This is a genomic window from Empedobacter sp. EJD.6dd (genome assembly GCF_057369435.1).
In genome coordinates, this window is record NZ_CM170667.1 from 1,903,159 (window position 1) to 1,960,829 (window position 57,671).

At 31.3% G+C, this 57,671-nt stretch carries 60 protein-coding genes, 4 tRNA genes, 1 pseudogene and 1 riboswitch (2 of these 66 only partly in view); of the genes and pseudogenes, 23 read left to right on the top strand and 42 right to left on the bottom strand.

Translation table 11 applies throughout. The features are described 5' to 3' along the window. Positions 1-309: the final stretch of a sialidase family protein gene (locus AC2I98_RS08940; protein ID WP_486411359.1), read on the top strand. It extends 726 nt beyond the left edge of the window; the window shows 309 of its 1,035 coding nt (coding positions 727-1,035); the start codon falls outside the window, past its left edge; it ends in the stop codon at positions 307-309. 55 nt (positions 310-364) lie between these two features. On the opposite strand, the gene AC2I98_RS08945 is transcribed toward AC2I98_RS08940, so the two are convergent. The 4 genes from AC2I98_RS08945 to AC2I98_RS08960 form a co-directional block, all read right to left on the bottom strand. Next, complete coding sequence (locus tag AC2I98_RS08945) at positions 365-1,081, bottom strand: LOG family protein (RefSeq protein ID WP_486411360.1); 717 nt, start codon at positions 1,079-1,081, stop codon at positions 365-367. 69 nt (positions 1,082-1,150) lie between these two features. Then, on the bottom strand, positions 1,151-1,855 hold the full coding sequence (locus tag AC2I98_RS08950; protein WP_486411361.1) for a Bax inhibitor-1/YccA family protein: 705 nt from the start codon (positions 1,853-1,855) through the stop codon (positions 1,151-1,153). Positions 1,856-1,930: 75 nt separating this feature from the next. Continuing rightward, positions 1,931-2,605: a nicotinamide riboside transporter PnuC gene (pnuC, locus tag AC2I98_RS08955; RefSeq protein ID WP_486411362.1), complete on the bottom strand. Its 675-nt coding sequence runs from the start codon at positions 2,603-2,605 to the stop codon at positions 1,931-1,933. A gap of 84 nt (positions 2,606-2,689) precedes the next feature. Further along, entirely contained in the window at positions 2,690-3,319 is a 630-nt protein-coding gene (locus AC2I98_RS08960; protein WP_486411363.1) for a 4'-phosphopantetheinyl transferase family protein, read from the bottom strand. A 74-nt stretch (positions 3,320-3,393) separates the two neighbouring features. Between AC2I98_RS08960 and ahcY the strand changes: the two genes are divergently transcribed. Then, positions 3,394-4,707 (top strand): adenosylhomocysteinase, encoded by a 1,314-nt coding sequence (gene ahcY / locus AC2I98_RS08965; RefSeq protein ID WP_486411364.1) that lies wholly within the window; start codon positions 3,394-3,396, stop codon positions 4,705-4,707. 87 nt (positions 4,708-4,794) lie between these two features. Here the strand turns inward: ahcY and AC2I98_RS08970 are convergent, their stop codons facing one another. Then, positions 4,795-5,505, bottom strand: a complete 711-nt coding sequence (locus AC2I98_RS08970; protein ID WP_486411365.1) for a hypothetical protein — start codon at positions 5,503-5,505, stop codon at positions 4,795-4,797. Between the two features lie 122 nt (positions 5,506-5,627). Here AC2I98_RS08970 and AC2I98_RS08975 point away from each other — a divergent pair, with 122 nt between their 5' ends. After that, positions 5,628-6,227: a hypothetical protein gene (locus tag AC2I98_RS08975; RefSeq protein WP_486411366.1), complete on the top strand. Its 600-nt coding sequence runs from the start codon at positions 5,628-5,630 to the stop codon at positions 6,225-6,227. A gap of 29 nt (positions 6,228-6,256) precedes the next feature. Here AC2I98_RS08975 and AC2I98_RS08980 read toward each other — a convergent pair whose 3' ends face one another. After that, a complete protein-coding gene (locus tag AC2I98_RS08980) occupies positions 6,257-6,883 on the bottom strand; it encodes a hypothetical protein (RefSeq protein ID WP_486411367.1) in 627 nt (208 codons plus the stop codon). Between the two features lie 324 nt (positions 6,884-7,207). Between AC2I98_RS08980 and AC2I98_RS08985 the strand changes: the two genes are divergently transcribed. After that, the gene (locus AC2I98_RS08985) at positions 7,208-8,368 is read left to right on the top strand and encodes a PDZ domain-containing protein (RefSeq protein ID WP_486411368.1); all 1,161 of its coding nucleotides are present in this window, start codon (positions 7,208-7,210) and stop codon (positions 8,366-8,368) included. A gap of 17 nt (positions 8,369-8,385) precedes the next feature. Here the strand turns inward: AC2I98_RS08985 and AC2I98_RS08990 are convergent, their stop codons facing one another. The 10 genes and pseudogenes from AC2I98_RS08990 to dnaE all read right to left on the bottom strand — a co-directional run bounded on the left by AC2I98_RS08990 (position 8,386) and on the right by dnaE (position 15,913). Then, positions 8,386-9,024, bottom strand: coding sequence for a hypothetical protein (locus AC2I98_RS08990; RefSeq protein ID WP_486411369.1), 639 nt, complete (start codon positions 9,022-9,024; stop codon positions 8,386-8,388). Then, positions 9,014-9,445: pseudogene (locus tag AC2I98_RS08995) on the bottom strand (RNA polymerase sigma factor). The gene AC2I98_RS08990 and the pseudogene AC2I98_RS08995 overlap by 11 nt, the downstream one beginning before the upstream one ends. Before the next feature lie 77 nt (positions 9,446-9,522). After that, positions 9,523-9,786 (bottom strand): hypothetical protein, encoded by a 264-nt coding sequence (locus AC2I98_RS09000; protein WP_486411370.1) that lies wholly within the window; start codon positions 9,784-9,786, stop codon positions 9,523-9,525. A gap of 71 nt (positions 9,787-9,857) precedes the next feature. Then, positions 9,858-10,265: an NUDIX hydrolase gene (locus AC2I98_RS09005; protein ID WP_486411371.1), complete on the bottom strand. Its 408-nt coding sequence runs from the start codon at positions 10,263-10,265 to the stop codon at positions 9,858-9,860. Positions 10,266-10,513: 248 nt separating this feature from the next. Continuing rightward, positions 10,514-10,590: transfer RNA gene (locus AC2I98_RS09010), tRNA-Asp, on the bottom strand. A 55-nt stretch (positions 10,591-10,645) separates the two neighbouring features. After that, positions 10,646-10,719, bottom strand: a tRNA-Asp gene (locus AC2I98_RS09015). A gap of 47 nt (positions 10,720-10,766) precedes the next feature. Beyond that, positions 10,767-10,840 (bottom strand) — tRNA-Asp (locus AC2I98_RS09020). A 44-nt stretch (positions 10,841-10,884) separates the two neighbouring features. Further along, positions 10,885-10,958 (bottom strand) — tRNA-Asp (locus tag AC2I98_RS09025). Positions 10,959-11,085: 127 nt separating this feature from the next. After that, positions 11,086-11,403 (bottom strand): thioredoxin, encoded by a 318-nt coding sequence (gene trxA, locus AC2I98_RS09030; RefSeq protein ID WP_038331009.1) that lies wholly within the window; start codon positions 11,401-11,403, stop codon positions 11,086-11,088. Positions 11,404-11,512: 109 nt separating this feature from the next. After that, positions 11,513-15,913 (bottom strand): DNA polymerase III subunit alpha, encoded by a 4,401-nt coding sequence (dnaE, locus tag AC2I98_RS09035; protein WP_486411372.1) that lies wholly within the window; start codon positions 15,911-15,913, stop codon positions 11,513-11,515. A gap of 89 nt (positions 15,914-16,002) precedes the next feature. On the opposite strand from dnaE, the gene AC2I98_RS09040 reads away from it, so the two are divergent. Further along, positions 16,003-16,413 (top strand): RDD family protein, encoded by a 411-nt coding sequence (locus tag AC2I98_RS09040; protein ID WP_486411373.1) that lies wholly within the window; start codon positions 16,003-16,005, stop codon positions 16,411-16,413. Between the two features lie 17 nt (positions 16,414-16,430). On the opposite strand, the gene AC2I98_RS09045 is transcribed toward AC2I98_RS09040, so the two are convergent. Together AC2I98_RS09045 and AC2I98_RS09050 are read right to left on the bottom strand one after the other, a co-directional pair. Further along, complete coding sequence (locus AC2I98_RS09045; RefSeq protein ID WP_486411374.1) at positions 16,431-16,799, bottom strand: MerR family transcriptional regulator; 369 nt, start codon at positions 16,797-16,799, stop codon at positions 16,431-16,433. A 9-nt stretch (positions 16,800-16,808) separates the two neighbouring features. Further along, entirely contained in the window at positions 16,809-17,759 is a 951-nt protein-coding gene (locus AC2I98_RS09050) for a peptidoglycan DD-metalloendopeptidase family protein (protein WP_486411375.1), read from the bottom strand. A 99-nt stretch (positions 17,760-17,858) separates the two neighbouring features. On the opposite strand from AC2I98_RS09050, the gene alaS reads away from it, so the two are divergent. The 3 genes from alaS (at position 17,859) to AC2I98_RS09065 (ending at position 21,976) form a co-directional block, all read left to right on the top strand. After that, entirely contained in the window at positions 17,859-20,468 is a 2,610-nt protein-coding gene (gene alaS / locus AC2I98_RS09055; RefSeq protein WP_486411376.1) for an alanine--tRNA ligase, read from the top strand. A 101-nt stretch (positions 20,469-20,569) separates the two neighbouring features. After that, complete coding sequence (locus AC2I98_RS09060) at positions 20,570-21,481, top strand: DMT family transporter (RefSeq protein WP_486411377.1); 912 nt, start codon at positions 20,570-20,572, stop codon at positions 21,479-21,481. Between the two features lie 57 nt (positions 21,482-21,538). Then, positions 21,539-21,976: a DUF805 domain-containing protein gene (locus AC2I98_RS09065; protein WP_486411378.1), complete on the top strand. Its 438-nt coding sequence runs from the start codon at positions 21,539-21,541 to the stop codon at positions 21,974-21,976. 30 nt (positions 21,977-22,006) lie between these two features. Here AC2I98_RS09065 and AC2I98_RS09070 read toward each other — a convergent pair whose 3' ends face one another. The 3 genes from AC2I98_RS09070 to AC2I98_RS09080 all read right to left on the bottom strand — a co-directional run bounded on the left by AC2I98_RS09070 (position 22,007) and on the right by AC2I98_RS09080 (position 25,690). Beyond that, on the bottom strand, positions 22,007-24,013 hold the full coding sequence (locus tag AC2I98_RS09070) for a flavohemoglobin expression-modulating QEGLA motif protein (protein ID WP_486411379.1): 2,007 nt from the start codon (positions 24,011-24,013) through the stop codon (positions 22,007-22,009). Then, on the bottom strand, positions 24,010-24,990 hold the full coding sequence (gene gshB / locus AC2I98_RS09075) for a glutathione synthase (protein ID WP_486411380.1): 981 nt from the start codon (positions 24,988-24,990) through the stop codon (positions 24,010-24,012). The genes AC2I98_RS09070 and gshB overlap by 4 nt, the downstream gene beginning before the upstream one ends. 184 nt (positions 24,991-25,174) lie before the next feature. After that, complete coding sequence (locus AC2I98_RS09080) at positions 25,175-25,690, bottom strand: TlpA family protein disulfide reductase (protein WP_486411381.1); 516 nt, start codon at positions 25,688-25,690, stop codon at positions 25,175-25,177. Positions 25,691-25,802: 112 nt separating this feature from the next. Here AC2I98_RS09080 and pth point away from each other — a divergent pair, with 112 nt between their 5' ends. The 3 genes from pth to AC2I98_RS09095 are packed head-to-tail and all read left to right on the top strand — an operon-like array spanning position 25,803 to position 27,002. Next, positions 25,803-26,369 carry an aminoacyl-tRNA hydrolase gene (gene pth / locus AC2I98_RS09085; RefSeq protein WP_486411382.1) on the top strand — a complete coding sequence of 189 codons (567 nt, stop codon included), beginning with the start codon at positions 25,803-25,805 and terminating at the stop codon, positions 26,367-26,369. Continuing rightward, complete coding sequence (locus AC2I98_RS09090) at positions 26,359-26,772, top strand: rhodanese-like domain-containing protein (RefSeq protein ID WP_486411383.1); 414 nt, start codon at positions 26,359-26,361, stop codon at positions 26,770-26,772. Before pth ends, AC2I98_RS09090 begins: the two co-directional genes overlap by 11 nt. Beyond that, a complete protein-coding gene (locus AC2I98_RS09095; protein ID WP_486411384.1) occupies positions 26,772-27,002 on the top strand; it encodes a DUF3820 family protein in 231 nt (76 codons plus the stop codon). Before AC2I98_RS09090 ends, AC2I98_RS09095 begins: the two co-directional genes overlap by 1 nt. Here AC2I98_RS09095 and AC2I98_RS09100 read toward each other — a convergent pair. The 6 genes from AC2I98_RS09100 to AC2I98_RS09125 form a co-directional block, all read right to left on the bottom strand. Beyond that, positions 26,990-27,439, bottom strand: a complete 450-nt coding sequence (locus AC2I98_RS09100; protein WP_486411385.1) for a GNAT family N-acetyltransferase — start codon at positions 27,437-27,439, stop codon at positions 26,990-26,992. The genes AC2I98_RS09095 and AC2I98_RS09100 overlap by 13 nt on opposite strands. Further along, positions 27,436-27,789, bottom strand: a complete 354-nt coding sequence (locus AC2I98_RS09105; RefSeq protein WP_486411386.1) for a hypothetical protein — start codon at positions 27,787-27,789, stop codon at positions 27,436-27,438. The genes AC2I98_RS09100 and AC2I98_RS09105 overlap by 4 nt, the downstream gene beginning before the upstream one ends. 45 nt (positions 27,790-27,834) lie before the next feature. Beyond that, positions 27,835-28,401 carry a nicotinate (nicotinamide) nucleotide adenylyltransferase gene (gene nadD / locus AC2I98_RS09110; protein WP_486411387.1) on the bottom strand — a complete coding sequence of 189 codons (567 nt, stop codon included), beginning with the start codon at positions 28,399-28,401 and terminating at the stop codon, positions 27,835-27,837. 76 nt (positions 28,402-28,477) lie between these two features. Next, positions 28,478-29,062, bottom strand: coding sequence for a Maf family nucleotide pyrophosphatase (locus tag AC2I98_RS09115; protein WP_486411388.1), 585 nt, complete (start codon positions 29,060-29,062; stop codon positions 28,478-28,480). Positions 29,063-29,073: 11 nt separating this feature from the next. After that, positions 29,074-29,598 carry a KdsC family phosphatase gene (locus tag AC2I98_RS09120; RefSeq protein WP_114998734.1) on the bottom strand — a complete coding sequence of 175 codons (525 nt, stop codon included), beginning with the start codon at positions 29,596-29,598 and terminating at the stop codon, positions 29,074-29,076. After that, entirely contained in the window at positions 29,595-30,359 is a 765-nt protein-coding gene (locus tag AC2I98_RS09125; protein WP_486411389.1) for a Rossmann-like and DUF2520 domain-containing protein, read from the bottom strand. Before AC2I98_RS09125 ends, AC2I98_RS09120 begins: the two co-directional genes overlap by 4 nt. 191 nt (positions 30,360-30,550) lie before the next feature. On the opposite strand from AC2I98_RS09125, the gene AC2I98_RS09130 reads away from it, so the two are divergent. Further along, positions 30,551-32,932, top strand: a complete 2,382-nt coding sequence (locus AC2I98_RS09130; RefSeq protein WP_486411390.1) for a TonB-dependent receptor — start codon at positions 30,551-30,553, stop codon at positions 32,930-32,932. Between the two features lie 94 nt (positions 32,933-33,026). On the opposite strand, the gene AC2I98_RS09135 is transcribed toward AC2I98_RS09130, so the two are convergent. The 5 genes from AC2I98_RS09135 to AC2I98_RS09155 all read right to left on the bottom strand — a co-directional run bounded on the left by AC2I98_RS09135 (position 33,027) and on the right by AC2I98_RS09155 (position 38,729). After that, on the bottom strand, positions 33,027-34,196 hold the full coding sequence (locus AC2I98_RS09135) for a dicarboxylate/amino acid:cation symporter (protein WP_486411391.1): 1,170 nt from the start codon (positions 34,194-34,196) through the stop codon (positions 33,027-33,029). Between the two features lie 115 nt (positions 34,197-34,311). Continuing rightward, on the bottom strand, positions 34,312-36,162 hold the full coding sequence (locus AC2I98_RS09140) for an amino acid ABC transporter substrate-binding protein (RefSeq protein ID WP_486411392.1): 1,851 nt from the start codon (positions 36,160-36,162) through the stop codon (positions 34,312-34,314). Between the two features lie 41 nt (positions 36,163-36,203). Next, positions 36,204-37,802 (bottom strand): bacillithiol biosynthesis cysteine-adding enzyme BshC, encoded by a 1,599-nt coding sequence (gene bshC / locus AC2I98_RS09145; protein ID WP_486411393.1) that lies wholly within the window; start codon positions 37,800-37,802, stop codon positions 36,204-36,206. Further along, the gene (locus AC2I98_RS09150; protein WP_486411394.1) at positions 37,803-38,387 is read right to left on the bottom strand and encodes a glycerophosphodiester phosphodiesterase; all 585 of its coding nucleotides are present in this window, start codon (positions 38,385-38,387) and stop codon (positions 37,803-37,805) included. It lies immediately after the preceding gene. Then, positions 38,388-38,729 (bottom strand): glycerophosphodiester phosphodiesterase family protein, encoded by a 342-nt coding sequence (locus tag AC2I98_RS09155; RefSeq protein ID WP_486411395.1) that lies wholly within the window; start codon positions 38,727-38,729, stop codon positions 38,388-38,390. Positions 38,730-38,789: 60 nt separating this feature from the next. Here AC2I98_RS09155 and AC2I98_RS09160 point away from each other — a divergent pair, with 60 nt between their 5' ends. From AC2I98_RS09160 to AC2I98_RS09170, 3 genes are all read left to right on the top strand, one after another. Further along, on the top strand, positions 38,790-39,221 hold the full coding sequence (locus AC2I98_RS09160) for a hypothetical protein (RefSeq protein WP_486411396.1): 432 nt from the start codon (positions 38,790-38,792) through the stop codon (positions 39,219-39,221). A 107-nt stretch (positions 39,222-39,328) separates the two neighbouring features. Then, positions 39,329-40,303 (top strand): hypothetical protein, encoded by a 975-nt coding sequence (locus AC2I98_RS09165; protein WP_486411397.1) that lies wholly within the window; start codon positions 39,329-39,331, stop codon positions 40,301-40,303. Between the two features lie 173 nt (positions 40,304-40,476). Next, a complete protein-coding gene (locus AC2I98_RS09170; protein WP_486411398.1) occupies positions 40,477-41,679 on the top strand; it encodes an IS256 family transposase in 1,203 nt (400 codons plus the stop codon). A gap of 61 nt (positions 41,680-41,740) precedes the next feature. Here AC2I98_RS09170 and AC2I98_RS09175 read toward each other — a convergent pair whose 3' ends face one another. Further along, positions 41,741-42,835 carry a mannose-1-phosphate guanylyltransferase gene (locus tag AC2I98_RS09175; protein WP_486411399.1) on the bottom strand — a complete coding sequence of 365 codons (1,095 nt, stop codon included), beginning with the start codon at positions 42,833-42,835 and terminating at the stop codon, positions 41,741-41,743. Between the two features lie 9 nt (positions 42,836-42,844). Then, positions 42,845-43,435, bottom strand: a complete 591-nt coding sequence (locus tag AC2I98_RS09180; RefSeq protein WP_486411400.1) for a SprT-like domain-containing protein — start codon at positions 43,433-43,435, stop codon at positions 42,845-42,847. Between the two features lie 53 nt (positions 43,436-43,488). On the opposite strand from AC2I98_RS09180, the gene AC2I98_RS09185 reads away from it, so the two are divergent. The 6 genes from AC2I98_RS09185 (at position 43,489) to AC2I98_RS09210 (ending at position 47,794) form a co-directional block, all read left to right on the top strand. Further along, positions 43,489-44,235 (top strand): MlaE family ABC transporter permease, encoded by a 747-nt coding sequence (locus tag AC2I98_RS09185; protein WP_486411401.1) that lies wholly within the window; start codon positions 43,489-43,491, stop codon positions 44,233-44,235. Continuing rightward, complete coding sequence (locus AC2I98_RS09190; protein WP_486411402.1) at positions 44,235-45,005, top strand: ABC transporter ATP-binding protein; 771 nt, start codon at positions 44,235-44,237, stop codon at positions 45,003-45,005. The genes AC2I98_RS09185 and AC2I98_RS09190 overlap by 1 nt, the downstream gene beginning before the upstream one ends. A gap of 23 nt (positions 45,006-45,028) precedes the next feature. Beyond that, positions 45,029-45,628 (top strand): porin family protein, encoded by a 600-nt coding sequence (locus AC2I98_RS09195; RefSeq protein WP_486411403.1) that lies wholly within the window; start codon positions 45,029-45,031, stop codon positions 45,626-45,628. A gap of 74 nt (positions 45,629-45,702) precedes the next feature. Then, the gene (locus AC2I98_RS09200; RefSeq protein WP_486411404.1) at positions 45,703-46,410 is read left to right on the top strand and encodes a tetratricopeptide repeat protein; all 708 of its coding nucleotides are present in this window, start codon (positions 45,703-45,705) and stop codon (positions 46,408-46,410) included. A gap of 114 nt (positions 46,411-46,524) precedes the next feature. Beyond that, positions 46,525-47,022: a 6,7-dimethyl-8-ribityllumazine synthase gene (gene ribH / locus AC2I98_RS09205; RefSeq protein ID WP_486411405.1), complete on the top strand. Its 498-nt coding sequence runs from the start codon at positions 46,525-46,527 to the stop codon at positions 47,020-47,022. Positions 47,023-47,053: 31 nt separating this feature from the next. After that, positions 47,054-47,794, top strand: coding sequence for an acyl-[acyl-carrier-protein] thioesterase (locus AC2I98_RS09210; protein ID WP_486411406.1), 741 nt, complete (start codon positions 47,054-47,056; stop codon positions 47,792-47,794). Positions 47,795-47,917: 123 nt separating this feature from the next. On the opposite strand, the gene AC2I98_RS09215 is transcribed toward AC2I98_RS09210, so the two are convergent. The 3 genes from AC2I98_RS09215 to AC2I98_RS09225 all read right to left on the bottom strand — a co-directional run bounded on the left by AC2I98_RS09215 (position 47,918) and on the right by AC2I98_RS09225 (position 50,249). Then, a complete protein-coding gene (locus tag AC2I98_RS09215) occupies positions 47,918-49,120 on the bottom strand; it encodes an IS256 family transposase (protein WP_486411407.1) in 1,203 nt (400 codons plus the stop codon). A gap of 156 nt (positions 49,121-49,276) precedes the next feature. Continuing rightward, positions 49,277-49,732: a copper resistance protein NlpE gene (locus AC2I98_RS09220; RefSeq protein ID WP_486411408.1), complete on the bottom strand. Its 456-nt coding sequence runs from the start codon at positions 49,730-49,732 to the stop codon at positions 49,277-49,279. Between the two features lie 100 nt (positions 49,733-49,832). Then, positions 49,833-50,249, bottom strand: coding sequence for a nucleoside-diphosphate kinase (locus AC2I98_RS09225; RefSeq protein ID WP_486411409.1), 417 nt, complete (start codon positions 50,247-50,249; stop codon positions 49,833-49,835). A gap of 185 nt (positions 50,250-50,434) precedes the next feature. On the opposite strand from AC2I98_RS09225, the gene AC2I98_RS09230 reads away from it, so the two are divergent. Then, positions 50,435-50,962 (top strand): hypothetical protein, encoded by a 528-nt coding sequence (locus AC2I98_RS09230; protein WP_486411410.1) that lies wholly within the window; start codon positions 50,435-50,437, stop codon positions 50,960-50,962. A gap of 13 nt (positions 50,963-50,975) precedes the next feature. Here the strand turns inward: AC2I98_RS09230 and AC2I98_RS09235 are convergent, their stop codons facing one another. The 5 genes from AC2I98_RS09235 to AC2I98_RS09255 form a co-directional block, all read right to left on the bottom strand. Then, positions 50,976-52,268: an APC family permease gene (locus AC2I98_RS09235; protein ID WP_486411411.1), complete on the bottom strand. Its 1,293-nt coding sequence runs from the start codon at positions 52,266-52,268 to the stop codon at positions 50,976-50,978. Between the two features lie 68 nt (positions 52,269-52,336). Next, entirely contained in the window at positions 52,337-54,724 is a 2,388-nt protein-coding gene (locus AC2I98_RS09240) for a TonB-dependent receptor plug domain-containing protein (RefSeq protein WP_486411412.1), read from the bottom strand. A gap of 54 nt (positions 54,725-54,778) precedes the next feature. Then, positions 54,779-54,883, bottom strand: a riboswitch (SAM riboswitch). Positions 54,884-54,942: 59 nt separating this feature from the next. After that, a complete protein-coding gene (locus AC2I98_RS09245) occupies positions 54,943-55,542 on the bottom strand; it encodes an aminotransferase class IV (protein ID WP_486411413.1) in 600 nt (199 codons plus the stop codon). Beyond that, entirely contained in the window at positions 55,526-56,485 is a 960-nt protein-coding gene (locus tag AC2I98_RS09250; protein ID WP_486411414.1) for an aminodeoxychorismate synthase component I, read from the bottom strand. Before AC2I98_RS09250 ends, AC2I98_RS09245 begins: the two co-directional genes overlap by 17 nt. Positions 56,486-56,500: 15 nt before the next feature. Next, positions 56,501-57,262 carry a hypothetical protein gene (locus AC2I98_RS09255; RefSeq protein ID WP_486411415.1) on the bottom strand — a complete coding sequence of 254 codons (762 nt, stop codon included), beginning with the start codon at positions 57,260-57,262 and terminating at the stop codon, positions 56,501-56,503. A gap of 72 nt (positions 57,263-57,334) precedes the next feature. Here AC2I98_RS09255 and AC2I98_RS09260 point away from each other — a divergent pair, with 72 nt between their 5' ends. Beyond that, positions 57,335-57,671, top strand: partial view of a nitroreductase family protein gene (locus AC2I98_RS09260; RefSeq protein WP_486411416.1) — the 5' portion only. Its footprint extends 236 nt past the window's final position; 337 of the gene's 573 nt are visible here — the first part of the coding sequence; it begins with the start codon at positions 57,335-57,337; its stop codon lies beyond the right edge, outside the window.

Sequence of the window (57,671 nt, forward strand, 5' to 3'; positions counted from 1 at the left end):
TCAAGTGATCAAGGAAAAACATGGACTTCTAAAATGGAAGAACAATTAATTGATCCGACTTGTAATGCTTCAACATTAGTCTTAGGAAAAAATATTGTATTTAGTAATTTACATGATCCAAAAGAAAGACAAAATTTAGGTTTAAAAATTAGTAAAGATCAAGCCAAAACATGGAATTTCGTTAAAACAATTGACCCTAAATCTTCGGCTTATTCTGTCTTGACAAATATCTCAAAAAATAAAGTTGGTATTTTTTACGAAGCAGATGATTACCAAGATATGATATTTGAAGTAGTCGATTTAAAATAAATAACAACGATTTAAACATAAAAAAACCTCATCAATAGATGAGGTTTTTCTTGTCTTAAAAATTAAGCTTGATATTATATTTTTCGTAGAAATTCTTGATATGAGCAACTGCTTCTTCAGCCGTATCAACCAAACGGAAAAGATCCAAATCTTTTTCAGAAATATACCCTTCTTTCAAAACTGTTTCTTTAATCCAATCGATTAAACCTGACCAATATTCAGTTCCGACTAAAACTATCGGAAAACGTCCAGTTTTCTTTGTTTGCACCAATGTCATCGACTCAAATAATTCGTCCAATGTTCCGAAACCTCCTGGCATTCCAATAAATCCTTGCGAATATTTTACAAACATTACTTTTCGTGCAAAGAAATAATCAAAATTAATTTCATATTCGCGGTCAATGTATTTGTTCAATTCAGTTTCGAAAGGCAATGTAATTCCTAATCCAACAGAAGTTCCTCCACCCTTTTGCGCTCCTTTGTTTGCAGCTTCCATAATTGCTGGTCCTCCACCAGTAATTACACCAAAACCAATTTGCGTTAATCGATATGCAATATCTTCTGCTAAAGCGTAATAAGGATGATCTGGTGAAGTTCTTGCCGAACCAAAAATAGACACACAAGGTCCTATTTTAGACATTACTTCGTACCCATTTACAAATTCTGCCATAATCTTGAACAATGCCCAAGAATCATTTATTCTAATCTCGTTCCAATCTTTTGGTCGAAACGGCGATTGTATTCTATCGTCTTCTCTTTCTTTATCTGTCATAGTATTTTAATAAAAAAACCGTAACAAAAATGCTACGGTTCAATATACAAATTTATTGTTTCTTAATGATTAATCTCTACTCATAAAAATTCTCAAAATATACCAGAACAATAACATTAATGAAGCAAATAACGACAATGCCGCCGCAACATATTGTTGTGTACCAAATTCATATTTCAATTGATGAGTGTTGTATAAAATTGCTCCTCCAGCTAATGCACACATTCCAACAGAGAACCATAATCCTAAATCGAACCCGAACATCATTCCTGCAACAATCAAACCAATTGCTAAGAAGAAACCAATTGTTAAAGCTCCTCTTAATATTGAGAAATCTGCTTTTGTTAAGAATACAATTGCTGATAAACCTATAAATAATCCTCCCGTAACTACAGCTGCTTGTTTTATTACAAATGTTCCGCCATAATACAACGCAATGTAAAGCATTGGTACAAAAATTAAGGCTTCTGCAATAATATATAAAAAGTATCCTAAATATTGTTTAGATTTTGAAATCGATCCGTACGCCATTTTTTGAGCAACCCATGTAATTCCCATGAAACCTGCTAATAAAATAAGCCAAAGATATCCAGTAGCTAAACTTAACATAAAGCTCACTAAAGCTTCAGATTTTAACATCAAAGATTCGATTAATACAAATACTAAAACTCCTCCAGCAACGTGTCCGTAAGTGTGTTTATAAAAATTTGCTCTTTCTACGCTAGTTGCTTCTGCGACCAATTGGTTTTGTTGATATACGTGTTGATTTTCCATATGTTTATTTTTAGGTAAATATTTTCTAATTATAATTCTTGCTAAAATAATAAATTAAATTTTAATTAAAACTCACTAATTTTTGTGAGTTTTATGAACTTTTATCCAATCAATTAGCCCAATAACTGACAAAATTAATAAGACAATATATTGAAAAGAAGTAATCACAGCTCCTTTATAAATCATCAACGGGATCATCACAACATCACCAACAATCCAGAAAAACCAGTTGTCTATTTTTCTACGTGCCATCATCCACATTCCAATTAAAAAGACTGCTGTTGTCGAAGCATCTATAAAATCGATATTGGTATAATGCAATTTGCATTGATTGATAAAACTTGTATCAAATCCATTCTGAATAACCGGACGGAAATAATATATTGTCAGAATAAAAAAGAAACTTAGAATAAAAAGAATCGTAGCATAGAAATATTCTTTTGCTGACGCCCACGAAACATCAACATGCTTGTTATCTTCTTCGAGATTTTTCTGCCACAATATCCAACCATAAATTGCCATCGAAGTATAATAGAAATTGATAATTGTTTCGCCATACAATCCCCAATTAAAAAATAAATAGATAAAAATAAAAGTCGAAATAATAGTTGTTGGATATACCAATATATTACGTTTGTAGGTGTAATAAACTGAAATAATTCCGAACAAAGTTGCAACAGTTTCGAGCAAAATATTCAGTAAAGAATAGGTTTTGTAAGGTGCAAAGATATAATCAATAAAATCGTTCATGGTTAATGTGTTAATTCGCTAATTTGAGAATTTGAGAATAATTTTTGAGTTTCGTAATTCGTAATTCTAATTTCGCATTTCGATTTATTCATAATCCAACACCCAAACCAAATAATACTCGCCTATCATTTTATAAAAAGCATGATATTTTCGACTTTTTAATTCATCAGAAATCCAACACACAATTTGTTTATTTTCTTGTAAATCGAATTCTTCTACACGATAATGATTCAAGAAATTCCATAGATTACCTCCGTTCAACTTATACAAACCTTCTTTTAAACCCCAAATTACATGCAGATATTCTATTTCACTTTCTTGCGGAATCCAACTGCTTTCATCAGGGCGAGCAAATTTATGTTTGATGTTTAATATTTTTTTAGGACGAGCCAATTCTATATCAATTCCTATGTTATATTCGCTCACTCCAACCGAAACTAATCCGTACGAATGTGTAATCGAAATTTCTTTGTTTGTTGGTAAAAATGGTTTTCCACGTTCGTCATAATTAACATCATAATCTAAGTCTAGTTTCTTTAGACAAGCGCGCAAGCCAAGATATTCGCGAGCCTGTTTAGGACGCAAGTTGTTGTACTTCTCTATTCTATAATCCTCTAATTGAAGATATTCTAATAATTCTTCATTCGATTCTGTCACTTCCCACGTAATAATACGAGTATGTTTAAAATCGTTAATATAATCGATGACGGGCATTTTATTAATCGAAATTTGTTTGTAAATTTGTTCCTTATAAACTTTAAAAAAAAGTTAGTTAAATATATCAATTGATGGATACAAAAACGCAATACATTCCTTACAAAGTTAAAGATATTTCTTTAGCTGAATGGGGAAGAAAGGAAATTACGTTGGCTGAGGCTGAAATGCCAGGGTTAATGGCTATCCGTGAAGAGTATAAAGCTGCTCAACCTTTGAAAGGTGCTCGCATTGCAGGTTGTTTACACATGACAATCCAAACTGCAGTATTAATCGAAACGTTAGTTGCTTTGGGAGCTGATGTTACATGGTCTTCATGTAATATTTTCTCTACACAAGATCATGCTGCTGCTGCAATTGCTGCTGCTGGTATTCCTGTGTATGCTTGGAAAGGGATGAACGAAGAGGAATTTGATTGGTGTATCGAGCAAACATTATTCTTCGGAGAAGATCGTCAACCATTAAACATGATTTTGGATGATGGTGGTGATTTAACGAATATGGTGATTGATCGTTACCCAGAATTAGTTGCTGAGATCAAAGGATTATCAGAAGAAACAACTACGGGTGTACACCGTCTTTACGAAAGAATGGAGAAAGGTACATTGCCTATGCCTGCAATTAACGTAAATGATTCTGTAACAAAATCTAAATTCGACAACAAATACGGATGTCGCGAATCTGCAGTAGATGCTATCAAACGTGCTACTGACTTGATGATTGCTGGTAAACGTGTTGTAGTTTGTGGTTTTGGTGATGTTGGGAAAGGTACAGCGGCTTCTTTCCGTGGTGCTGGAGCAATTGTTACAGTAACAGAAATCGATCCTATTTGTGCTTTACAAGCGTCTATGGAAGGTTACGAAGTAAAACGTTTAGATTCAGTTGTTGCAAACGCTGATATCGTTATTACAACTACTGGTAACTTTGGAATTGTACGTGCAGAGCATTTCGAGAAAATGAAAGACAAAGTAGTTGTTTGTAACATTGGTCACTTCGATAATGAAATCGATATGGCTTGGTTAAACTCAACTCACGGAGCAACTAAAACAGAAATCAAACCACAAGTTGATATGTACAATATTAATGGAAATGATATCATCGTTTTAGCTGAAGGGCGTTTAGTAAACTTAGGTTGTGCTACAGGTCACCCATCTTTCGTGATGTCAAACTCGTTCTCTAACCAAACATTAGCTCAAATCGAACTTTGGACAAATTCATCAGCTTACAAAAATGAAGTTTACACTTTACCTAAGCGTTTAGATGAAAAAGTTGCAGAATTACATTTGGCTAAATTAGGAGTAGAATTAGAAGTTTTATCTCAAGAACAAGCAGAATACATTGGTGTAACGGTTGAAGGACCATTTAAACCAGAATATTATAGATATTAATTAATTTTAATTCGAAATTTTTATTTGAAATAAAAAAACACACACTTAACTATATATCCTCGCCCTGAACAAGCGAGGATTTTTTATTTAATCTTTTTCAACGCCAGAATTAGCTTGTTTTTCACTACTCAATTTATCAAGTTCTTTTTTAGTTGTATATTTTTTTGGAATATTTTTCTTGAAATTAAACGAAACTTCTTTTTTATCTTTTAATTGATAAGTTACTTCTCTTCTATTTCCATTTTCTAAAGCCTCTTTAAAAATTATTTTTAACTCTACCACAACCAAATCTTTGAACTGAAAATAAATTGGGCTTGCCGAAATCCCATCAAAATCTCCCAACCAAAACGTATAATCGTACATTTCAGTTTCAGTTTTATATTCTTTCGCACGAATTCCCAAAATAGTCTTTTCTTGCCCTGTAGGTTGAACTTGAATTCGTTGAATTGAATCTTGTAGAAACTTAAAATTTTGGTTTGGATTAGTCGCTTTTTCATAAGTCAAATTTGACGCTTCGTCTATTAACAACCAATTGGGTTCTGGTTTAATATCTAAAAAGAAATTTTCTTGAGAATTTCTAACAACATCAATCAACTTGATAAATGATTGATTTTTATTCGCAAAAACTTCTAACTCAAAAGATTTATTCAATTCTTCTTTTACAGCAGCAGAAATAGTTGTTTGTTTATTCTTGGTTTCATAAACTTGATGAATATCGTACAAAAAACGATAAGTTTTTTCTTGCGCAAAAGAAAAACTACTCAAAAAGATAAATACGATCAAATATAGATTCTTCATTTTTTAGGTTTGGATTTATAATCTAAAATAAGTATTTATTTCATTTAAAATTTGTTAATCTTTAGCATTACAAGATAAGAACCAAACTCATCAATTTTAAATAGATTATCTTTAAAACATTATTGAATATTATTTTATTATTGATTATGATTAAAAAATGTTTACAACTTGGATTCATTTTAATTGGATGTTCTTCTCTTTTTGCACAAACTGAAAAACCTTCAGAAATATTTTGGAAAAATCTTGAAAAGCATTGTGGTAAAGCTTACGAAGGCAAGTTAGCAGAACATATTACACGAGATGATTTTGCTGGAAAAAAATTAACCATGCATGTAAAAAGTTGTACTGCAAATGAAATTAAAATTCCGTTCAACGTAGGTGATAATTATTCAAGAACGTGGATTTTAACCAAAAAAGATGGAATCATTACACTAAAACATGATCACAGACACGAAAATGGAACATCAGAAACAGTTACTTTTTATGGTGGAACAAATACAAATTTCGGTTTCAAGGATTTTCAGATGTTTCCTGCTGATCAAGAAACTGCAAGTCTTATAGATTATGCTTCAACAAATATTTGGTGGATAACACTCGACGACAAAACATTTAGTTACAATTTGCAAAAAGCAGGTTCTAAAACTCCCTTTAATGTCTACTTCGATTTAACAAAAGAAATTGAAACACCAACAGCGCCTTGGGGTTGGGGAACGCCACGATAATAAAAAAAGAGCGAAAAGCTCTTTTTTTATTATCGTTTAATGAGTATATCTGCGTTAATAGCTGGTGTAATTCCTAAAGGCGTTTTATGCCATTCTTTTGAATCCTTTGTTTTATATAAACATTTTGCTAACAAAGCTGCGCTAAGATATATTGGTTTCTCAAGTTTAGATAACAATTCTACTTTAATGTAGAAATTTCCTTTATGTTTGATATTATAATCTCTCAAATCATAAATAAAAATATTATTCGATTGATTTTCTTTTTTTACTACAATATTAAATGGATTTTCTAGTATCGATTTATCTGGACGATTATCTAAATCACTTAATAAATCTACTTTTACAATAACTGAATCAACTTGCAATGAATTACTAAAATTAAAATTAATTCGTTGAAAAGTAAATTCTTTATTAGAAGCACTTATAGGAATAGCAATTTCTTTTATATATTTTGGTAATGAATCATTTTTAAAATTAATATCAGAATTCAAACCGACTTGTACTGTCTTAGTTTTGGAATCAGAACCAACACGTTTCAATCTAAACTTAGATTTATCATACAGAATAGTTTCGTTTAATTGAATTGTATCATTCTTAATCTTTTGTGCATTTGTAAACGAAACAAAACACAAAATAAGGAAGTAAATTTTTGTCATCAAATTGGTTTTAAAATTATTACTCAATTTTATAAAAAATTGATAATCAAAACTCCCAATGGTTACACAACGGCATGTTAAAGTTTTAATATAATTATTAAGAATTATTCAATTTTTGCATTGTTTTTTTACATAAATTTAATATATACAATAAATTGAATGCGAACTAAATTTTACTTCTTCCTATTTTTAACTCTTCATTTTCTGTATTTACATGCACAGAAAAATGGTCTTTTATTAACGGAAAACACAAAGAAAGAAACGATTAATTTTAAGTTGATTAAAAATTTAGTCATCATACCGCTTTCATTTAATAATCAACAAATGAATTTTATTATAGATTCTGGGTTAAAAGAAACCATTTTATTTAGCGAATATGACCAAGCAATTAACAAAGAAAATCTACGTCAAATTACATTAAAAGGATTAGGAAATAACTCAATAAATACAACTGGATATTTTTCTACTAATAACCATATAACAATCGGAAAAAATTATTCTTCAAAAAATATGGATATTATAGTTATTCAAGACGAAAATTTTAATCTTTTTTCTCGATTAGGAATGGATGTTCATGGTATTATTGGTGCAGATTTTTTTATTAATTATCCTATCAATATTGATTATTCGAAACGCAAAATAACGATTTATAATAGTATTAATAATGTAAAAAAACTCAACAAATTTCAGTCAATCGATTTAGAGATAAGTGAAGAAAGTAAACCTTTTATTAGTGTAGATTTTACGCTCGAAAAACATTTCACCAATCAGAAAATGTTAATTGACATTGGAAATAGTGATGGATTGTGGATTTTTAAAAATCAGGTAAAAAATTTAACTTCTTTACAACATGCATTTCACGATGAATTAGGAAAAGGTTTTAATGGAGTTATTAATGGTGAACGTGGAACAATTTCTTCTGTTAATCTCGGAAAATATAATCTAAAACAACCTTTAATTGCCATTCCAAGTTATGAATCTATCCAATATCTTAACCTCAAAAATGAACGAAAAGGTTCGTTAGGAAACGAGATTTTAAGACGTTTTTCAATTATTCTTGATTACAAAAATAAAAGGTTTTATTTCAAACCAAATCGAAATTTTAAAGATGCTTTTCATTACAATAGAAGTGGTTTAACAATCATTCATGATCAATTTGAGTGGAAAAATGAGAAAATAGATGTTCAAGTTCAACAAGCTAATATTTCTGAATATAACACTGTTTCTACTCAAAAAGTTAATTATAAATATATTTTAAAACCTGTATATAAAATAGAATCTGTACGAAAAAATTCTAATGCAGAAATGATTGGTTTAAAAGCGAATGATCAACTCATTAAACTTAACGGAAAAGATGTAAGTAAAATGTCAATGGATGATATCGAAACTTTTATGCGACAAAATGAATTTCAACAAATTTCTATTGAAGTTTTACGAAATAAACAAGCGCTAACTTTCAAATTTGTGCTCGATATTCCGTATTAAAAAAGAGTAACTTTAGGCTACTCTTCTAATTGATTTAAAATGGTTTTAATTCGTTTTAATCTACTTCCGTAATATATCGCATACATGTAATATAAAATTCCCCCTACAATTACAATTGAAAAAACAATTAATAAAATTATCCAAATAAAAAATGTAGGATTAGAATTTAATGTTTCAGAAAAATTTATTAACTGTCCAAAATATTTTTCTGAATTACCCAAAGAAAACAATATAAAATATAACCCAATACCATTTGGTGTGGCAATTATTGTTGTAATTAGATAAGTGTCTAATGCATATTTTAATTCGTAATAAGTTTTTAACAACATTTCTTTTGACGAATTAATTTCATACTCTTTTGAGATTTTATAAAAATGATAAAAACGTAAATAAGTAACTATAGCTGCTATAAACAAATAAAAAATAAAAAAATAATAGAAAAATGTAACTACTCCATTAATCTTATATATCGGGACAATGGGTAGTACGAAAAGGAAAGCAAATGCAATAATAGTTATTGACAGCTCAGTTTTTATCTTTTTCCTTAGGTCTTCAAATATATTATTTGCAGTATTTAAATTTTTTAAATCTTTCTCAATCTTCACGTCTTCTGAAGACTGATTATCCCATTGTTTTTGTAATTCATCAAAATTCATAACCGTATTTTTTTATGATGATTTGTATTTTTTCTTTTGTCCTGTTCAATTTTACACGAGCATTTCCTTCTGTAATTCCTAAGTTAGCACCAATTTCTTTGTGGCTTTGACCTTCTAAAAACAAAAAAATTAAGGCTTTTTCTATTTTATTCAATTCATGTACAGCTTTGTAAAACAATTCCAATTGTGTTTCTTTCTCATCAGAATCAACCTCATCAATGTGGTCTATATTTTCTATAAACGTATGTTTAGTCGCTTTCTTCTTTTCTTTTTTTAAATAAGTTAAAGCAGTGTTTAACGAAACACGATACATCTAAGTAGAAAATTGCGAGTTTCCTTTAAAACGTTCAAAAGAATTCCACAATTGCAAAACAATCTCTTGTATCAAATCATTTTGATCTTCAATATCGTCCATATACATCTTAGCAATTTTATGTAAAATTCCTTTATGCTGTTCGATTAATTCTAAAAAATGAGTTTGCTTTGCTTCCAAAATCGTTACTTTACTTTTTTCAAGGCAACTTGTTCGTCATCGATGAAAAGAATACAGTTTACACTAAGAAATTCTTGCAGAATATTTACTTTTATCTTTAATCTTTCGTTTTTCGAATTATATAAATGTCCCGTTAAAATTGGAGTAGAAAAATAATTCGTTTGATAATCTTGTAATTTATCATTCACAAATAAACGTTCGCCAGAAAACCAATAATTCTCAACTCGAATCACATTATTCTCAAAATTTGCTTCCCAAATAGATTTCATTGTTTTTATTTTTAGTGTTTATTAGTTAGTAGACATTAAATAAAAACGTTACAGAAATTTTTATTTATTTTTTAGAAATCCATTTCCAACCAAATCGGTAAACTGAATTCTTCTAATAAATGTGCAAATTGATATTCTTTGTAGTTTTCTTTCGTTATCCACGCCATTTCTTCTATCTCAAAAGCAATTTTAAGCGTTTTTAAAGACTTTAATTTAACATGAAACACATTTGCATGTACTTCGGTGTTTTTCTCGTTTACAGCAATAGAAGAATGTTTTCCTAAAAAAGAAACGTCATGTGAAAAAATATCAACATTTATTTCTTCTAAAAACTCGCGTCGAAGCGTAGCAAGTAATTCTTCTTCTTGTTCGCGTTTACCACCAACCATCTGAAAATAGTTCGAATTCTTTTTTCGAACAGCTAACATTCTACCTTTTGCATCGGTTACCAATGCATTGACCAAATAAATATGATTCATGTTATGCGTTATGCGTTATGCGTTATGCGTTATGCGTTATGCGTTATGCGTTATGCGTTATGCGTTATGCGTTATGCGTTATGCGTTATGCGTTATGCGTTATGCGTTATGCGTTATGCGTTATGCGTTATGCGTTATGCGTTATGCGTTATGCGTTATGCGTTATGCGTTATGCGTTATGCAAAAGTAAAATTTAGGTAAGTTTGGAGCAAAAAAAAGCTCCACAAAAATGTGAAGCTTATAAAAGTTGGCGATCCGGACGGGACTCGAACCCGCGACCACTTGCGTGACAGGCAAGTATTCTAACCAACTGAACTACCGGATCAGTCTGTTTTTATTTATAATTTTCGATCGATCTAAAATAGAAAAAGAAATAGATGCGATCCGGACGGGACTCGAACCCGCGACCACTTGCGTGACAGGCAAGTATTCTAACCAACTGAACTACCGGATCAGAAAATTATAAATTAATATATTTTTTATGAATTTTATAAAAAATTGCGATCCGGACGGGACTCGAACCCGCGACCACTTGCGTGACAGGCAAGTATTCTAACCAACTGAACTACCGGATCAGAAATTATAAAAAATATATTGTGTAAAAGAACGAAACTTTTTGCGATCCGGACGGGACTCGAACCCGCGACCACTTGCGTGACAGGCAAGTATTCTAACCAACTGAACTACCGGATCAAAATCTGTATCGATTTCGGATTGCAAATATAGGCGGTTTTCTGATAAAACCTAAACTTTTTGCGAAAAAAATCTCGGATTTTTTTCATCCGAGATTCTTTTATTTCAAAATCAACGATTTAATTTATTATAAAATCGCATTTAATTTTTCTACTAATTGTTCTTTTGGAACAACTCCGACAACTTTGTCTACAACTTCACCGTCTTTGAAGAATAAAATTGTAGGAATATTACGAATTCCATATTTTGCAGCAACTTCTTGGTTAGTATCTACATCAACTTTACCAATAACTGCTTTTCCTTGATATTCTGTAGCTAGCTCTTCCACAACTGGACCAACCATTCTACAAGGACCACACCAAACAGCCCAAAAATCAACCATTGCAGGTTTTCCTGACTCTATAATATCCGATGCAAATGATGCGTCTGTTACTTCTAATGCCATAATCTTATATTTTTTATCTAATCTTAAGTTTACAAATCTACACAATTTTTTTTTGCCGAAAAATTTCGATCATATTATCTCTCAATTATAAGATAGATGAAACGTATAATTAGTTCAGTTTAAATGTAATTTCTTGTAATTCGTCTAATTCTTTTAACAAATCTCGGCAAATGTTAATTTTGATTTTACTGGCTGGTAAATCCAAATTATTCAAATAATCTTTTGGATCAATTAGTTGTATTTTCAACAATTTATCGCCTTGGTATTTGAACATTATATCTGATAATTTGGTAAATGTTTCTTCCGAAAATTCTGGAACTTCAATTTTTACCGTCATTTTTTCAGCTTGTTTTTCAACAATTTCGTTCAACAACAAAATATTAGTAATATTTTTATACACACGACCTTGCGTAATATTTCCTTCTTTGTCTTTAAATTCTTTTTTCGAGATATTCAATTTCAAATTCAAAAACATATTTTCTTGCATAAAATGTCTATACTTCATATAATCACTTCCAAAAACCATGATATCCATCGAATCGGTATAATCACTAAAGGTAAAAATCCCAAATTCGTTTCCATTCTTCGCAATTCTGTGTTGAATATTAGACATCATTCCACAAATTGATACTTCTTTATTTACAAAGTTATCTTCGTTTACATTAATATCAGAAATACTGCAATTAGAAGCCATTTTTAGTTCATGTTTGAAATCATCTAATGGATGCGAAGAAATATAAATTCCAACTACTTCTTTCTCTTTCGACAAACGTTGTAACATGTTCCATTTTTCACAATCTGGTAACATCGGCACAACATCTTCTACAACAGAATCTCCTCCAAAATCTCCAAATAACGAAGTTTGAGCAGAGTTTTTTTGTTCCTGATAACTTGCTCCGTACTTTATTAATTTCTCTAAATTAGTTGTTGTATTATCGATGAAGAAATAACGTCCACGGTGAAATTCAAAGCGATCAAAACCTCCAGCCAAGACTAAATTTTCGATTGTTTTTTTATTCACCGTTCTTAATTCGACACGTTTCACAAAATCGTAAATATCTTTGAACGAACCATTTTCTTCTCTTTCTGTAATAATAGAATTTACAGCCGCTTGACCAACACCTTTTACTGCACCCATTCCGAAACGAATCTCGTAATTCTCGTTTACGTTAAATTTAGTAATCGATTCGTTGATATCTGGTCCAAGAACGGCTAATCCCATTCGTTTACACTCTTCCATAAAGAATGTAACTTGCTTAATATCATTCATATTATTAGAAAGTACAGCTGCCATATATTCGGCAGGATAATGCGCTTTCAGATAAGCTGTTTGATATGCAATCCATGCATAACATGTCGAGTGAGATTTATTGAAGGCATACGATGCAAAAGCTTCCCAGTCTGTCCAAATTTTTTCTAAAACTTTAGGATCATGCCCTTTTTCAGACGCTTGTTCCACAAATTTTGGTTTCATTTTATCCAAGACTGCTTTTTGCTTTTTACCCATCGCCTTACGCAATACATCGGCGTCACCTTTAGAAAAACCTGCTAATTTCTGCGAAAGTAACATTACTTGCTCCTGATAAACAGTAATTCCATAGGTTTCTGATAAATATTCTTCCATCGCATCTAAATCGTACTGAATGGGTTCTTCACCATTTTTACGACGTACGAATGATGGAATATATTCTATCGGTCCTGGACGATAAAGCGCATTCATGGCAATTAAATCGGCAAAAACTGTTGGACGAAGATCCTTCATGTACTTTTGCATTCCGGGAGATTCGTATTGGAAAACCCCAACCGTTTCACCTCGTTGAAAAAGCTCATATGTTTTTTCGTCATCGATTGGAATTTCATCCGGATTGATTTCGATTCCAGTTCGAGCTTTCACTAACTTGATGGTATCTTTGATTAAAGTTAAAGTCTTCAATCCCAAGAAGTCCATTTTCAATAATCCAGCACTTTCTGCTACCGAGTTATCAAACTGAGTAACATATAAATCTGAATCTTTGGCAGTTGTTACAGGAACGAAATTTGTGATATCATCTGGCGTAATAATTACTCCACACGCATGAATTCCTGTATTTCGAACAGAACCTTCTAATATTTTAGCTTGCTGAATAGTTTCTGCCGCTAAATCAGTTCCATTTGATAAACGTTTTAATTCACTTACTGCATCAAATTCTTCTGGTTTTAATGATCCTTTTAACGCATTATCATCTAAATTAAAAATCTTTGCCAATTTCATGTTCGGAATTAATCCTGCAACACGATTTGCGTCAAACAATGGTAAATCTAAAACACGCGCTGTATCTTTTATCGAAGATTTCGCCGCCATTGTTCCATATGTAATAATTTGCGCTACTTGATTTGCTCCATATTTATCAATTACATAATCCATTACCAACGAACGTCCTTCATCATCAAAATCGATATCGATATCGGGCATAGATACACGGTCAGGATTAAGAAAACGCTCAAAAAGTAAATCGTACTGAATTGGATCTAAATTGGTAATCCACAAACAATAAGCAACTGCAGAACCCGCAGCAGAACCACGACCTGGACCAACAGAAACACCCATTTCACGAGCTGCAGCGATGAAATCTTGTACAATCAAGAAATAACCAGGGTAACCAGTTTTCTCAATCGTTGCTAATTCAAAATCTAAACGTTCTTTAATCTCATCTGTTAATTCGGGATAACGAATTTTGGCTCCTTCGTATGTTAAATGTTTCAGGTAAGCATTTTCTCCACGTTTTCCTCCATCTTCATCATCTTCTGCATGAAGAAACTCTTCTGGAATATCAAATTTTGGAAGTAATACATCACGATAAAGCGTGTATTCTTCGATCTTATCAACAATTTCTTGAATATTAATAATCGCTTCTGGAACATCTTGAAACAATTGTTTCATTTCTGTTTCGGATTTGAAATAATATTCTTGATTTGGCAAACCAAAACGAAAACCGCGACCACGACCAATAGGCGTTGATTGTTTTTCTGCATCTCGTACACACAACAAAATATCATGTGCATTCGAATCGTCTTGATTGATATAATAGGTATTATTTGTCGCAACAACTTTTACATTGTGTTTTCGCGCAAACGCAAGCAATGTTTGATTTACACGATCTTCATCTTCTTGTCCGTGTCGCATCAATTCGATGTAAAAATCATCTCCAAACTGATCTTTCCACCAAAGCAATGCTTCTTCCGCTTGCTTTTCACCAAGATTCAGAATTTTATTTGGAACTTCACCTTGTAAATTTCCAGATAAAATAATCAGATCTTCTTTATATTCTTCGATAATCGTTTTATCAATTCTTGGCACATAGTAAAAACCATCTGTATATGCCTTAGACGCCATTTTTGCTAAATGATGATAACCATTTTTGTTCTTTGCAAAAACAACAATTTGATAACCGTTATCTTTTTTTGATTTATCTAAATGATTTTCGCAGACAAAAAATTCAGAACCAATAATAGGTTTAATCAACACTTCTGTTGGTTCTTTTCCTTCTGCAATTAATTCTGTGTTCTTTTCTTTCGCTGCTTTATTATGATTCTGAACAGCTGCATTAAAATGAAACGCACACATCATATTTCCATGGTCAGTAATCGCAACTGCAGGCATTTTGTTTTTAGCCGCAGCACTTACCAAATCATTCACAGAAATAGTAGACTGAAGAATAGAAAATTGGGTGTGATTATGTAAATGTGCAAATTTTGCTTTCTCAAATTGCTCTAAAACCTCTTGCGAAATTTCAATTACCTCATCACCTCCTTCTTCTTTTGCCTTTGCTTTTGCAATTTCTTGTGAAGCTTTTTTTAGATTAACATGATTTAATCCAACTGGCTGAATATTTGTTTGATTGATTTCTTTGAATCGAACAAAATACTCATCTTCAACTTCTAACTCATTTTTTGTAAAAATACCTTTACGAATCAATTCGAAAAAACAACGCGTAGTTGCTTCCACATCGGCAGTTGCATTATGCGCTTCTCCAAACGGAACGCCAAAAAGATATTGATGCAACTCTGTTAACGTTGGTAATTTGTAACGACCACCACGACCGCCAGGAAGTTTCAACAACTCTGCAGTAATCTCGGTACACGTATCCAAAACAGGTTTTTCGGTTAAATTATTTTCATAATTAAGACGATAAAATTCGGCTCCCATAATGTTAATATCGAAACCTAAATTTTGTCCAACTATAAATTTTGCTTTACCTAAAACTTCATTAAACTTGTCTAAAACTTCTTTAAGAGGCACTCCTTTTTCGGTAGCCAAATCAGTTGAAATACCATGAATACGCTCAGAATCGTACGGAATATCAAAACCATCTGGACGAACCAAATAATCTTGATTTTCAATAATTTGTCCCATTTCATCGTGCAATTGCCAAGCGATTTGTATACATCTCGGCCAATTGTCAGAGTCAGAAATCGGCGCATTCCAATCTTTTGGAAGACCAGTTGTTTCTGTATCGTATATTAAGTACATTGAGTTTGCGTTTGAATCTGTAAATTTACGAAATCTTAGGCGAATAATATTCTTAATATAAGTTAAGAATAAAACTCTATATTTAGTTTATGAAACACGAAAAATACATTATAAGAAGGATTATTGCTGCATTAATAGATTACACACTTATTATTATCATCACATATTTTTATTTAAAAAATTTTGGTGAATTGAATCACGAAGGAGCTTATTCTGTTAGTGGATTAAAAACGTTACCAATTATCTTTATTTGGTTCGTTTATTTTTGTGTTTTTGAAACAGTTTTAAATGCAACTTTAGGAAATTTAATTGTTGGATTGAAACCTATTGATATAAATACTCAAAAAAATGTAACAATTAAACAATCTTTTCTGAGACATTTAGTTGATCCAATTGACATGATGTTTTTTGGAATAATTGGAATTATTTTGATTAATAACTCTGAAACGAATCAAAGATTGGGCGATATTTTAGCAAAAACTAAGGTTGTAAAAAAGTAAATTAGAAAAAGATGAACTTAATTCAGTTCATCTTTTTCTAAAATTTCTTCCGATTCAAAACTCATTTTAAGTTTGATGAGTTCGTCTTTTATATTTTCTAATCGCTTCACAACATCTATTTCGTCCGCTGTTGTCGCAATTCCTTTTTTACCTATCGCTTGCTTAGCACCATCTAACGTATATCCTTTTATTTTGACCAAATAATAGATATTCTTAAAACAATCAATATCATTTTTGGTAAATAATCGATTTCCTTTTGCATTTTTTTTGGGTTGAATTATTTCGAATTCTTTTTCCCAAAAACGAATCAACGATGCGTTTACATCAAAGGCTTTGGCAACTTCGCCAATCGAATAATATAGTTTATCAGGCAGGTCTACGTTCATTATCAGCGTTTAATCCAAAGATAATGACAATTTTTTAGAGTTTTGATAAATTTTAATGAAATCGTCTGGATCTACATCATTGTAGAAATACATAATCGGATCAACTGGTTCTCCATTCTTATGAATTTCGTAATGTAAATGCGCTCCTGTAGACAAACCTGTCGAACCAACATAACCAATTACATCTCCACGTTTCACTTTTTGTCCACTACGAACTTTTGCGCGAGACATGTGTGCGTACAAACTTTCGTAACCATTTCCATGTTTCAAGACAACCATATTTCCGTAACCCGAATTAAATTCTGAAACTTTTACAGAACCATCTCCAGTTGCATAAATTGGCGTTCCTGTGCTCGCTGCAAAATCTAAACCTTTGTGCATTTTATTTACTTTAAGAATAGGATGAAAACGTGAACCATAACCAGAAGCTAAACGATTCACATATTTATCTGCAACAGGTTTTAGAACTGGCATAGAAGATAAATTAGCATCTTTTACACCTGCCGAACGAAATACTTCGTCCAACGATTTAGATTCAGCTTCGATTTTATCGATTAACTTTTCGATATCTTCTGCCGTATAATTATCAATTTCTTTGTTTACAGAATCGATATTTTCATTGACACGCATATCATAAATTGTACGATAAATATTGCGATCTTTTTCTTCGATTTCTGTCAAAGCTTCTTCAACTTCTTTAAATTTTTTATGTAATTCTTGATTTTCATTTTCCATTCTTTCCAACTCAGCTAATAATTTGCTTTTGTCATCATTGAATTTTCCTGCTCTCGACGCAAATTCAGAGTCATTAAAATGATATCCTATCATTCCAGCAGATATTGTCGATAGACATAAAAATAGTAAAACGTATAATGCTGTTTTAGGAGTTTTTTGCGCTCTTTTCTTCACCCAACTCATCAAAAATTTCGCAGAATTATACTTATAGTTTTTATTTTCCATTACTTAACCAACCTTTTATTATCTTTGTAAAACGTTTGCAAAGTAACGAATATTGTATGAGCAAACATGTTAATCAAATGATAAAAATAATTTAATTAAATGAAATCCAAAGATATAAGAAAAGAATTTCTGCATTTTTTTGAAACAAAAGGGCACTTAATTGTAGACTCTGCACCGATTGTTTTGAAAGATGATCCGACATTAATGTTCAATAATTCGGGTATGGCACAATTCAAAGAATTCTTTTTAGGAAATGGAACTCCAAAAAGTAATCGTATCGCGGATACACAAAAATGTCTTCGTGTTTCTGGTAAACATAATGATTTGGATGATGTAGGAAAAGATACTTACCACCACACGATGTTCGAAATGTTAGGAAACTGGTCTTTTGGCGATTATTTCAAAAAAGAAGCAATTGCTTGGGCATGGGAATTACTAACAGAGAAATACGGTATTTCTAAAGATCAAATTTATGTAACAGTTTTTGAAGGTGATAAAGGTGACGGAACATCATTAGATGAAGAAGCGTTAGAACTTTGGAAACAACATATTGCAGAAGATAGAATTCTTTACGGAAATAAAAAAGATAATTTCTGGGAAATGGGAGATATCGGACCATGTGGACCATGTTCTGAAATCCATGTCGATATTCGTCCAGAAGCAGATCGTTTAGCTGTTGACGGAAAATCACTGGTTAATATGGATCACCCACAAGTTATTGAAATCTGGAACTTGGTATTTATGCAATATCAACGTAAAGCAGATGGTTCTTTAGAATCTTTACCAGCGCGCCACATTGATACAGGTATGGGATTTGAGCGTTTGGCAATGGTTTTACAAGGAAAATCATCTAACTATGATACAGATGTTTTTCAACCACTAATTCAAAAGTTAGAAGAAATTTCTGGTGTAAAATATGGAACAGCTGAAAAAACTGATATTGCAATTCGTGTAATTGTAGACCACTTACGTGCAGTTTCTTTTGCAATTGCAGACGGACAATTACCATCAAACACAGGAGCTGGATATGTAATTCGTCGTATTTTACGTCGTGCAATCTCTTATGGTTACCGTTTCTTAGGATTGAAAGAACCTTTTATTTATCAATTATATCCAATCTTGAAAGCTGAAATGGGTGATTTCTTCCCAGAATTAGTGAAACAAGAAACAATTGTAACTGGCGTTATTCGTGAAGAAGAAGCATCTTTCTTAAGAACAATTGAACAGGGATTAAACAGATTAAATCAAATCATCGAACAATTAGGAGATTCTAAAATTGTTCCTGGTGATGTTGTTTTCGAATTATATGACACATTTGGTTTCCCTGCAGATTTATCAAGAATTGTAGCCGAAGATCACGGATTTACAATTGACGAAGCTGGTTTTGAAGCTGAAATGGCGAAACAAAAAGAACGTTCGAAAAAAGCAACTGCTTTGGTGACGGATGACTGGGTTATTTTAGATGATAAAGGAAACGAAATTTCTATCGCTTATGATAATACAGAATCTGAAGTAAAAATTACACGTTACAGAAAAGTAAAAAATAAAAAAGGAGAATTTTTTCAATTGGTATTCAACCAAACGCCATTCTATGCAGAATCTGGAGGACAAATTGGTGATACAGGATCTATTTCTACTTTGAATGAAACGATTGAAATTGTTGACACAAAAAAAGAAAACAACTTAGTCATTCATTTCGTTGAAACTTTACCAGAAAATGTAAATGCAGTTTTCAATGCTAAAGTTGACACAGAAAAACGTGCAGAAACAACTAAAAATCACTCTGCAACACACTTAATGCATGAAGCTTTACGCGAGGTTTTAGGAACTCACGTAGAACAAAAAGGTTCTTATGTTGGGGATGATTATTTACGTTTTGACTTTTCTCATTTCTCTAAAATGACGGATGAAGAATTGGCTATTGTTGAGCAAAAAGTAAACGATAAAATTGCAGAAGCTTTACCATTAATCGAAAAAAGAGATTGTGATATCAACGAAGCAATTGCAGATGGCGCTATGGCTTTATTTGGTGAAAAATATGGTGATAAAGTTCGTGTAATTCGTTTCGGTTCTTCTATCGAGTTATGTGGTGGTACGCATGTAAAAAATACTGCTGATATTCGTTTGTTCAGAATTTTATCTGAATCTTCTACAGCTGCTGGTATTCGTCGTATCGAAGCAATTACATCGAACAAAGCAATCGAAGCGTACAAAGATGCTGAGAAAAATTATAACGATGTTTTAGCTGCTCTAAAAACGAAAAATGATGCGGTAAAAGCGGTTCAACATTTATTAGATGAAAATGCTGAATTGAAAAAACAATTAGAATCATTTGTTGCGCAACAAGCTGCTGCTGAAAAAGCAACATGGAAAGCTGCTGTACAAAATATCAACGGTGTTAATTTCTTAGCTGTAAAAACAAATTTAGATACAAATGCAGCAAAACAAAATGCAATTGATTTGACAAAAGAAATCGAAAATGCATTTATTGTTGTTGGTACAAATGATGCTGTAAAACCATCTATCACAATTTCTATAGCGAAGAACCTTGTTGAAGAAAAAGGATATAACGCAGGACAAATTGTAAAAGAAATCGCGAAGCATATCAATGGCGGCGGAGGTGGACAACCTTTTTTAGCTACTGCAAGTGGTAAAGAGGTTTCTGGATTAGATGCAGCTCTTAAACAAGCTGAAGATTTTATAAAATAATCTTTTAAGAAAAATAAACTCAAAAAGCGCCTTGAATTCAAGGCGCTTTTTCTATTTTTATATCTATCAGTTTCAATTATCTATTTTAAAACACTTTTATCTTGAAAGACATCAAATTAATGATTGCCATTTTAGCTGTTGCCATTATTTGGGGAACAACATTCTTAGGAATTCGCGTTGCTGTAGAAACCATTCCGGGTTGGTTTGTCGCTGGAATTCGTCAATTTTTAGCTGGAATAATTGTCTTAATGATTCTACTTTACAAAAAAGAATTAAGATGGATTGGTTGGAAAAATTTGGGAATTCAAATCATTTTATCTTCATTAATGTTAATTGCAGCAAATGGTTTAACTACTGTTGCAGAAGAAACAATTAGTAGTAGTTTAGCTTCTCTGATTAGTGCAAGTACACCAATATTAATATTTATCGGAAGTACATTAATAGGTCTACAAAAGTTTAGTTTTAAAGGTTTATTAGGAATTTTAATGTGCTTTTCTGGTATTCTTTTCATTTTTTGGGACGGTTTACAAGAACTTGCAAATCCTGCTTATCGAAATGGAATAATTCTTTTATTTTGTGCCATTTCTGGTTGGGCAATCGGAACTATTTTTACCAAAAAATTAAATAAAAAAGCGAGTAATATTACACTAAATTTGTTTTATCAATTCATATTTGCCGGAATTATTCAAATTGGTTTTGCTTTTGTGTTTAGCGAAAATTATAATTTCGAGAATTGGACATTCAAAAGTATTTCTGCTACGTTTTATTTAGCCATTTTTGGTTCTGTATTAGCTTTCTTTTCGTTTCATTACGCATTAACAAAAATTAGCCCAATTCAGGTTTCTATTTTATCTTACATTAATACCATTATTGCAATTATACTTGGTTGGCTAATTCTAGATGAAGAAATTTCTACAAAATTTATTGTTGCAACTTTTCTAATTATCATTGGTGTTTTTATTACTAATTACAACCCTGAAATGTTTAAAACTAAACGTTTAAATACTAATTAAAATTTGTGGAGTAAATATTTTCTTAATATTTTTCTACAAAAATTAATCACCTTACTTATGTTTTATTGGTTCAAAAAAGTAGTTATCGAGAACTATGCAAATTTCACTGGAAGAGCTCGTAGAAGTGAATTTTGGTATTTCTCACTTGTTAAATTAATCATTCCGATAATTCTATTAATTCCTTGTATAATATTAACAATTGTTTTTCGAAATAATACATTTGCTCCTGCATTTATGGTAGCATTTCTTATTTTTTTCGTTCTTTTCGAAGTTCTTCTAATCATACCTACCCTTGCTGTAAGCGCAAGACGTTTGCATGATATTGGCTATAGTGGCTGGATGCAGTTGATCTCATTAATACCCGGAGGAGGAATAGTTTTATTAGTTTTCTTTTTAATGGATACACAGCCTATGGATAACCAATGGGGACCAAATCCTAAAGCTATAAAAAACATAATTGATGAAATTGGCACAAAACAAATCAATAGATATTAAACAAAAAAGCGAGATAAATCTCGCTTTTTTTTAGTCTTTTATTCCGTTAAAAATATATTGTAATATCGGATTTATTTCAGGATTTTCAAGATGTTTCTTGAAAATCTTAGTATAATATTTTGGCTTATTAATCATTTTACGTTCAACTAATTCATCAATCGTGTCAATGTATTCTACAGAGGTTTTACCGATTAATAAATTATCTAAAGAACGTCCTTGATCTATATAGTTTAAAATCGTTTTCAATCCTTTCAGATAAAGCGCATCTTTCGTAAATCCACCACCGCGATAAACACGAGTTGTTAAGTAAAAAGCATCTTCTGGTTGCATTTTGTACTCTTCCATCAACGTCATAAATGTTTCGTTGAATGATTTTCCATTTGTCAACATATGAACTGCCATTACGCGTAAACCAAGTTCTCTTAATCGGCTATGATTAATAGAGTCAGAATAATACTCGCTTAAAATTGCTAAACCTTCTTGCGTTAATGTATTTACAGGTAAACCAATACTAAATATTTTTAATGGTTGATCTAACGAGTTCATTGTTGTAACCATATGTACACCAATTTCGTGTTCAATCAAACCATTTGTAAAACGTTTGTCAAACTTAACACCGCGTTTAATAACAACTTTTTTCTTACTATTAATTACAAGTGCTTTCGAAGCAATATCATCCGAAACTTCGATATCAAATTTAAATCCGTAATCATTTGTGGCATTTCTAAACAAATTAACTACTTCTTCTTCAGTGTAATTACCTTGTTTATCCATTCTAAATTCAGGACAATAAAGGATAAAATTCGCGTTTTCGATATCTTTTTTAGAAGGTTCTCCAAAATAACGTAACGAGTTGTACAAAAACTTGTCGGTACCAAGATTCGCCAACAAATCTACCTTATCAAAATAAGCATTTATGGTATCAACATACATATTTTGAATGCTGATATCATTAATTTTTTCAACTTTAATATTGGATAGTTTTCGTTTAAATTCGAAAGGATCAATATTTAATGGATTGTACTTAAATTGAGGCTCGTACGTATATTTAGATGCTAAGAATTTCTTCTTTTCAAATTCTAAATTTATAGGGTTGATGACACTTAACAACTCAAAATTCTGAACCAATTGATACAATTGTTTATCAATTTTTACTAAATCAGATTCTAATTCGTTGTGCAAAATATTGACTTGTTTAGAACCTACTTTGTACGTTGTTTCTGTCTTTACAAATTCGTATGCATGGTTTAGAATCGCCGATTTGAAACCTTCTTTTATTTGATTGATAATCTCTGGAAATGATTCTCCTGTAAGCTCATCACAATAAATTTTAGAGACTTCTGTCGCTAAAACCAATGTGTTTTTGAAACGATTCGTAACGAATTCTAATAAATAACCACGCCCATAAAACACATCGTTTATTGCTGAATAATTATGAATATTTTCTAACTCAATATTTGCTAATTCATCACGCCAACCTTCAACATATTTTCCGTAACGCTCATTATCTACACGCTCTGCACCAATATTGAATACAGGAACGGGACGATCCCAACGTTTCCAGTTGTATGAGTGAATATCATAAACCAAACATGACTTGAATTTAGATTCAAGTTTATTGATCAAAGCTTCTAAAACTTCATAAAAAGCATGATGTTTTGCAATACTTTTTTGTTTTTGAGAAACAGACAAAGGTTCTTTCCAAACTTGTTTTCCCCAAGCTTCTTCGTACACAGCAGTTTCAGGACCACGATTTAGATCGTATTCAAATCGAGAATCACAACCTTGAATCAAGATTGGAAAAGTTTCTACAAACTCTGCTGTATGTGGATCTTCTTCGTACCAACGCTCATAATTACTCAATAAACATTTTTCGCGTACATCATCACGCATTTGACCACCATCGTGAATGGCAGCACACACGTAAGGTATGTATTCGTCAATTTTTATTTTGAATGAGTCGTCTTCTGCATAAGCTTCAAATACAATTTCGTTCTCAATATTATCTAAAATTTGCTGTATACTTAAGGATTTCATGCTTTAAATTCTTTATATTTCTCCAATAACATCGATACAATTTGTTTCTGAATCTCTTTGTTATTGTTTACATTATTGTGAGGAACGATTCCTCCAGGACTTACGACATTTAGCTCAACCATTTTTCCGTTAATCAAATCGATTCCGCAAAAATAAATTCCATCTTCATTTAGTTGTTTTCCTATTTTACGGCACAATTCTAACTCATGTTCACTCATGTTATGTCTAATCGCAGAACCACCAGCCGAAATATTAGAACGGTGATCGCCTTCTGCAGGAACACGCATAATTGCACCAATAGGTTCTCCATTAATCACAATGGCACGAACATCACCTTTTTCTGCACCTTCTATATAGTTTTGACAAATAATAGGCTGAGAATTTCCGGTGTGATTGATATAAAAATCGCAAATCGAGCTTAAGTTACCAATATTTTTTCGTTCGAAAAGTATAACGCCTTTACCTCCCATTCCATCTAATGGTTTGATAATAAATTTTTCGAAATTATTTTCCTCTACAAAAGATTTAATCAAATCGATGTCTTTTGTAATAAGCGTTTGAGGTACAATTGTTTCTTGACCATCATCAAAAGAAGCGGCGTATATTTTATTGTTTGCTTTACGTAATCCAGAAATTTTATTCACGAAGAATACTTTATCTTCGATCAATTCTAACATGTTTAATAATAGCGGATCAATTGGTGGATCGGCTCTCATAAAAATCATATCAAATTCTGTCAACTCTTTTACACTACTTTCAAACTTCATTGTGTGGTAAAATTCCACACAATCATCTGTTTCAGTTGTGATCATTTTTTTGCAGTTCCCTACAACTTTGCCCTTGGCAATAGAGATATCTTTTTTTGTTAAATAGGATACTTCAAAACCACGGTCTACGCATTCTTTAATAATTCGCATAGTGGTGTCTTTTCCTGGTTCAACCTTGTCCCAAGGATACATTACGAAGCATATTTTCATATAAATAAAAAGGGTATTAAAATCAATGCAATAATAACTAAAAGTTTAATACAAAAAATAGTCTACAAAAAAATATATCATATTTGTTTCGATTCTATCTAAAATAGTGATTTTAAGCAATTAATAAATAAAAAGGGTGATTGATTTTTCAATTTCAATCACCCTTGGGTTGGTAAACTATAAACTATTTATTTCTTAAACGATCAATTGTTTCCTGAACTTTTGGATCATCAGCTTTTACACTATAGTAATCTGCAATTTTTCCATTTTGGTCAAGAACCAAATATCTCGGTATCCAATTTAAATCAATCCCTGTGCCAAAATTGCCTTTCCAATTGTTTCCTAAGTAAAAGTGTTGACCCTCAATTTGATATTTTTCAATCCCATTTTTCCAAGCTTCCTCCGACTTGTCCATTGAAAGGTAAACAAACGTTACATCAGGATTTTTTTCGTGCAAAGTTTTCAACGCTGGGATGTTTTTGACACAATCTCCACACCAAGTTGCCCATAAATCCAACAACACAATTTTTCCTTTATAGTTAGAAAAAACTTTTTCGATGGTTGCCGAATTTCCTTCTAAATCAACTACGCTATCTTGCAAAGCTGCCGCGGGAAATTCAGTTTTCATCACCGACGGAATTTTTTGCGAAAACGCATTAATTCCTACAAATAATATTAAAACGCTAATTATTTTCTTCATGATAAATTTTTATCGATTTCATGTATTTTCAAAATCTATACCAATTCAGTAGACTTTAGGGCAAAGTTAAATATTTATTTCGAATCATTGCAAAAAGGTGTAATTTTGTTTCATGCAAAAATATCTGATTATTGGACTAGGAAATATTGGAGCTCAATACGAAAATACTCGTCATAACATAGGTTTCAAGGTTGTAGAAGAAGTTGCTAAAAAAGTTGATGCTAAATTCTCTCCATCAAATTTTGGTGAAATCGCTCAATTCAAATACAAAGCACGTCCTGTTACTTTATTAAAACCAAACACTTACATGAATTTAAGTGGAGATGCTGTTCGTTTTTGGATGAAAAAGGAAAATATTTCATTAGAAAATATATTTGTCATCACAGATGATTTGAATTTACCTTTCGGAACAATTCGTATGCGTGGAAAAGGTAGCGATGGCGGACACAATGGTTTGAAAGATATTCAGAACAAAGTTGGTGGTCAAAATTATGCACGATTACGCTTTGGTGTAGGAAACGAATTCTCGGAAGGTAGACAAGTAGATTATGTCTTAGGAGATTGGTCCGCAGAAGAAAATGAAAAAATGAGTGAACGATTAAATGTAGCTGCAGATTCAGTTTTGTCGTTTATTTTTCAAGGTTTAACAAATACAATGAATCAATATAATGGTAAATAAAATTTTAGGAATCGTAATGATTGCAGGAACACTATTTTTAGGTTCTTGTGCAAGCCATTCAAGTATTTCTCAAGAAAAGGAAGCAAAAGTAGAAGAAACACTTTCTACATTAGACAATGTTTCGGATGTTAATTTGAAAAACAAAAAGAATGTTTTATTAGATGTCCGTACTCCAGAGGAATTTGCAGCAGGTCATGTTCCTGGAGCAATTAACATTGATGTAAAGAACGAAAATTTTACGCAAGAAATAGAAAAATTAGATCCAAAGAAAAATTATTATATCTACTGTAAATCTGGCGTTCGTGCTAAATTAGCAACAGAAAAAATGCAAGAAAAAGGGTTCAAAAATGCGAAGAATTTCAAAGATGGAATGTCTACGTATAAAGGAACTGTAGCAAAATAATGGAAGGATTTCGTCCCGAAATATTAAAAGAAATTGTCACAACAAAAATGCCTTTCGGTAAATACCAAGGGCGTTTGTTGTGCGATTTGCCTGTTTCTTATCTGGAATGGTTTGTTGGTAAAGGTGGTTTTCCGAAAGGAAAATTAGGAACTCTTTTATCCACTGTTTATGAAATAAAACTAAACGGATTAGAAGATATTATCTACGAATTGAAACGTCAATTTGGTTGAGTTTCCCATTCATAAAAATTTGCATCATCGCGCAATTGAAATCCAGCACTTGGATATAATGAATTTCCAATATCATTCGTAACACTTGTTTCTAATAACATTGCACAAGAATCTGTTTTGCGACACAGATTTTTTGCCTCTTCTATCAATTCTCTTGAAAAACCTTGTCCGCGAAATTCTGGTGAAACATATAAATCATTTAAAATCCAAAAACGTTTCATTCGAGTTGATGAAAATAATGGATACAATTGTACAAAACCAATTGCTTTTTCATTTTCGTCGAAAGCTAAATAAATTACAGATTCATTATTAGCAATTCGTTCTAATAAAAATTCTTTTGCACCATCTATGTCACTTACTTTATCATAAAATTGGCGATAAGCATCGAATAATGGTGCTAAAATTTGTAAATCATTAATAGTAGCTTGTTTTGTCATGATTCATTGATTAAATATTCTTTTTTGTTGTATTGATCTATAAAATACAATTGATTACTTCTTAATTCCATTTCCCAAGAAACAGATTTTATATTTTCGATAATTATTTGATATTCATAATTAATTAAATTAATAGAAATGAGATTTGTATTAGGATTTAATGTAGAATTCCATTCTTGTAAATAAAGTTTATAATTATATTTATAAAACCAATCACCAAAGATTTTATTATTAAATTCTTTAATTTCTGGATTTGATTTCAATATTAAGAAAACGGGACCAAATCTTATTTCACCTTCTAGTTTACTTTTAATTTCTAAAGAATCATATTTTAAAAAGTTTAACCACATAATAAAATTATCGCATCTCCAAATTAACCAATTAACTCATTAATCTTATCCATACAAATTACTTCCATCCAAATACTCCCAAACTTTATTAGGTAACATTGGTTTGATGTTTTTTCCTTCTTTTATCGCAGATCGAATAAAGGTTGAAGAAATTTCCATCAAAGGAGCCTCGACCATTTCTACATTGTCAAAATTTTCTTCTTGCGAATAACCAGGACGTGGATAAACATAGATTTGATAATCGCGCATTAAAATCTCAGCATTTTTCCATTTCGAAATTCCATCTAAATTATCAGAACCCATAATTAAAGCAAAATCATGCTCAGGAAATTTTTCGTTGAGATGAATTAACGTATCAATAGTATACGAAGGTTTTGGTAACGTAAATTCGATATTAGATGCACGAAGATTAGGATAATCTTTTATTGCTAATTCTACCATTTCTAATCGGTCATATTCATTTGCCAATGAACTCTTTTTCTTTAACGGATTTTGAGGCGAAACAACAAACCAAACCTGATCCAAATCTGTGAATTGTTGAAAATGATTTGCAATAATTAAATGTCCGACATGAATAGGATTGAATGATCCAAAATATAAACCGATCTTCATAAAATTGATTTTTTAGAAAAACAAAAATACGATAATTGTAGAATAAAAAAATCCAGCTTCGGCTGGATTGAGTTTATTAAAACTTCACTAATTCTTTATATAGCTTGTGTGTAGGAAGTCCCATTACGTTGAAATAACTTCCATTCATATTATCTACACCAATGTAACCAATCCATTCTTGTACGCCGTAAGCGCCCGCTTTATCAAAAGGTTTATAATTATCGATGTAAAAATAAATTTCTTCATCTGTTAAATCTGCAAAAGCTACTTGCGTTTCGTCTGAAAACGTAACTTCTTTTTCTGTAGAACGAATCGTAACCGAAGTAAAAACTGAATGAATTTTTCCGCTTAATTTTTTAATCATTTCATAGGCTTCTTCTCTAGTCGAAGCTTTTTCTAACGATTCATCATCTACCCAAACAGTCGTATCCGATGTAATAATTAAATCATTTGGTTGAATAGCAGTGTAAGCTTGTGCTTTTTTTGCAGAAAGATATTCTGTGATTTGTTCTTTTTTGAATTCGTTACGATCAAATGTTTCGTCGATATCTAATGAAATTGTCGAAAATTGTAATCCTAATCCTGCTAAAAGTTCTTTTCTTCTTGGCGATTGTGATGCCAAAATGATATTGGTATCTTTAAATTTTTCTGTTAATAACATTGTAAATTCTTTTATACCGAAGCAATTTCTTCTGCATTATACCATTTGTTTTGAACTTTTAAGATTTGTTCCAATAAATCGCGAACACAACCTTTTCCACCATTTTCTGGCGAAATATATTCCGAAGCTTTACGCACATCCATGCAAGCATCGTTTGGACAAGCTGATAATCCTACTAAATTCATCACAGCTAAATCTGGATAATCATCGCCCATATAAGCAATTTCATCGGGATCTAAACCATAAGAAAAAAGTAAATCTTCGAAAGCTTCAACTTTATCACGTTTATTCACGTAGATATCTGTTAAACCTAAATATTTTAAACGATTCACCACAGCTTCATCTCTTCCGCCTGTAATTACTGCAATTCGTATTCCTTGTTTGATAGCTAATTGCATTGCATAACCATCGCGTGTATTCATAGTTCTCACCATTTCTCCAGTTGGTAATAAAATTAAATTTCCATCTGTCAAAACTCCATCTACATCTAAAATAACAGTTTTAATGTTATTTAGTTTCTCTTTATAACTTATCATTTTTCGTAAACTCGCTTGATTGAATCTGTCAATATTTGGTAAATTTGTAATAATCTCGAATCGTCTTGTAAAGCTTCTAAATGGCGATCAATAATCACTTGATCTCCACGTTTTGCTGGCCCAGTTTGTGCATCTTTCGGACTCATTTCGATTACTTTATTTGATGTTTCTTGTATAAGAGGTAATAAAACATCGAACGGAACATTATTTTGCTCGCAAATATTTCCTGCGATATAATATAAATGATTGACAAAATTATTCGCCCAAACACCAGTCATATGCACTTGCATTCTACTTGCAAAATTTAGTTCATGAACCTCATTCGAAATTCGATTACCTAAATCATTTAGTATTTTTAAATCTTCAGCATTTTCAGCTTCGATAAAAAATGGAATATTGTCGTAACGCATTGTTCTTTCTTTCGAAAAAGTTTGCAATGGATAAAAAACACCTTTGCGATAATCTCCTTTCAAAACCGACATTAGTGAAGAACCAGAAGTATGCACCACCAACACATCATCATATGGAATATAATGCGAAAATTCTTCTATTCCAGAATCTGCACTTGCAATAATATATATATCTGCTTTTTCAATTTCAGAAATTCTATCGGTGTACGAAATTCTATTTGCTTCACCAATTTCTTTGGCATGCTCTAATGTTCTATTGAATATTTGTCGAACATTACACGTATTCTCGATTAATGCTCGCGTTAAATGAAATGCAACATTCCCTGCACCTAATATGACAATTGAACTCAATGTTTTAGCAATTTTATTGGTTAGTATTAAATGAATGATAAAAGTAAGTTTTTCAGTCGAGGAAATAAAATTTTAAAAAAAATTTAAAATACTTGTAACATTTTTTAAACACTTGCGTCTAATTAAGAAAATGTACGAACTATTGTAACTATGTATTATGTAAAACATAGTACTATTAAAATATATTAACTATGAGATTAAATAAAATTACTTTAGCTATTCTTTTCTCCGTATGCTCTATTTACGGTTTTTCGCAAGAACATCATCCTGTGAAAGGAAAGATTGAAAACACTAAGAACGAAGCCGTTTCTATGGCTGCAATTCAAATTTATAAAGCAGATTCAAAAGAATTATTCGATGAAGTTTATGCAAATGAAGATGGGTCTTTCGAGATTCCTGATTTAGAAGATGGAAATTATCGCTTAGTCATTACAGAATTTGGCTATCAACAATCTGTTACAACTGCAGAAGTAAAAGGTGGTGAATTAAATCTTGGAAATATCATTTTACAAACAGAAAAAACTGAAACTGTAGAATTAAAAGGAGCATTTGTACGTGCTCAAACTTCACAGTATCGTAATGAAATAGATAAACGCGTAGTTGAAGTAGGGAATGATTTAGTTTCTGCAGGATCTGATGCTGCATCAGTACTTAATAATATTCCGTCTGTTAATGTAGATCAACAAACAGGTGCTTTATCATTGAGAGGTAACGAAAATGTCAAAGTTTTTGTAGATGGTAAACCTTCATCTCAATCGGCAGCACAATTATTAAAACAAATTCCTTCTAATCAAATCCAACGAATTGAAATTATTACAAATCCTTCAGCAAAATATGAAGCAGACGGAAATTCTGGAATCATCAATATTGTTTTAGTAAAAGGAACTAAAAAAGGTTATAACATTGGGTTGATAGCAGGTTATGAACAAGGGAAAAAAAGCCGTTTCAACACATCGTTGAATACAAATATTAATGTAGGAAAGTTCAACTTATTTGGAAATATTAATTACGCTGATCGTCCATCAAAACAAAATGGCATTGGTCGTAATTATGATGACAAAATTGATCAATTATTCGATATTCAAAATACAAAAAATAGAAACTTATCATATAAAGCAGGTTTTGATTGGTTTATCAATGACAAAAATGCTTTAACGATTTATACAAATCAATGGGATGGTAATCATGCTGCTTTTATTAATACAAATGTTTTAAAAACTAATTTTAATAAATTAAATACAAATGATATTTGGTCAGATTCAAGAAGTTCTGATTATAGTTTAAACTATAAATTAGATTTTAATAAAAAAGATCACAATCTTGTTTTAGACGCTTTTTATTCGATAAACAAAGAGGATGATGATAGAGATTATACGAATACATTTCCTAAAGACGAATTTTACCAAGAATTCCGTTACGATAAAACACAAACAACTCGTGTTAATTTAGATTATACAAATCAAATTGAGAATGCTGGAAAATTAGAAGCTGGTGTACAATATCGTAAAGAATCAAATGATAATGATATGAATTCTACTAAAGAAATGACAAATCCACTTAATGGAAATATATTCAATCCGTCGGTAGATTTTCAGTTCGATCGTTCGTTTTATTCTGCTTACACAAATTACAAACAAAAGTTTAATAAGTTTGGTGCTCAAGTTGGATTACGTTTAGAGCGCGTTGAAGACAATGCAGATTGGTTTTATTCTCCAAATGAAGCAGGAACTTTGAAAAAAGATTATACCGATTTATTCCCTTCTGCTTTTTTAACATATGATTTGACAGAAAAAGCACAATTATCGCTGAATTACAGTAGAAGAATTAATCGTCCAGGAATTTATCAATTAACTCCCGTTCCGCAATATTCGACTGCATTAATGTCAAGTGAAGGAAATCCTAATCTTCGTCCCGAATATACAGATTCTTATGAAATTGGTTATTTAAAACAATTAACAAAAGGTTCTATTTCTGCGAATTTATTTTACAGAAGTGTAAAAGATAATATTATCCAATCGTTCAAAAAAGATGAAGATATTGAATCAGCAATCATTCAATACAATTTAAACTATGACAAAGTAAATAAATTTGGAGTTGAAGCAAGTTGGAATTATAAACTAGCGAAATGGATGAATGTCTATTTAGCAGGAGACTTCACTTCTTCTGAAATGCAAAATGACCACAAGAAAATTACTGCAAATGTATTTTCTGCTCGTATGAATAATACGTATAATTTATCTAAAAAATTAAGTTTACAACAATTTGGATTCTTTAGAGGTAGAACTAAATTTTTACAAGGAGAAATGCTTGAAATGTGGCGTATGGACTTAGGTTTACGTTATACATTTATGGAAGGAAAAGCATCTATATCAGCTCGTGTTAATGATGTATTCAAAACGATGCGTGCAAGAGTTCATATGGATGACCCGTATAATGGATATGCAAACTTCAATTGGGAATCTCAAACCGCTTACTTAGGATTTACTTACAATTTTGGAGGAAAAGTTAAATCTAGAGCCGAAGCTCAACAGAATAAAACTGAGCAAAATGGTGGAGGAATTGGTTTACAATAAAAATAATAATCTTCATTTATTTAAATACACTTAAAACTAAAAAGAGTTCCAAAATAATTTTGGAACTCTTTTTTATTTGATTAAAATTTTATTTTTATTGAACTTCTTTTTTAAATAATTTATTTAATGTCACAGCAATAGCGCCATCTCCAGTCACATTACCTGCAGTACCAAAACTATCCATTGCAATATACAAAGCAATCATCAAAGCTTGATTTTCTGCATTAAATCCTAACATCGAAGCGATAATACCAATTGCAGCCATAATTGCACCACCAGGAACTCCAGGCGCCGCAACCATTGCAATACCAAGCATCATCATAAATCCTAAAAATTGAACAAAATCAATTTCCATTCCTTGAATTAACATTAACGCTAAACAACAGCATACAATTTTTAACATCGAGCCTGATAAGTGAATTGTTGCACATAATGGAACAGCAAAATTTGCAATTTCTTCACGAACACCAATTTTTCTTACTTGTGCGATTGTAACAGGAATAGTTGCTGCAGAAGATTGTGTACCCAAAGCTGTAAAATATGCTGGTAACATTAGCTTCAGCATTTTGAAAGGATTTTTCTTTGCTACAGTTCCTGCAATTACAAACTGAATTACTAATAAAAGTACATGAAGGATAAAAATAACACCAATAATTTTTAAGAAAACATTCATAATCGTTACAACTTGACCTGAATATGACATGTTCAAGAAAATTCCAAAAATGAAAATTGGTAATAATGGAATAATTAAATTTTGGATTAAATAGGTAATAATTGCTTCAAAATCATCTGCAAATTTTCCAAAAGTTGAATCTTTTAATCGTGATAAGCCTATTCCAAAAAGAAATGAAAATACCAACGCTGGCATGACATCAAATAATGGTGGAAATTCTATTGAGAAATATGGTATAAATTCTTTTGCTTTTTCGGCTAAATTAATTTGTCCTGTTTGATGTTCTAATAAACCTGGAAACACAGACATACTCACAGAGTAGCCTAATAATCCAGAAAAAATAGTTGATCCGTAAGCAATCAAAACGGTTGTTAATAATAACTTTCCGGCTGTTTGTCCTAATCTTCCTATCGATGGAACGATTAATCCAACAATAATTAATGGAATTAAAAAGTTAAGTAATTCGCTAAAAAAATCATTGAATGTCATAAAAATACGACCAATAGCTTCTGGTATTATTCCGCCTAGTGCAATTCCAAGTACAATGGCAAGAATAACTTTTACGAGTAAATTGTCTTTAAGTTTGTGCATATCCAAATTTAGAAAAAATCCGTTCAATTCGAAGTTTTAATTCAAAATCTTGAGAAAAAGAAAAGCGATACTCGTTTTGAATATCGCTTTTTAATATGATTTTTTATAACTAAAATTATTTTTTAGGTAAACGTACAATTCGGCTTGCATCGTTTGTGTAAGCTTTACTTCCGCTTATTTTTTTGTAGGCAAATTTAGACGCTAAACGAGTATTTTCTGTTGTAATATTATTTGTAACATCTCCTTTGTTATTCATTCTATCTACAATATCATACGTTACATCATATCCTAATTGTTCGTAACGTGTCGGAAATTCACAATAAACATCTTTAAAGTCTTTGATAACACTTTGAACTTCTGTATCTCTCGTATTCATTAATCGTGCTGTACTAAACACAAAACCAAATTCACGGAAAGCATCAATATTTTTTGCATTATCTGGATTATAAACATCATAAACGGAAACAGATTTTATTCCGTATGCTTTGATATTATCCTTATTAAATGTTTTTAATTTTTCTAAATATTGCTTTCCTAAATTATCATCATCTCCAACCAAAACAGTAATAATTGGCGTATAATAATCTTCTCCATTTACTTTATCGTGCGGTTGTACAATTTTAGCAGCATTGTCAACAATTACAACATTTGCTTTTAACTGCTTTTCCAATTGCTTTTTTGTATAACTTGCTAACTCTTGATCGTCGCGATTTGTCAATAAATAAACTTGTTCTCCAGCGAAGTTTTTCCCTATTTCTTCAATAATTTGATCGGCAATCACTTCATCTTTTGGATTAGAAATCAACAAATCATTAAAAGAATTTAACGAATCGTCATTTGCATATGGAGAAATTACTGCAATACCAGAATTGCTAAAGAAATTTGCAACTTCTGTTACATCAGAAGTATTCAAAGGTCCAATAACTGCATCTGTTTTACTAAAATCTGTTGTCGATAAAATATCTTGTAGATTTCCACTTTTCGTATCAATAACTTTTACATTAACATTTTTACCTTTTTTTGCTAAACGTGTTAATGCCAATTTAGCTCCAGTAAAAAATTGCATCGCTTGTGAATTTTTCAGTTGTGGATTATTCGCAACATCAAAAGGTAACATAATAGCAACATTAATTTCGTTATCGTTTGCACGTTTCAACTTTCCTGCAGTTCCGTATTTGATAATTTTTGCTCCTTTCTGCAAAGGAATTCTTAGCGTCATTCCAGCTTTTAATCCATTAATCAATTCAGGGTTTAAACGCAATAATTCATCTAAATTTGTGTTGTATTTTTCTAAAATTCCGTAAGCAGAATCTCCATTCTGAACAACATAATTTATCGTATTTTCTTCAATAACAGCCGAACCAGATTTTTTTGGAATCGTTACGACCATTCCTTCTTTTACACCAGTTTGTAAAGCAGGATTTTCTGCATAAAAATCGTCAACACTTACATTATATTGTTTGGCTAACGTGTACAACGTTTCTCCTTTTTTGATTAAATGAGTTCCTTTTGGAACAGAAAAAACTTTGTTATTTACCGCTTTCGGAAGTTTAATCACATCACCAATTTCTAATCCTCTTTCTTTGATTTGAGGATTTAAAGAATTCAATGTTTCTTCCGAAATTTTATATTTTTTTGTCAAATTATAAACCGTTTCTTTCGGTTCTATTGTGACATATTGATAATTATCGTCCGAAGTATTTGCGCTTTGTGTTGGCGTACTTGTTGTATTGGTTTCAGTTGGTTTGGTTGTCGTAGTTCCTTTTCCTGGAATCACAATCAAATCACCTGGATGAATCCCATTTTTTTCAATTTTAGGATTGGCTTTATACAATTCTTCTTGCGAAACACCATATTGTTTCGAAATTCCGTAAACGGTTTCTTTTGCTTGAACTGTATGCGTTTTTTGTTGAGCATAAAGTGCTGATGCACCAACAAATAACAATAAAGCTAATATTTTTTTCATTTAGATGAATTTTCGTTGTAAATATACAAATTATGTTTTGTTTAGAGTTCTTCCTTTAACGTATTTATGATAAACTCAAACTCGAAAGGTAGAAGACTATCTTCAATAAAATCAATGAAATACTGTACATTAATGTAATCAAAATCAGAAAAATTTTTCACGCGTTCTTGCAATCCATTTTGTTGAGAAAGATCATTCAATAATTGCTCAATTCTTTTCAATAAATCTTCGTTCTTTTTTACTTCTGCATGCACCAAACGTTGTTTAATTTTTTCAAAACCTTTCAATTGTTTTGTACGCTGCGCTTGTATCATATCCGAAAAAGAAGATTCTGTTAACGAACTCAAATGTTCTAATCGATCAAAAATACTTTTCAACTCATTTTCCAGTTCAGGAAGTTTTGGTGCTATTTCTGATGAATTAATCGCTCGTTTTTTTGTGATCGTTAAACTATTCGAAAATAAATCTTCGTTCGATAAATTTAATTTTTGTTGCTTTTCGTATTGTTTTTCAGTTCTTATTAGCAAAGAATTTCTCAAAACTAAAAGCGGAAAATCAATTTCAAATTCGTTAAACATTTCTTTCAATTGCAGCCAATAAGCCATTTCACCTCCGCCACCGACATAAGCAACATTTGGTAAAATTGTTTCTTGGTACAATGGTCTTAAAATCACATTTGGACTAAACTTGTCTGGATTTTGATGTAAATCGGCAATAATTTCTTCTTTCGAAAATTTGATTGAAGTGTTATTGACAAAATACGTTCCATTTTGTTCAACAATACGTTCTCGCGAATTATTTTGATCGATATAAAATAAATTTATTTCACGAGGATTCACTTGAATAGAATAACCCAATTGTTCTAATTTCTCATTCTGAGGAATTACTTTTTTGAATGATGTTGACTGAATTAATTCTTTCTCAAACGTCGGAATCATGATTTTTTTCAATTCTTTATCATCTCCATCAATCATCAACAATCCAAGTTCTTTGAACAATAAATGCACCAATTTTCTTGTTGCATCAGTCAAGTTTTCATTCGATAAATAAGACGCTTCAATCAAATGTTGTAATTCCGTTTTCTTTTTTCCGTTTGGTAAAAGTGTCAAAAAAGAATTGAAAACATCTTGCAAACCTTCTGTAGACAAACGCCCAACTGGCCCGCCAAAATCTTTTTCCCAATGAATAATGCGATCACCAAATTTGAAATGATTGATTTCCTCAAAATCATGATCTTCTGTCGCCATCCAAAATATCGGAACAAAATTGATTTCACTTTGTTCATTATTCAATTCCTCGCATGCTTTGATGACTTGCAAAATTTTATAAAAAAAGAAAATTGGACCAGTAAATAAATTTAATTGATGCCCAGTCGTAATCGTTACTGTATTCTTTTCTCTTAATTTTTGTAGATTTTTTTGTTGCTTTTCCGATAAATCTAAATGACTCAATTGTTTCGAAACTTGGTCAACAAGAATTGCTCTATTTTTATAATTTTCAAGCTTATTTTTCGCTTGTTTTATATAGTTTTCTTTGGTTGGAAATAGGTTGTAGAAGTCTTTCAAATGTTCTTCTTGATTGATATAATTTAGCATCAATTTTGAGAAATAATTTGAATCCTTAAGTGATATTGTTTCCATTTAATTTTTATTAATCGTTTGATGTACATCTATTGCTCTATCTGTAGCAAAAATATCTACACCATCTTTTTCTAAATCGCGATAAAGTTGCCCATTTCTTGCAGAAGCACTTTTATCTAAGTTTCCTAATGTACCAAAAATGACCAAAATATCTTTGTCATGAATTTTGTTTATAAATGACTTGTCATTGCGTCGAGTTCCTGTAAAAGCAACCATTTTGTCAGTCGGAATTCCACTGTTCATCATTTCATTAAATTCTCGTTCGTTTCGCATCGAAACAGATAATAGCATTTCTGGCGCAAGTTGATTCAACTTCTTCGCTTGTCCAACTGTATAAGTCACCAATACAACTCGTTTTTGCATGTTTGCTTGTTCTATTGTTGAAATAATATCACGATAATCAACACCTTTTTTGATGTCAACCATAAAATAAATTGGTTTATTTTTCCCCCAATTCAACGCATTTGCAAAAGTTGGTATTTTGTATGACGTTTGTTGTCCAAAATCATCTACCAAAAAGTATTCCTTAATCGTTTTTAAGTCGACTTGATTGACATCTTGTCGCCCAGTACTTGTTCGTTGCAACTAATTGTCGTGCATTAAAATTAATTGCTTGTCTTTTGTTTCAGCTACATCAATCTCAAAAATTCGTATTCCTTTTTGAAAAAGATATTCAAAAGTTTCAACACAATTTTCTGGAAAACTATGTATTCCACTTCCACCACGATGGGCACTAACAAAATTTTTGTTTTTGGTCGAATATTTGAAGGATATAACTTCGGATAAAGTATTTTGAGATGTTTCGGTTTGATTTTTATTCGGATTACAACTAAAAATAGCTAATGAACTAAGAATGAAAATTCCGAAATAAAATCGTTTAAAATAGTTGAAATCCATATTTTTAAATAAAAATTTAATTGAATTCATTCTACTATATTGAATGAAGCTGTAAATTTAAAGTGAAAATAATCAACAAAATAAATTATTATGGGACTTAGAACTTTTTTGAAAAGAATTTTAGGAAAAACGGAAACTGCGATTGATGTTGCGGGAGATAAATTTGACGATGTTTCGGCAACTGTAAAAAAAGCAGGAACATTGATTGCAGATGACGCATCGGATTTTGCGCGTAAAACAATCAATAATATAAAAGATGCTTCGGGTGATTTGAAAGAACAATCGAAAGAAGCAGCTAGAGATTTTAAAGAAAGATCGAAACAAGATTATAACGAAGTAAAAGATATCGCAGAAAAACAAATGAAAGAAACTAGTGCTTTTGTAAAAGAAAAAGTTTCTGATTTGAAAGATACATTTAAAGAAGAAAAAACTGATTTAGAAGAAAAAGCTGAAGAATTGAAAACTGATGCAGAAAATAAATTGGATGAAATTTCTGGAGACATAAAAAAGGAAACGAACTAATTGCTGCATTCATTTGTAGAGTTAAATGTTAAAATTTTAACTTTTTGTTGCTATTTAAAAAAATGGTTTAATTTTTGCATTTAGAAAAATTCTACGAATTTAATAAAATGACTGAATATAAAGATCTCGAGCCCTCTACTAACCCAAAGCATAAAAAAGAGTTCGTAAAGAATATCATTATTGCAGTTTTAGCAGTTGCCTTATTATTGGCGGTTGCTTATATTGTTTATTCTAAAGAAGCGAATGCAAAATCTTCTGTAGAAATGCAAACTGATATTAATGATTTAGAGCGTTCGAGAGAAATTTTAAAACAAGAGTTACGCCTCGTTAGATCTGATTTTGACGATGCAAAAACGCGTGTTGTAAAAAAAGATTCTTCATTAAGTTATCAAGATCGATTGATTTTAGAGAAACAAAAAGAAATTCAGGCTATTCTTAATAAAGAAGAAATTACAAGTCTTGAATTAAATCGTGCAAAACGTTTAATCACCTCTTTGCAAGCAGATATTAAAGTTTATAAAGAAGAAATTGTTCGTTTGAAAGATGAAAATAAAGTATTAACACATAAAAATACTGAATTAACTTCTCAGAATTCGAATTTAACTGAACAGAAAAAAGTAGTTGAAACAAATTTAACCGAAGAGAAAGAAAATCATCAAAACTTAATCAAAGAAACTAATTCGACATTATCAATTTCAAATTATACGATAAAAGGTTTGCGTGTAAAATCGAGTGGAAAAGAAATTGAAACAACTAGAGCCCGAAGAATAGATAAAGTGAGAGTTTCTTTTGATTTGGATAAAAACTTGAATGCAGCTTCTGAAACAAAAGAACTTTATGTTACAATTTACAAACCAGATGGTGAAGTAGGTAAATTTAAAGGTGCTAATTCAGGCGAAACAACTTTACGTTCTGGAGCTTCTATTGATTATTCTGATCGTGTAAAAGTGAATTATAACAGCATGTCTGGTTCGCGTGTAACCTTTGATTGGGTTGACTATGATTTCCCGAAAGGAGAATACAAAATCGATATTTACCAAAACGGTTATAAAGTTGGTCAAAATGTGATTACATTACGATAATAAACTTCAAAATATAAAAAAGAGGCTTGAATTTCAAGTCGCTTTTTTTATGTTTTGAAGGTAGTATCACACAAACTGTGTAAGAAGAAAAGTTATTCTGAAAAATTATGAGCCTTACAGCTCAAATAATTTTTCGGAGATAACTTTTTATTATTTTTAAACGTTACATAGTTATGATCGACAAAGAAGATTTATTAAACAGTAAGGATTTTTACAAGTCCTTTAAGAATGGAGAGGATTTAACATCCTTCTTCAAGGAGCTGCACAAGAAAGCAGTTGAACATATGTTGGATGCTGAACTAGATAGTCATCTAGACAATGAAAAACATGCCAGAAGCAAAGATGGAAATTATCGAAACGGACATGACTCCAAGAAAATAAAATCCGCTTTTGGTGAATCAGAAATTAAGGTTCCTCGTGATAGAAAAGGCAGTTTTGAACCTGCTTTAGTTCCCAAAAGACACAATATTATCGATGGTTTAGAAAATATTATTATTTCATTTTATGCCAAAGGAATGAGTGTTTCGGACATCGAAGAACAGATTCGCGAGATGTACGATTTTGATATTTCAACATCAACAATATCACGAATTACTAACGCTGTTACCAGTGAAGTTGTTGCTTGGCAAAACCGACCGTTAGACGATTTATACTTGATTGTTTGGATGGATGGAATTGTTTTTAAAGTTCGAGAAAATTCAAAAGTCATCAATAAAACCATTTATTTAGCCGTTGGTTTAAACCGAGAGGGAAGAAAAGAAGTGTTAGGCATGTGGCTTGGAAAGAATGAGAGTTCCAGTTTTTGGATGAGTGTTTTGACCGATTTAAAAGCTCGTGGTGTTGAAGATATTCTCATTACAGCAACCGATAATTTAAACGGATTTACCCAGATTATTCGCTCTGTTTTTCCAGAATCGCAAACTCAAATTTGTGTGGTTCATCAGATTAGAAACGCTTGCAAATATGTGGTTTGGAAAGACAGAAAAGAGTTTTCTGCCGATATGAAACACATTTATACAGCACCCAACAAAGACGCCGCAAAAGCTGCTTTGGACGATTTTGCAACAAAATGGGAAAGTAAATATTTGTACGCCATTCAATCCTGGAGAAATAATTGGGATGAATTAACCGTATTTTTTGAATTTCCGCTAGAAATCCGTAAAATCATTTACACCACTAATTTAATTGAAAATCTAAACGGAAAAATTAGAAAATACACTAAAAATAAAATGTCATTTCCTACCGATGATGCTGTCTTAAAGTCTGTTTATCTGGCACTCAAAGAGTCCACTAAAAAATGGACTATGCCAATCCATAATTGGGGAATTGTTTTAAACCAATTTATGCTTATTTTTGAAAATAGGCTCAGATTATAAAATCTAAGCCCTAACTTTTCTACTTACACACTTGATGGGATAGTGTCGTTTTGAAGTTATATCAACAATATTTTTCTCCTTTTTTCTGCAATTTCAAATCACTTACATACGATTTGATATTTTGTACATTGCTTCGAGGACAAATTAACAGACCTTTATCCGAATTAATTACAACATAACCATCTAAACCATCAATAATAATTGCTTTGTCTTCTGTGGAATAAATAAAATTGTTCTTTGCATTATAACCAGAAAAATGTTTACACAACAATGTATTTTGATTTTCGTCTTGATCTTCTCCTGTGTATTTATATTTCTCGTTGATAGCAGACCAAGTTCCGATATCGCTCCAACCAAACGTTGCAGGAATAACGTATACATTATCTGCTTGTTCCAAAATTCCTTTGTTAATAGATGTAACATCTAACGTTGTATAAATTGGTTTTAAAGTTTCTGTATTTTGTAACGATTGATCAAGATCAAAATATTTTTTCAAAGTTTCTTGCATAGATGGCAAATGCTGTAGAAAAGCTTTTACAATACTATCTGCTGACCAAATAAGGATTCCTGTATTCCAAATAAATTCACCACTTGTAATAAAAGATTCTGCAAATTCTAAATCAGGCTTATCGATATACGATTTCACTTTTTTAATAGGTGTTGGATGCTCTATAAACTGAATATAACTATAATTAACATCTGGTCGAGTTGGTGCTACTCCCAATGTAATTAATCGATCATTGTCAGCATCTTCGAAAGCAATTTTTACTTTAGCCGCAAATTCATCTTCATCAAAAATAAAGTGATCCGAAGGTGAAATAATTAACTTAGCATTTGCATTAAGTTGTTGAATAGTCATTGCAGCTAACAAATTACACGCCGCTGTGTTCATTACCCTTGGTTCAATGATAAAATTTTTCTCATTAAACTCTGGTAATTGTTCTTTTACAATTTCTTTATAATCTTGTATCGTAACAATGAAAATATTTTCTTGTGGAACAACTTTTTTTAATCGATTATAAGTTAATTGAATAAAAGTTTTCCCAATTCCTAGTAAATCATGAAACTGTTTTGGTTTTTTTATCGTACTCAGAGGCCATAATCTGACTCCTGTTCCACTGGCAAGTATAATAGCGTAGTTGTCTTTGTTATTCATGATTGTTCTTTAAAGTTTATTTACGGTAGCAGTCGCGTTTATCAAATATTTTTTCTTGGTTTTCAACTCTAAACAAAGATACCTTAATTTTCGTTTAGATTCTTTTTTAAAGACTCTTTTTCCTATCGAAAATACTGTGCCATCTTCTAAATCTTCTAAATATATTTGAGTAGGATTTTTATCATCTATAATATATTTTGAAATATTAATATCCGCTCCCAAACTCGCTTTCGGATGTTTTGCATGATGAAGAATATAAGGTTGCAACTCTTCGGGATAAATATGTAAAGATTCTAACAACAAATGACCAAAAATAGTTTTCCACTCTTTTCCGTGCGGATTTATTTTACGCGAATCAAATTGAACAAAAGTTTTGAGATGAGCTACTTCGTGCGTAAAAACAAAAAAGAAAGCATACGGGTTTAGGTCGCCATTTACTGTAATTTGATGACGATTATTTTCGACCAATTTGCGATAATCTCCCAACTTCGTTTCTCTTCTTCTTGTAATTTTAAGTGTAATATAATGGCTTTCTAACCATTTTTTCACATACAAGTCTGCATTATGAGGGAGATAAGAAATTAAATGTTCTAAATTCACATTGTGCAAGATAAATAAAAAGCCTTTCCAATAAAAATATTAATTTTGTCGTAATGAAACTAATCGAAAATATAGGGTCATACTTTATGCTTATGGGTAAAGTATTTAGTAAACCTCAAAAACTGAGTGTTTTCTGGAAATTGACTGTTAGAGAAATATATGATTTAGGTGTCAACTCATTAGGAATTGTAACCTTTATCTCTACATTTATGGGAGCTGTAGTAGCAATACAAATGGCTCAAAACTTTCAAGGAGCTTCCATTCCTGTACCAGATGCTTATATTGGTTATGCAACCAAGGTCGTTTTGGTATTAGAGTTTGCTCCAACTATTATGTCATTAATCTTAGTTGGTAAAGTTGGTTCGTATATCGCTTCAAGTATTGGAACAATGCGTGTTACCGAACAAATTGATGCATTAGATGTGATGGGAATCAATTCTGCAAACTTTTTAATTTTACCCAAAATTATCGCCTGTGTATTTTTCAATCCATTATTAGTCATGATTTCGATCGGATTTGGATTATTGGGAGGTTATTACATTGGTGTTTTCACAAAATTATGGTCTGCAGCCGACTTTATTACAGGTTTACAAATGAACATGGCTACCAAATTATTTGTTTATACATTTGTTAAAACAATGGTTTTTGCCTTTGTTATCGCAACAATTCCTGCTTATTATGGTTATAAAGTAAAAGGAGGTTCGTTAGAAGTTGGACGATCAGCAACAACAGCAGTTGTTTGGACATCAATTGCAATTATTGTGATCAACTTAATATTAACACAAACAATTTTAAGTTAATGATTGAGGTAAAAGAAATCAGAAAATCGTTCGATGCAGTTGAAGTATTAAAAGGTTTTTCTGTTACATTCGAAAAAGGAAAAGTTAGTTTGATTATTGGTCAAAGTGGATCTGGAAAAACTGTTTTCTTGAAAAACTTGATTGGTTTATTAACACCAACTTCTGGTCAAATTTTGTATGAAGGCGATAATATGATCGAATTCGATTACAAGGAAAAACAACGATTACGTTCAGAAATTGGCGTAGTTTTCCAAGGTTCTGCTTTATATGATACTATGAATATAGTCGAAAATGTAAAATTCCCATTGGAAATGTTTTCAGATATGTCAAATGCAGATGCAGAAAAACGCGCAAGAGAAGTATTAGATCGTGTAGAAATTGCGCGTACAGCGCTTAAAAAATTTCCGTCAGAAATCTCTGGAGGAATGCAAAAACGTGTGGCTATTGCGCGTGCTATTGTAAATAATCCAAAATATTTGTTTGCCGACGAACCAAATTCTGGTTTAGATCCAAAAACAGCTTTAGTTATCGACCAATTAATATACGATATCACAAAAGAATATAACACAACTACCGTCGTTAATACACATGATATGAACTCGGTAATGGAAATTGGTGATCATATCGTCTTCTTAAAAAATGGTTTCTTGGAATGGGAAGGTACAAAAGATGAGATTCTTGTAGCTGATAATCCAAATGTAATTGATTTTGTATATTCGTCAAATCTTTTCAAAAAGCTGAGAGAAGCCTTATTAAAAGAACAACAATAAAAATCAATAAAAATAAAAATTCTATGAAAAAATTAATTTTAACTGCAATTGTAGGTTTATCGACCAATTTTGCAATGGCGCAAAACATCAATTTTGGTATAAAAGGTGGAGCTGTTTTCAATACAGATAAAGGAGAAGTATGGAGCGATGCTGGTAACATTTTCAAAAGAGATGGAAAAGCTGCTACAGGATTTCAAGCAGGTGCTTTAGCACGTGTTTCTTTGGCAGGTATTTATATTCAACCAGAATTATTGTATACTCAATTTAAAAATGAATATGATGTTGATGGACAAAAACTTGATGTAACTAAAAAACGTATGGATATTCCAGTAAATGTTGGAAAAAGATTTTTAGGAATCGGTCATATTCAAGCAGGTCCTGTTTTCTCTTACTATTTTGATGACAAACTTTCTGTAAAAGATTTCACAACTGCAAAGCAAGACGAGTTTAACGTAGGAATGCAAATTGGTGCTGGTGTAGAAGTTTCTAAATTATTATTCGATCTACGTTACGAATTTGGTTTAGGAAAAATTGGTTCTGACATTGCAAATTCTAATGGAAGACAATTTCAAACAGAAAATCGTCCACAAATGTTAAACTTATCAGTGGCATATTTATTCTAAAAGGTTGTTTGTAAATAAATTTATTGGATATATTTGTTCCAAATTGTATTTTTGCAACCTCGTAAATTATTAAAATGGCAAAAAATAATAAAAAAGAAGAATTCGCTACAGAGCAATTCGTAGAAAAATTAGATAGAACAGCTTTCAACGTAGAGTTTTTTGTTGAAAAATATGCTAAAGCAATTGGTATTGGTTTAGGAGTAATTATTGTAGCTGTTTTAGGTTATTTTGCTTACTTAAAATTAGTCGTAGAACCTAAATCAGAAGACGCTTTCAAAGAAATGGTTCAAGCAGAACGTCTTTTTGATCAAGATTCTATTAACGTAGCGCTTAATGGTAGCGCAGGAAGTTTTCAAGGTTTACAACAAATTGTTGATGAATATGGAAATACTGACGCTGGTAATTTAGCTCGTTTCAAAGCGGCAAGTTCTTATTATAAATTAGGAGATTATGCGTCTGCTGTAAAATTATTAGAAGATTTTGATACAGATGACAATGTGATGTTAGCGCAAAAATATGGTATGTTAGGAAACGCATTAGTTGCTTCTAACAAATTAGAAGAAGGTTTACCTTACTATGTAAAGGCTGCAGAAGCAACAGAAGTTGAGACTTTACAATCAACTTACTACACAAAAGCAGGTGAAATTGCAATGGAATTAGGTAAAAATGTTGATGCTTTAAAATATTTCCAAGCTTTAGAGGATAAATATCCAAATGCAAACAATGGTGAAACTGCAAAATTTATTGAGCGTTTAAAATACGCTTCTGAAACTGCGAAATAATTCACTTTAAGATAATAGTTAAAAGCCGAACAAATTGTTCGGCTTTTTTATTGATTCAAATCAAAGTTTATCCTAAATCATTTTTGTAATTTTACCATTCAAATTAGAAACAAAATGGCAACAGAAAATAAAAATTTATCTCAATATAATAAAGCAGAATTACCTAATGTAGCAGGTTCTAAATTTGCGATTATCACCTCAGAATGGAACAATCATATCACATTTAACTTACGAGATGGTGCAAAAGATACCTTGATTGATTTAGGTGCAAATCCGAATGATGTAACATTATACGAAGTTCCTGGTAGTTTCGAGTTAATTTATGGAGCAGATAAAGTTGCGCAAACTCATCCCGAATTAGATGGAATTATTGTTGTTGGTTGCGTAATTCGTGGAGCAACAGCGCATTTTGATTATGTTTGTCAAGGTGTAACACAAGGTGTAAAAGATTTAAATATCAAGCATAACATGCCAATCATTTTTTGTGTTTTAACAGATGAAAACGAGCAACAATCTATCGATCGTTCTGGTGGAAAACACGGTAACAAAGGTGTAGAAGCTGGTGTTGCTGCTGTAATGATGGCAGACATGAAAAAGAAATTAGGTAAATAATTTACTCCTATTCTAACTCAAAATTTAGCAAATGCCAATTGCAGAAGATTTTCAATCCATTTTCACTAAAAATTGGGAAATATTTTTTTCTCAATGCGATCCTACTGGAAAAATGAAATTGACCGAAATGGCAAATCTTTTTCAGTTAACAGCTTCAGAACACGCTATAAAAGGAGGGTTAGGCTTCTTTGATTTACAAGAATTTAATCAATCTTGGGTAATGAATCGACTTCGAATAGAAATTGACGAATTACCTTCTTGGACAGATTTTGTTGATGTGAAAACATGGATTGAAGCTTTGAAAGGAGCAAAATCTATTCGTGATTTTACAATCGAGAAAAATGGTCAAAAACTGATTGGAGCTTCGAGTTTGTGGGCGGTTTTCAATACCGAAAAACGTCGTCCAGATATTCCCCAAATTGATTCGTCTCACATCGAACGATTCCCTGACTTAAAACCAACTGAAATCGATAATTCGATTTTGAACATTGATTTTGAACCGACTGAAGTTATTCAATATAAAGTTCAGTTTTCAGATTTAGATATTGTAAAACATGCGAATAACACCAAATATTTGGATTGGTGCTTGAATACTATTGATCCTGAAATTATATTAAAACATCGTATCAAAGCGATTGATATGAATTACTTGAAAGAATTAAGTTTACACGACGAAATAGAAATTCAGAAATTAGAAACGGAGCATTTAATTCAGTTCAAAATTGTCAATCAAGATAAAGTAAACTTCGTTTGTAGATTGGAATTGAGGTAGGGTTATTTGAATGAATAGATATCAAACTGAATTTATTTCAGCATATCATTAAATTTGTATATTATTCTAAATAATAGACACTATCCCATCAAGTGTGTAAGTAGAAAAGTTAGGGCTTAGATTTTATAATCTGAGCCTATTTTCAAAAATAAGCATAAATTGGTTTAAAACAATTCCCAAATTATGGATTGGCATAGTCCATTTTTTAGTGGACTCTTTGAGTGCCAGATAAACAGACTTTAAGACAGCATCATCGGTAGGAAATGACATTTTATTTTTAGTGTATTTTCTAATTTTTCCGTTTAGATTTTCAATTAAATTAGTGGTGTAAATGATTTTACGGATTTCTAGCGGAAATTCAAAAAATACGGTTAATTCATCCCAATTATTTCTCCAGGATTGAATGGCGTACAAATATTTACTTTCCCATTTTGTTGCAAAATCGTCCAAAGCAGCTTTTGCGGCGTCTTTGTTGGATGCTGTATAAATGTGTTTCATATCGGCAGAAAACTCTTTTCTGTCTTTCCAAACCACATATTTGCAAGCGTTTCTAATCTGATGAACCACACAAATTTGAGTTTGCGATTCTGGAAAAACAGAGCGAATAGTCTGGGTAAATCCGTTCAAATTATCGGTTGATGTAATGAGAATATCTTCAACACCACGAGCTTTTAAATCGGTCAAAACACTCATCCAAAAACTGGAACTCTCATTCTTTCCAAGCCACATGCCTAACACTTCTTTTCTTCCCTCTCGGTTTAAACCAACGGCTAAATAAATGGTTTTATTGATGACTTTTGAATTTTCTCGAACTTTAAAAACAATTCCATCCATCCAAACAATCAAGTATAAATCGTCTAACGGTCGGTTTTGCCAAGCAACAACTTCACTGGCAACAGCGTTAGTAATTCGTGATATTGTTGATGTTGAAATATCAAAATCGTACATTTCTTTGATCTGTTCTTCGATGTCCGAAACACTCATTCCTTTGGCATAAAATGAAATAATAATATTTTCTAAACCATCGATAATATTGTGTCTTTTGGGAACTAAAGCAGGTTCAAAACTGCCTTTTCTATCACGAGGAACCTTAATTTCTGATTCACCAAAAGCGGATTTTATTTTCTTGGAGTCATGTCCGTTTCGATAATTTCCATCTTTGCTTCTGGCATGTTTTTCATTGTCTAGATGACTATCTAGTTCAGCATCCAACATATGTTCAACTGCTTTCTTGTACAGCTCCTTGAAGAAGGATGTTAAATCCTCTCCATTCTTAAAGGACTTGTAAAAATCCTTACTGTTTAATAAATCTTCTTTGTCGATCATAACTATGTAACGTTTAAAAATAATAAAAAGTTATCTCCGAAAAATTATTTGAGCTGTAAGGCTCATAATTTTTCAGAATAACTTTTCTTCTTACACAGTTTGTGTGATACTACCAAATAATAAATAAAAAGGTTTCATATTGAAACCTTTTTGTATTTATTCTTTCTTCAATTCAAATTTAACAGAATCTGCTGTTTCTATTTTCTTTTGATTTTTATCTAACTGAATAATTTTTCCTTCTTCTATCAAAAAAGCATTCGGAACATTAGCTATTTCAGGAAAAACAATTGTATTTCCATCTTCTTTAAACTGAAAAGTTCCTGTCGTCATAATGGCATGATCATCTTTTCCCAAACGCTTTGTAGAATATACATACCCTTTATTTGGTAATAATTTTATTTCCATTTCAACCTCTTTGCAATCTTTTTCGTAACAAGGTAAAATTCCTTTATATGTCCCTTCAAATTGAATAGAATTTTCTGCTGTTTTTGCTTCTACTTTCAAAGAATCTTCAACATTTTCTACTTCATTTTTTACTGGTTCTTTTTCATTTTTACAACTTGACACAACAAAAGCTGCGATTGTAAATGTGGCTAAAATTATTTTTTTCATTTTTTAGAATTTGATTTAAAGGTAAGTAAATTTTAAGCCAAAAAAAATCCTTCCGAATATTTTCGGAAGGATTTATATGATGTTTTGTAATCTTATTCGATTAGAAAATTTCTTTCGCAGCAAAGTGGAAAGAAGCTTCAATAGCAGCATTTTCGTCAGAATCAGAACCGTGAACAGCGTTAGCATCGATAGATTCTGCATATTTAGCACGAATAGTTCCTTCTGCAGCTTCTGCTGGGTTTGTTGCACCGATTAACGTACGGAAATCAGCAACTGCGTTGTCTTTTTCTAAAACTGCAGCAACGATTGGTCCAGAAGTCATAAACTCAACTAAATCCTTAAAGAAAGGACGCTCTGCGTGAATAGCGTAAAATGCCTCTGCATCTTGTTTCGCTAATTGAGTCATTTTAGCCGCTTTGATTTTGAAACCAGCGTCAGTAATGTCTTTTAAAATATCTCCGATGTGTCCTTTTGCAACCGCATCAGGCTTAATCATTGTAAATGTAATGTTTGCCATTTTATTGATTTGTATTTATTACTTATTTTTTGAGATTGCAAAATTACAAAAATGATTCGAATGTATAACTTACATCAATGAAATTTCTTTAATTAATAAATACTATGTAAAATTATCAATTATAGCTATTATTTTTAAATTATGAAATTCTTCTTATTTTTAAGATAAATCTATTACTTTAAATTATGAATACAGATAATCTTTTTACAACGAAACAACATTCGAAATTGAAAAAACTGAATGGAAAATATTTTTTACCATTTGAAATTTGGAATTATTTAGATTTTGGATTGATGTTTCTTTTAATTGTATTTTTTACTTATTCTGTATATAAAATCAATGTTATTTTTATACTTATCATCGTTATTTATTTAATACGAATAATTACAACGATTAATGATCGATTTTTTATCGAAATTAAAACATCAAAACCTTTAAAAGAAAATATCAACTTAATAAAAGAATTAGCGAAGCGACAACCGAATTTCACACAATCATTAGATGAAAAAGGTTTGTTTTTATTTGAATACTCGGAGCAAAATATATTTTACAAATACAATTATAGAAAGCGAGATTATATTGAAACTGTTATCATTTATTGTGAAGATAATTCTATTTGGGTAAACTCATACAATCAACGTTATTTTGGTCTTTTTAGAAGGCAAAACTTAAAACAGTGGATAAAATTATTGAAAATAAAAAGCGAGAACTAATTCTCGCTTTTTGTTATTTAATATCTTTATTTTCGATTCGTTTATCAAAATAGAATAAGATTATTCCTAGTGCAATAATTCCTAAACCGAATAAGCTTTCTTTTGGTTTTTGCATCAAAACAAAATAACAGATATATAAACTAAAGGCTAAAAATATAGCAGGTAATACATAAAAAAGATTACTTTTTATAATCGTTAATTCGCTTCGTTTAATGAAAAAAGCAGTACAAACAGCCAAGGTTGCTAAAATTTGTAAAACAAAAGAAGTGTAAGTAAATATAACTTCAAAATCACCAGAAAAAATCAGTAAAATACTAATTGCTGTATGTACCCAAATTGCACGAACCGGAATTCTATTCTTGTTCTCTTTTGCCATAAAACTCCATAATTTATTCTCACGAGCCGTAGCTTGTGTCAATCGAGAACCAATCCACAAATAACCGCTAATTGTCGCTATTAATTGCAACGCAATAAAACAACTTACCCATTTTACATTGTTTCCAAGCAAATTACCAAACGAAATATTTGCCACATTTTCTTGTCCAGCTAATGAAATTGCCGAAGCATGTTTTAGAAAAACATAATTCAATAAAACATAAGAAATTGTCACAAAAACAACGCCTATAAACAATGCTTTTGGTAAATTTATTTTGGGATGTTCAATTTCTTCTACAATGTAAGAAGCAGAATTCCAACCAGTGTAAGCAAATGTTACATAAACCAAGGATGTGGCAAAAGCAGGAAGAAATAATTCATTTTTCCAAGTCGAATCAAAAAGCACCGCATTAGGCTCAACTGCTGGAACGAAATAAAAACCTAAAGCAATCAAAATAATTATAAATACAACTTTTAAAATGGTAAAAACATTCTGAAACTTGCTACTCAAATTTAAACTAAAGGATTGAAAAACTGCAACAATCAATATCATTGCTATTGCAAATTCTTTTCCTAAATCTAACCCAAAAATATTGAGGTATTTTCCCATCGCCAAAGCGGCTAATGATATTGGAGCTGAAAAACCTACGAACAAAGAAATCCAACTTGATAAATAACCAAAAAGTGGATGAAATGTACGGGATAAATAAATATAATCTCCTCCTGATTGTTTGAATTTTGAAGCTAATTCCGAATAAATAAAAGCACCTATTAAAGCTAAAACTCCTCCTATCGACCACAATAATAATATGGAAGTTGTGTTTTTTAGATCCGAAATTTGATAACCTAAACTGGTAAATACACCAGTTCCAATCATATTCGAAATAACTAATGCTGCTGCGGTTTTCCAACCAATTTTTGAATGTGCCATACACAAAAAAGTGCCAATTGAATGCTTAATTTACATTAAAATTGACACTTTGAATATTTTATTATTGTTTAAAATTTAAAACTTGCACGAGCAAAATAATACGCTCCTGTCATTCCCATTTGTACCGGTGCATGTGGGAAAACTCCATAATAAGAATTCTCATACACTTGTTTATCTGGAAAAACATCAAAAAGATTATTTGCACCTATTGTAAAGTTGAAGTTCTTCGTAATATCATATCCAATTGAAGCATCTGTTACTACTTTTCCTGTATGTTCTTGTACACTTCCCCAAGGATAACCATCTTTTATCACTTTTCCGAAATACGTATTACGCACCATGAAATTGAAACCAGAAATTGTATAATTTAATCCTAATGTCGCTTTTGTTTTTGGACTTAAAGACTCGATAATATTGACCTGATCTGGACCAAAAAATTCTTCTGTTGGAATTGTTAAAGCACTTGGAAAATGATAACCTACAATCTTTGTTTCGTTAATATTTCCTGATAAACTTGCGTTTAACTTTCCTTTACCTAAACGCGCATCATACGAAATAACTAAGTCTATTCCTCGTGTTTCGGTATCTATTGCATTCGTAAAAATACGTGCTGTTGCAACATTATATTTTTCTAAAGCAGGATCTGTGATATCAGAAGTTAATACAATTCGATCATCAACTCTGATAAAATATCCATCTAATGTGATAAATAATTTTGAAGTTGGACGAAACGTTAAACCTAAACTTGCATTAATCGATTTTTCTTCTTTTAATTTATCTAAACCGATTTCTCTCGAAAGTTCTGACTCATTTCGGATAATTCCTTTTGTTACCAAAACCTGATCACCATTATCATTCAAGAATAAATCTGTATATGAATTACTAAAATATTTTTGTTGTAAAGATGGCGCTCTAAATCCTGTTGAAATCGCTCCACGAACCGAATATCCTTTTGCATATTCATATCGCATTGCTAATTTTCCGTTGATAGTACTTCCAAAATCAGAGTAATTCTCGAAACGTCCAGCTAAATCAGCAGTAAAGTCTCCAAATTTCAATTCTCCATCAACATAAGCTGCAACTGAATGGCGGTCACCTTTAACTGCATTTAATGGTGAAAAACCAACAAAAGATTCAGATCCAGAACCTGAATAAGACGCCTCATCTCCCGCTTCGATTTTATATTGTTCGTAACGATATTCTCCTCCAAAAGCTAAACTAATGTTTTGATTGATTCGTTTCGAAAAATCTAAATTGACTGTATTTTGCAAAAATTGATGTTTCCCTGCGTAAAAATCGGTTGGAGAATTTAATCCTAATGATTGATTAATTGAATTTTCTAAATCATATTTAAATGAGTTCAACCCAAATGTATTACTCAAATCTATTTTCCAACCATCGTACGAATAACGTAATCCTGTTACATTAGAATAATCATTTACATTAGATTTTAACGTTGCTTGAAATCCATTTGGATAAATTTTTAATGCATCATCTGACAATTCACTTGGTAATCTTCTAAAACCAAATCCATTTCCTTGGCGCAATGAAACTCCTCCAAAAGAATAAAAATCTAATCGATCATTAATCGCCGTTTCTGCGTTGATAAAAAATTGTTGATTTTTGATAGCTGCATCACCAATTTGAAATCTGAAATCTTTTCTTGACAATCCCAATTCAGCAATTTTTGCATCATCAGCTGCTCTTGCAGCGTCTGGATCATCTGCAAAATCGTAGGCAAAGTTATCTCCAAAAATATCTAAATTATGATCTTTCGAACGATTCGTTTTCTTGCGCTCGCTGATAACAGCCGAAAAAACAAGCGAACCTGATTTACCTAATTTCGTTCCGTAACTTCCATTAAAATTATATGTTTCACCATCGTTGCGAGAAGTTTGACCGTATGTTAACGATGCGTCTCCACCTGGTTTAGACTTTAATACAATATTTACTACCCCTGCAATCGCATCAGAACCATATTGCGCAGCTGCACCATCTCGTAAAACTTCAATTTTATCAATAGCGGAAATTGGAATTGCACCTAAATCTGTTCCAACAGAACCATTTCCTACTGTATTTTGATAGTTTACCAACGAAGTTGTGTGACGACGTTTTCCATTCACCAAAACCAATACTTGATCTGGCCCCATTCCTCGCAAAGTAACAGGATCTATATGTTCTGTTCCATCGGCAGAAGACTGTCTAACAGAATTGAATGACGGAATAACCACATTCAAAATATCATTGATACTCAACTGAGGTGAAGATGTTTTTAATTTTTCAACATCAATAATATCAACAGGTACAGATGAATTAACAACGGTTCTTTCAGAAGCACGACCTCCGATTAATATAACCTCGTTAAGATTCGTTTCTTCTTTTTCTACCTCTTGAGCGAAAAGTGTTGATGCGCAAACAAATGCGAATGAAGCAAGTAAAAATTTGTTTCTTTTCATTTTTAATTTTTCATAAAACTTTCAAGAAACCAACAGATAAAAGTGAGATACTTTTACTCATCTTTCCCTTTAACTAGGTTGGATTTAGCACCTTAGATTATAAGTCATCTGGTTGCTAAGGTTTCATAGGGCCAATCCCTCCACCTTTCTTGATAAGTTTTGCAAATGTAATGCTAAAAAATGAATACGCAAACAATACTCTATAAAATTGATAGAGTTTATTTTAGTAACAACGAAATATCTAACTCTTGACTTTCCTCTAAATTCATCATTGCGTTAATTCGTTTGAATGATTTAAAATAGCTTAAATCTGAGACTTTTATATTTTTCTGAATAATTTCCTCTGATTGTAACAAGGCTTCGCGCATTGTTCCTTTTAATAAACAAGAACGTGGTGTTAACCATTGTGAACCATCAAAAAAAACGATATTCGAATAAATACAATCGGTAATATAATTTGACTTTACCAACACCAAATCATCTGTTTTAGATTCTTTCAAATACTCATCAAAAAACCAACGATCTAAATATTTGTAGGTATAATTAATTTTATTATCAATTTCAAAAAGCTGAATAGTTTCGATTGGCTTGATTTGATAAGGTTGAAATTCTATTGATTGAATTTCGCGATCATACTCAATTCTAATCTTGTATTTTTCGTCCGTTAAATCTTCGGGAAAATGAATAATTTCGTCTAATAATATTGGATTATTTTCTGAGAAATTATCATTTCTTGTGTAATCAAATCTTGTTTGATGAAATTCTAAATTTCGAAGTTGTTTATTCTCACAACAAATCGACTCAATAAATTGGAACATAAACTTTCTGAATTAATTCTTCATATTCTGCTTTCGCCTTACTTTTTGCAGTGATTCCTCCTCCACTCTTAAAATATAGCTCTTCTTCGTTTTTTTCAATAAAACGAATCATAACCGCACTGTCTAAATTTTCACCATCAAAAACACCAAAAACACCTGTATAGAAATTTCGATTATACTTTTCGGCTTCTAAAATAATTTCGATTGTTTTCTTTTTGGGCGCTCCACAAATAGAACCCGCAGGTAAAAGCTGATCGAAAATAGTTCCTAAATTTTGATAATAATCGTCTTTCAGATCACCTTTTATTTCAGAACTTACTTGCAACAATGTTTTATCATTCGTTTTGACCTCGTCAATATATCTGTAATTCGTTACCTCAACATTTTCTGAAACAAGACTCAAATCATTTCGTATTAAATCGACGATTGTAGCATGCTCAGCAGCTTCTTTTTCATCATCCAAAATCAATTGTTTAGCATTCGGAATTGAAGTGTCAATTGTACCTTTCATTGGATTAGAAAAGATTTTTTGATCTTCAATTTTCACGAAACGTTCGGGAGAAAAACACACAAAATCTTCTTTATATTTCAGCTTATATTTTGCTTCAGAAAATTTATAAACCTCATCTAATGATAAATCAGTTTCTATTTTTGTTGGCAACGTTAAATTCGTTAAGTATGAATTTCCAATTAAAAGATTATGGTGAACATATTCAAATTTTAGAAAATATTCGTCAAAGGAAATCGGGAATTTATTGAATTTAAAATCTTTCTGAAAAGATTCTTTTTTTGGCGAATCTATTTCAAATTTTATCTCATCAGGTAATTCATTTAACGGAATTACTTCTCCATTTTCTTTCAAAAAATCGATCATAAAAAAAAAGGGAACTTTTGCAGCTCCCAATTCATTCATTTTCGTAAAAATCGAATGCTTTGCTAACATTCGATAAAATTAATATTATTCTTGATTTGTACCAAGAAGATCAATTTCTGTTTTTTGATCATCTGTTAAAATCATATCTTTTAGCATAAAATAGACCATCATATAACCCAATGGATATGTAACAATCGCACCAATATAGCAAGCAATTGCACCAATTGAAGCTACTAGGCTAACAACTATCGCCATTAAAACCATCCACCAAAAATTCTTTTTTACAATTGCATAAGACGTTTTCAACGCTTCTATAGCACCCATATTTCCGTAATGAATAAGATAAGGAGCTAAATAAATACACGCTTGTAAGAAAAGTAAAAATATCGTTGCGACAAACATATATAACATTCCGAAGAGCGACGAACCAATCATTAATGCTGGATTAGCATTCTCTGGATCGCTCACTAAAACTGGTAAAATAGAGAAAATAAAATAAGGTAACATTACTAACAATGCTACACCAATAATGATAATGGTTAATAGAAAATAATTTCCAATATTCTTAAATCCTGTAAAAAAATCTCCTAATTCTAACGACATTTTATTTTCGGCACGTTCTGCACCAATCACAAATCCCATAATAAGTGGATACATCACAAAGAATAATCCAATAAAAGTAAAAGAAGCTAATGTAATAATAACTGCTGAGACCAAAGAGTAAATTACAAATGGTTGCCAATTTTTCTGAAAAAGTTCTAATGATTTATTAAAGTATTTTCCTATATCAAATTGGAATTTATTGTTTTTGTAATATTCAATTTTGTTGTAGTCTAATGTTTTCATCTTAACGTTGGTTTGATTAAATTTAATGTAAATTTGCTTGATTAGTAGAATAAAATTAAGAATTGTTACAACATGAATGCAAACGATTTATTATCAATCATAAAAAATAGACGCTCTATATTTCCTCCACAATACACACAAGATGAAATTACGCGTGAAGAATTAACTCAGATTTTTGAGGCTGCTAATTGGGCGCCATCACATAAAAAAACAGAACCTTGGCGTTTTATTGTTTTAGAAGGTCCTTCGAAAGATCGTTTTCGCGAGTATGTGAAACGTGTTTATGTACAAGGAACTCCTACAGATCAGTTGAGTGACAGAAAAATAAATGCATTAATTGAAAAGTGCGATAAATCGAATAAAATCGTTTTAATCAACTTTGTAAACACAGAAAAAAATCCTGAATGGG

Bases quoted from the DNA above. Each gene is read 5' to 3' on its own strand.
- AC2I98_RS09230 (WP_486411410.1), top strand. From the start codon at position 50,435: ATGAATACAGATAATCTTTTTACAACGAAACAACATTCGAAATTGAAA.
- AC2I98_RS09215 (WP_486411407.1), bottom strand. From the start codon at position 49,120: ATGATCGACAAAGAAGATTTATTAAACAGTAAGGATTTTTACAAGTCC.
- pth (WP_486411382.1), top strand. From the start codon at position 25,803: ATGCAAAAATATCTGATTATTGGACTAGGAAATATTGGAGCTCAATAC.
- bshC (WP_486411393.1), bottom strand. From the start codon at position 37,802: ATGGAAACAATATCACTTAAGGATTCAAATTATTTCTCAAAATTGATG.
- AC2I98_RS08990 (WP_486411369.1), bottom strand. From the start codon at position 9,024: ATGAATTTTGATGAATTACAAAAACAATGGGATAATCAGTCTTCAGAA.
- pnuC (WP_486411362.1), bottom strand. From the start codon at position 2,605: ATGAACGATTTTATTGATTATATCTTTGCACCTTACAAAACCTATTCT.
- AC2I98_RS09065 (WP_486411378.1), top strand. From the start codon at position 21,539: ATGTTTTATTGGTTCAAAAAAGTAGTTATCGAGAACTATGCAAATTTC.
- AC2I98_RS09040 (WP_486411373.1), top strand. From the start codon at position 16,003: ATGAAACACGAAAAATACATTATAAGAAGGATTATTGCTGCATTAATA.
- AC2I98_RS09130 (WP_486411390.1), top strand. From the start codon at position 30,551: ATGAGATTAAATAAAATTACTTTAGCTATTCTTTTCTCCGTATGCTCT.
- trxA (WP_038331009.1), bottom strand. From the start codon at position 11,403: ATGGCATTAGAAGTAACAGACGCATCATTTGCATCGGATATTATAGAG.
- AC2I98_RS09195 (WP_486411403.1), top strand. From the start codon at position 45,029: ATGAAAAAATTAATTTTAACTGCAATTGTAGGTTTATCGACCAATTTT.
- AC2I98_RS09170 (WP_486411398.1), top strand. From the start codon at position 40,477: ATGATCGACAAAGAAGATTTATTAAACAGTAAGGATTTTTACAAGTCC.
- AC2I98_RS09165 (WP_486411397.1), top strand. From the start codon at position 39,329: ATGACTGAATATAAAGATCTCGAGCCCTCTACTAACCCAAAGCATAAA.
- AC2I98_RS09210 (WP_486411406.1), top strand. From the start codon at position 47,054: ATGCCAATTGCAGAAGATTTTCAATCCATTTTCACTAAAAATTGGGAA.
- AC2I98_RS09245 (WP_486411413.1), bottom strand. From the start codon at position 55,542: ATGTTCCAATTTATTGAGTCGATTTGTTGTGAGAATAAACAACTTCGA.
- AC2I98_RS08980 (WP_486411367.1), bottom strand. From the start codon at position 6,883: ATGACAAAAATTTACTTCCTTATTTTGTGTTTTGTTTCGTTTACAAAT.
- AC2I98_RS09185 (WP_486411401.1), top strand. From the start codon at position 43,489: ATGAAACTAATCGAAAATATAGGGTCATACTTTATGCTTATGGGTAAA.
- AC2I98_RS09250 (WP_486411414.1), bottom strand. From the start codon at position 56,485: ATGTTAGCAAAGCATTCGATTTTTACGAAAATGAATGAATTGGGAGCT.
- AC2I98_RS09105 (WP_486411386.1), bottom strand. From the start codon at position 27,789: ATGTGGTTAAACTTTTTAAAATATGATTCTTTAGAAATTAAAAGTAAA.
- AC2I98_RS09160 (WP_486411396.1), top strand. From the start codon at position 38,790: ATGGGACTTAGAACTTTTTTGAAAAGAATTTTAGGAAAAACGGAAACT.
- AC2I98_RS09090 (WP_486411383.1), top strand. From the start codon at position 26,359: ATGGTAAATAAAATTTTAGGAATCGTAATGATTGCAGGAACACTATTT.
- AC2I98_RS09070 (WP_486411379.1), bottom strand. From the start codon at position 24,013: ATGAAATCCTTAAGTATACAGCAAATTTTAGATAATATTGAGAACGAA.
- AC2I98_RS09120 (WP_114998734.1), bottom strand. From the start codon at position 29,598: ATGATAAGTTATAAAGAGAAACTAAATAACATTAAAACTGTTATTTTA.
- AC2I98_RS09050 (WP_486411375.1), bottom strand. From the start codon at position 17,759: ATGGAAAATAAAAACTATAAGTATAATTCTGCGAAATTTTTGATGAGT.
- AC2I98_RS09225 (WP_486411409.1), bottom strand. From the start codon at position 50,249: ATGGCAAACATTACATTTACAATGATTAAGCCTGATGCGGTTGCAAAA.
- AC2I98_RS09240 (WP_486411412.1), bottom strand. From the start codon at position 54,724: ATGAAAAGAAACAAATTTTTACTTGCTTCATTCGCATTTGTTTGCGCA.
- AC2I98_RS09140 (WP_486411392.1), bottom strand. From the start codon at position 36,162: ATGAAAAAAATATTAGCTTTATTGTTATTTGTTGGTGCATCAGCACTT.
- AC2I98_RS09005 (WP_486411371.1), bottom strand. From the start codon at position 10,265: ATGAATCATATTTATTTGGTCAATGCATTGGTAACCGATGCAAAAGGT.
- AC2I98_RS08985 (WP_486411368.1), top strand. From the start codon at position 7,208: ATGAATTTTATTATAGATTCTGGGTTAAAAGAAACCATTTTATTTAGC.
- AC2I98_RS09220 (WP_486411408.1), bottom strand. From the start codon at position 49,732: ATGAAAAAAATAATTTTAGCCACATTTACAATCGCAGCTTTTGTTGTG.
- AC2I98_RS09235 (WP_486411411.1), bottom strand. From the start codon at position 52,268: ATGGCACATTCAAAAATTGGTTGGAAAACCGCAGCAGCATTAGTTATT.
- dnaE (WP_486411372.1), bottom strand. From the start codon at position 15,913: ATGTACTTAATATACGATACAGAAACAACTGGTCTTCCAAAAGATTGG.
- AC2I98_RS09200 (WP_486411404.1), top strand. From the start codon at position 45,703: ATGGCAAAAAATAATAAAAAAGAAGAATTCGCTACAGAGCAATTCGTA.
- AC2I98_RS09045 (WP_486411374.1), bottom strand. From the start codon at position 16,799: ATGAACGTAGACCTGCCTGATAAACTATATTATTCGATTGGCGAAGTT.
- ribH (WP_486411405.1), top strand. From the start codon at position 46,525: ATGGCAACAGAAAATAAAAATTTATCTCAATATAATAAAGCAGAATTA.
- AC2I98_RS09115 (WP_486411388.1), bottom strand. From the start codon at position 29,062: ATGTTATTAACAGAAAAATTTAAAGATACCAATATCATTTTGGCATCA.
- AC2I98_RS08970 (WP_486411365.1), bottom strand. From the start codon at position 5,505: ATGAAGAATCTATATTTGATCGTATTTATCTTTTTGAGTAGTTTTTCT.
- AC2I98_RS09135 (WP_486411391.1), bottom strand. From the start codon at position 34,196: ATGCACAAACTTAAAGACAATTTACTCGTAAAAGTTATTCTTGCCATT.
- AC2I98_RS09095 (WP_486411384.1), top strand. From the start codon at position 26,772: ATGGAAGGATTTCGTCCCGAAATATTAAAAGAAATTGTCACAACAAAA.
- AC2I98_RS09080 (WP_486411381.1), bottom strand. From the start codon at position 25,690: ATGAAGAAAATAATTAGCGTTTTAATATTATTTGTAGGAATTAATGCG.
- AC2I98_RS09175 (WP_486411399.1), bottom strand. From the start codon at position 42,835: ATGAATAACAAAGACAACTACGCTATTATACTTGCCAGTGGAACAGGA.
- AC2I98_RS09255 (WP_486411415.1), bottom strand. From the start codon at position 57,262: ATGAAAACATTAGACTACAACAAAATTGAATATTACAAAAACAATAAA.
- nadD (WP_486411387.1), bottom strand. From the start codon at position 28,401: ATGAAGATCGGTTTATATTTTGGATCATTCAATCCTATTCATGTCGGA.
- AC2I98_RS09100 (WP_486411385.1), bottom strand. From the start codon at position 27,439: ATGACAAAACAAGCTACTATTAATGATTTACAAATTTTAGCACCATTA.
- gshB (WP_486411380.1), bottom strand. From the start codon at position 24,990: ATGAAAATATGCTTCGTAATGTATCCTTGGGACAAGGTTGAACCAGGA.
- AC2I98_RS08945 (WP_486411360.1), bottom strand. From the start codon at position 1,081: ATGACAGATAAAGAAAGAGAAGACGATAGAATACAATCGCCGTTTCGA.
- ahcY (WP_486411364.1), top strand. From the start codon at position 3,394: ATGGATACAAAAACGCAATACATTCCTTACAAAGTTAAAGATATTTCT.
- AC2I98_RS09190 (WP_486411402.1), top strand. From the start codon at position 44,235: ATGATTGAGGTAAAAGAAATCAGAAAATCGTTCGATGCAGTTGAAGTA.
- AC2I98_RS09155 (WP_486411395.1), bottom strand. From the start codon at position 38,729: ATGAATTCAATTAAATTTTTATTTAAAAATATGGATTTCAACTATTTT.
- AC2I98_RS08950 (WP_486411361.1), bottom strand. From the start codon at position 1,855: ATGGAAAATCAACACGTATATCAACAAAACCAATTGGTCGCAGAAGCA.
- AC2I98_RS09000 (WP_486411370.1), bottom strand. From the start codon at position 9,786: ATGAAATCTATTTGGGAAGCAAATTTTGAGAATAATGTGATTCGAGTT.
- AC2I98_RS08960 (WP_486411363.1), bottom strand. From the start codon at position 3,319: ATGCCCGTCATCGATTATATTAACGATTTTAAACATACTCGTATTATT.
- alaS (WP_486411376.1), top strand. From the start codon at position 17,859: ATGAAATCCAAAGATATAAGAAAAGAATTTCTGCATTTTTTTGAAACA.